Annotated in this window: 45 protein-coding genes (2 of these 45 running past the window's edge); 8 read left to right on the forward strand and 37 right to left on the reverse strand. The window is 39.9% G+C overall.

Annotated elements, in window-relative coordinates; translation table 11 throughout:
* The 10 genes from E2I05_RS14085 to rfaH all read right to left on the reverse strand — a co-directional run.
* Window positions 1-861, reverse strand: the 5' portion of a protein-coding gene (locus tag E2I05_RS14085) for a glycosyltransferase family 2 protein (RefSeq protein ID WP_121852785.1). Its footprint begins 30 nt before the window's first position; the window shows 861 of its 891 coding nt (coding positions 1-861); the start codon lies at window positions 859-861; its stop codon lies beyond the left edge, outside the window.
* Window positions 851-1,369 (reverse strand): acyltransferase, encoded by a 519-nt coding sequence (locus E2I05_RS14090; RefSeq protein ID WP_121852786.1) that lies wholly within the window; start codon window positions 1,367-1,369, stop codon window positions 851-853. Before E2I05_RS14090 ends, E2I05_RS14085 begins: the two co-directional genes overlap by 11 nt.
* The gene (locus E2I05_RS14095; RefSeq protein WP_121852787.1) at window positions 1,369-2,820 is read right to left on the reverse strand and encodes an MATE family efflux transporter; all 1,452 of its coding nucleotides are present in this window, start codon (window positions 2,818-2,820) and stop codon (window positions 1,369-1,371) included. The genes E2I05_RS14090 and E2I05_RS14095 overlap by 1 nt, the downstream gene beginning before the upstream one ends.
* The gene (gene rfbC, locus E2I05_RS14100) at window positions 2,810-3,355 is read right to left on the reverse strand and encodes a dTDP-4-dehydrorhamnose 3,5-epimerase (RefSeq protein ID WP_121852788.1); all 546 of its coding nucleotides are present in this window, start codon (window positions 3,353-3,355) and stop codon (window positions 2,810-2,812) included. The genes E2I05_RS14095 and rfbC overlap by 11 nt, the downstream gene beginning before the upstream one ends.
* Window positions 3,356-3,358: 3 nt before the next feature.
* A complete protein-coding gene (gene rfbD, locus E2I05_RS14105) occupies window positions 3,359-4,240 on the reverse strand; it encodes a dTDP-4-dehydrorhamnose reductase (RefSeq protein WP_121852789.1) in 882 nt (293 codons plus the stop codon).
* A 7-nt stretch (window positions 4,241-4,247) separates the two neighbouring features.
* A complete protein-coding gene (rfbA, locus tag E2I05_RS14110; RefSeq protein ID WP_121852790.1) occupies window positions 4,248-5,132 on the reverse strand; it encodes a glucose-1-phosphate thymidylyltransferase RfbA in 885 nt (294 codons plus the stop codon).
* A gap of 138 nt (window positions 5,133-5,270) precedes the next feature.
* Window positions 5,271-6,341 carry a dTDP-glucose 4,6-dehydratase gene (rfbB, locus tag E2I05_RS14115; protein ID WP_121852791.1) on the reverse strand — a complete coding sequence of 357 codons (1,071 nt, stop codon included), beginning with the start codon at window positions 6,339-6,341 and terminating at the stop codon, window positions 5,271-5,273.
* A 203-nt stretch (window positions 6,342-6,544) separates the two neighbouring features.
* Complete coding sequence (locus E2I05_RS14120; protein WP_121852812.1) at window positions 6,545-7,486, reverse strand: Wzz/FepE/Etk N-terminal domain-containing protein; 942 nt, start codon at window positions 7,484-7,486, stop codon at window positions 6,545-6,547.
* Window positions 7,487-7,587: 101 nt separating this feature from the next.
* Window positions 7,588-10,185 (reverse strand): SLBB domain-containing protein, encoded by a 2,598-nt coding sequence (locus E2I05_RS14125; RefSeq protein ID WP_121852792.1) that lies wholly within the window; start codon window positions 10,183-10,185, stop codon window positions 7,588-7,590.
* Between the two features lie 495 nt (window positions 10,186-10,680).
* Entirely contained in the window at window positions 10,681-11,187 is a 507-nt protein-coding gene (rfaH, locus tag E2I05_RS14130; RefSeq protein ID WP_121852793.1) for a transcription/translation regulatory transformer protein RfaH, read from the reverse strand.
* A gap of 517 nt (window positions 11,188-11,704) precedes the next feature.
* On the opposite strand from rfaH, the gene E2I05_RS14135 reads away from it, so the two are divergent.
* Together E2I05_RS14135 and E2I05_RS14140 are read left to right on the forward strand one after the other, a co-directional pair.
* On the forward strand, window positions 11,705-13,180 hold the full coding sequence (locus tag E2I05_RS14135) for a peptide MFS transporter (RefSeq protein WP_133309707.1): 1,476 nt from the start codon (window positions 11,705-11,707) through the stop codon (window positions 13,178-13,180).
* Between the two features lie 1,433 nt (window positions 13,181-14,613).
* Window positions 14,614-15,990, forward strand: coding sequence for a peptide MFS transporter (locus E2I05_RS14140; protein ID WP_170179638.1), 1,377 nt, complete (start codon window positions 14,614-14,616; stop codon window positions 15,988-15,990).
* A gap of 191 nt (window positions 15,991-16,181) precedes the next feature.
* Here E2I05_RS14140 and E2I05_RS14145 read toward each other — a convergent pair whose 3' ends face one another.
* On the reverse strand, window positions 16,182-17,285 hold the full coding sequence (locus E2I05_RS14145; protein ID WP_121852796.1) for a response regulator: 1,104 nt from the start codon (window positions 17,283-17,285) through the stop codon (window positions 16,182-16,184).
* 147 nt (window positions 17,286-17,432) lie between these two features.
* Entirely contained in the window at window positions 17,433-18,227 is a 795-nt protein-coding gene (locus E2I05_RS14150; RefSeq protein ID WP_121852797.1) for an MlaA family lipoprotein, read from the reverse strand.
* A 171-nt stretch (window positions 18,228-18,398) separates the two neighbouring features.
* On the opposite strand from E2I05_RS14150, the gene E2I05_RS14155 reads away from it, so the two are divergent.
* Together E2I05_RS14155 and E2I05_RS14160 are read left to right on the forward strand one after the other, a co-directional pair.
* Window positions 18,399-19,922: a hypothetical protein gene (locus tag E2I05_RS14155; RefSeq protein ID WP_121852798.1), complete on the forward strand. Its 1,524-nt coding sequence runs from the start codon at window positions 18,399-18,401 to the stop codon at window positions 19,920-19,922.
* 1 nt (window position 19,923) lies between these two features.
* A complete protein-coding gene (locus tag E2I05_RS14160; protein WP_121852799.1) occupies window positions 19,924-20,211 on the forward strand; it encodes an EscU/YscU/HrcU family type III secretion system export apparatus switch protein in 288 nt (95 codons plus the stop codon).
* A gap of 646 nt (window positions 20,212-20,857) precedes the next feature.
* On the opposite strand, the gene E2I05_RS14165 is transcribed toward E2I05_RS14160, so the two are convergent.
* From E2I05_RS14165 to flhA, 12 genes are all read right to left on the reverse strand, one after another.
* A complete protein-coding gene (locus E2I05_RS14165; RefSeq protein ID WP_121852800.1) occupies window positions 20,858-21,262 on the reverse strand; it encodes a DUF2802 domain-containing protein in 405 nt (134 codons plus the stop codon).
* Between the two features lie 26 nt (window positions 21,263-21,288).
* On the reverse strand, window positions 21,289-21,780 hold the full coding sequence (locus tag E2I05_RS14170; protein WP_121852801.1) for a chemotaxis protein CheW: 492 nt from the start codon (window positions 21,778-21,780) through the stop codon (window positions 21,289-21,291).
* A 7-nt stretch (window positions 21,781-21,787) separates the two neighbouring features.
* A complete protein-coding gene (locus E2I05_RS14175; protein ID WP_121852802.1) occupies window positions 21,788-22,573 on the reverse strand; it encodes a chemotaxis protein CheW in 786 nt (261 codons plus the stop codon).
* Window positions 22,566-23,348 (reverse strand): ParA family protein, encoded by a 783-nt coding sequence (locus tag E2I05_RS14180; RefSeq protein ID WP_121852803.1) that lies wholly within the window; start codon window positions 23,346-23,348, stop codon window positions 22,566-22,568. Before E2I05_RS14180 ends, E2I05_RS14175 begins: the two co-directional genes overlap by 8 nt.
* 421 nt (window positions 23,349-23,769) lie before the next feature.
* Window positions 23,770-24,915 carry a protein-glutamate methylesterase/protein-glutamine glutaminase gene (locus tag E2I05_RS14185; RefSeq protein WP_121852804.1) on the reverse strand — a complete coding sequence of 382 codons (1,146 nt, stop codon included), beginning with the start codon at window positions 24,913-24,915 and terminating at the stop codon, window positions 23,770-23,772.
* 107 nt (window positions 24,916-25,022) lie between these two features.
* Window positions 25,023-27,188: a chemotaxis protein CheA gene (locus E2I05_RS14190; RefSeq protein ID WP_121852805.1), complete on the reverse strand. Its 2,166-nt coding sequence runs from the start codon at window positions 27,186-27,188 to the stop codon at window positions 25,023-25,025.
* A gap of 15 nt (window positions 27,189-27,203) precedes the next feature.
* Window positions 27,204-27,941 carry a protein phosphatase CheZ gene (locus E2I05_RS14195; RefSeq protein ID WP_121852806.1) on the reverse strand — a complete coding sequence of 246 codons (738 nt, stop codon included), beginning with the start codon at window positions 27,939-27,941 and terminating at the stop codon, window positions 27,204-27,206.
* Window positions 27,942-27,954: 13 nt separating this feature from the next.
* The gene (gene cheY / locus E2I05_RS14200; RefSeq protein WP_121852807.1) at window positions 27,955-28,338 is read right to left on the reverse strand and encodes a chemotaxis response regulator CheY; all 384 of its coding nucleotides are present in this window, start codon (window positions 28,336-28,338) and stop codon (window positions 27,955-27,957) included.
* Window positions 28,339-28,379: 41 nt separating this feature from the next.
* Complete coding sequence (locus tag E2I05_RS14205) at window positions 28,380-29,099, reverse strand: RNA polymerase sigma factor FliA (RefSeq protein WP_121852808.1); 720 nt, start codon at window positions 29,097-29,099, stop codon at window positions 28,380-28,382.
* Window positions 29,092-29,970, reverse strand: a complete 879-nt coding sequence (locus tag E2I05_RS14210) for a MinD/ParA family protein (protein ID WP_121852813.1) — start codon at window positions 29,968-29,970, stop codon at window positions 29,092-29,094. Before E2I05_RS14210 ends, E2I05_RS14205 begins: the two co-directional genes overlap by 8 nt.
* A gap of 4 nt (window positions 29,971-29,974) precedes the next feature.
* Window positions 29,975-31,378 carry a flagellar biosynthesis GTPase FlhF gene (gene flhF, locus E2I05_RS14215; protein ID WP_121852809.1) on the reverse strand — a complete coding sequence of 468 codons (1,404 nt, stop codon included), beginning with the start codon at window positions 31,376-31,378 and terminating at the stop codon, window positions 29,975-29,977.
* 11 nt (window positions 31,379-31,389) lie between these two features.
* Window positions 31,390-33,489, reverse strand: a complete 2,100-nt coding sequence (flhA, locus tag E2I05_RS14220; protein ID WP_121852810.1) for a flagellar biosynthesis protein FlhA — start codon at window positions 33,487-33,489, stop codon at window positions 31,390-31,392.
* 131 nt (window positions 33,490-33,620) lie between these two features.
* Here flhA and E2I05_RS14225 point away from each other — a divergent pair, with 131 nt between their 5' ends.
* The 3 genes from E2I05_RS14225 (at window position 33,621) to E2I05_RS14235 (ending at window position 45,118) form a co-directional block, all read left to right on the forward strand.
* Window positions 33,621-35,276, forward strand: a complete 1,656-nt coding sequence (locus E2I05_RS14225; protein WP_243641047.1) for a methyl-accepting chemotaxis protein — start codon at window positions 33,621-33,623, stop codon at window positions 35,274-35,276.
* Window positions 35,277-36,112: 836 nt separating this feature from the next.
* Entirely contained in the window at window positions 36,113-40,444 is a 4,332-nt protein-coding gene (locus E2I05_RS14230; protein ID WP_133309709.1) for a type 2 periplasmic-binding domain-containing protein, read from the forward strand.
* 510 nt (window positions 40,445-40,954) lie between these two features.
* A complete protein-coding gene (locus tag E2I05_RS14235; protein ID WP_133309710.1) occupies window positions 40,955-45,118 on the forward strand; it encodes a hypothetical protein in 4,164 nt (1,387 codons plus the stop codon).
* Between the two features lie 802 nt (window positions 45,119-45,920).
* Here E2I05_RS14235 and flhB read toward each other — a convergent pair.
* From flhB to E2I05_RS14280, 9 genes are all read right to left on the reverse strand, one after another.
* Complete coding sequence (gene flhB, locus E2I05_RS14240) at window positions 45,921-47,051, reverse strand: flagellar biosynthesis protein FlhB (protein WP_121851678.1); 1,131 nt, start codon at window positions 47,049-47,051, stop codon at window positions 45,921-45,923.
* 2 nt (window positions 47,052-47,053) lie between these two features.
* A complete protein-coding gene (fliR, locus tag E2I05_RS14245; protein ID WP_121851677.1) occupies window positions 47,054-47,866 on the reverse strand; it encodes a flagellar biosynthetic protein FliR in 813 nt (270 codons plus the stop codon).
* Between the two features lie 2 nt (window positions 47,867-47,868).
* The gene (gene fliQ / locus E2I05_RS14250) at window positions 47,869-48,138 is read right to left on the reverse strand and encodes a flagellar biosynthesis protein FliQ (RefSeq protein ID WP_121851676.1); all 270 of its coding nucleotides are present in this window, start codon (window positions 48,136-48,138) and stop codon (window positions 47,869-47,871) included.
* A gap of 8 nt (window positions 48,139-48,146) precedes the next feature.
* Window positions 48,147-48,890, reverse strand: coding sequence for a flagellar type III secretion system pore protein FliP (gene fliP / locus E2I05_RS14255; RefSeq protein WP_121851675.1), 744 nt, complete (start codon window positions 48,888-48,890; stop codon window positions 48,147-48,149).
* Entirely contained in the window at window positions 48,877-49,266 is a 390-nt protein-coding gene (gene fliO / locus E2I05_RS14260) for a flagellar biosynthetic protein FliO (RefSeq protein ID WP_121851674.1), read from the reverse strand. The genes fliP and fliO overlap by 14 nt, the downstream gene beginning before the upstream one ends.
* Window positions 49,267-49,383: 117 nt before the next feature.
* Window positions 49,384-49,755: a flagellar motor switch protein FliN gene (gene fliN / locus E2I05_RS14265; RefSeq protein WP_121851673.1), complete on the reverse strand. Its 372-nt coding sequence runs from the start codon at window positions 49,753-49,755 to the stop codon at window positions 49,384-49,386.
* Between the two features lie 9 nt (window positions 49,756-49,764).
* Complete coding sequence (gene fliM / locus E2I05_RS14270) at window positions 49,765-50,793, reverse strand: flagellar motor switch protein FliM (protein ID WP_121851672.1); 1,029 nt, start codon at window positions 50,791-50,793, stop codon at window positions 49,765-49,767.
* A 34-nt stretch (window positions 50,794-50,827) separates the two neighbouring features.
* Window positions 50,828-51,352, reverse strand: coding sequence for a flagellar basal body-associated protein FliL (gene fliL / locus E2I05_RS14275; RefSeq protein ID WP_121851671.1), 525 nt, complete (start codon window positions 51,350-51,352; stop codon window positions 50,828-50,830).
* Between the two features lie 64 nt (window positions 51,353-51,416).
* Window positions 51,417-52,835, reverse strand: coding sequence for a flagellar hook-length control protein FliK (locus E2I05_RS14280; protein ID WP_165905411.1), 1,419 nt, complete (start codon window positions 52,833-52,835; stop codon window positions 51,417-51,419).
* A 379-nt stretch (window positions 52,836-53,214) separates the two neighbouring features.
* Between E2I05_RS14280 and E2I05_RS14285 the strand changes: the two genes are divergently transcribed.
* Window positions 53,215-53,808, forward strand: coding sequence for a hypothetical protein (locus E2I05_RS14285; protein ID WP_133309711.1), 594 nt, complete (start codon window positions 53,215-53,217; stop codon window positions 53,806-53,808).
* Here E2I05_RS14285 and fliJ read toward each other — a convergent pair.
* The 4 genes from fliJ to fliG form a co-directional block, all read right to left on the reverse strand.
* Window positions 53,805-54,254, reverse strand: coding sequence for a flagellar export protein FliJ (gene fliJ / locus E2I05_RS14290; RefSeq protein ID WP_121851668.1), 450 nt, complete (start codon window positions 54,252-54,254; stop codon window positions 53,805-53,807). The genes E2I05_RS14285 and fliJ overlap by 4 nt on opposite strands.
* Before the next feature lie 379 nt (window positions 54,255-54,633).
* Entirely contained in the window at window positions 54,634-55,971 is a 1,338-nt protein-coding gene (fliI, locus tag E2I05_RS14295; protein WP_121851667.1) for a flagellar protein export ATPase FliI, read from the reverse strand.
* Window positions 55,943-56,842: a flagellar assembly protein FliH gene (locus tag E2I05_RS14300; protein ID WP_121851666.1), complete on the reverse strand. Its 900-nt coding sequence runs from the start codon at window positions 56,840-56,842 to the stop codon at window positions 55,943-55,945. The genes fliI and E2I05_RS14300 overlap by 29 nt, the downstream gene beginning before the upstream one ends.
* A protein-coding gene (fliG, locus tag E2I05_RS14305) for a flagellar motor switch protein FliG (RefSeq protein WP_121851665.1) crosses the window boundary here: on the reverse strand, window positions 56,829-57,671 show its 3' portion. 207 nt of this gene lie beyond the right edge of the window; 843 of the gene's 1,050 nt are visible here — the last part of the coding sequence; its start codon lies beyond the right edge, outside the window; the stop codon is at window positions 56,829-56,831. Before fliG ends, E2I05_RS14300 begins: the two co-directional genes overlap by 14 nt.

Consider the following 57,671-nt stretch of genomic DNA (forward strand, 5'->3'; position numbering starts at 1 on the left):
CAGAGCAAGTAAGCATTTTGCAGAATAAGGCTTCTTCTTTAAAGCTTTTAAATAGTAACTTCTTGCTTTCTCATAATCACAGAACTTATGAATTGCTCTACCTGTTGTGAAGTACACATCAAACTTTGACTTGCTGCAAGAGGTTATGAAAGTAGAACTGGAAATAATTTTTTTATACAAGCCCTCTCGTTGACGAATCTGATAGTCAAATTTATCTTGTTTAGCAGACATATCAGAGTGTTGACGATAAGCACAAACTAAGTCATCGTGGAATCTGAATAAGCCATTATCAGCAACATCTAGCCAAAGTTCCCAATCAGGAATTGTTACAATATTAGTTCTGTGAAAATCAATATCATGAGACCAACGAAACATTGCAGCATGAACGGGAAATAGATTTGTTATTAATAATCTACTAGAATATGAACCATTTTTGTCTGGGTTATGAATCACTGACTCGCTTGTTACTTTAAGTTCCTCATTACAGATGTGTGAGCGACCAAAAACCAAAGATACTTTGTCATTAAGAGAATTGAAGTAAGAAACTTGCTTTTCGAGCTTAGACTCATAAAGAATATCATCCGCATCTAATAAAACAAAATATACCCCACTAGAGAATCTTAAACCATTATTTCTTGCAGATATTGCACCTTGATTTGATTGGTTAATTAGCTTTATGTTCTGATATTTCTTTTTATAACGCTCGACGATATTACCAGTTGAATCAACAGAGCCATCATTGACAACAATTAACTCCCAATTTTTATATGTTTGCGAAATCACACTTTGAATACAATCATCTAAATATTTTTCAGCATTATATGCTGCAACAATAATGCTAACCTTTTCACTACTTTTCATTATGTAAACCTAGCTTATTTTGTTGAAGTAATATTTCTTTAGTAGTTATTTCTTTTTTCCAATCAAATATTGCTTCAGTAAGATCACTATTTTTTTTATTTTCTAATTCTTTCACTTTACAAATGAATTTTGCTGGAACTCCCGCATAAACGCTATCCGAAGGTACATTCTTTGTAACTACTGAATTTGACCCTATAACACAATTATCACCTATTATCACACCTGGCATGATGACGGCGCCATAACCAATAAACACTTTATTGCCTATTATTACTTCTTTGAAAACGTATTTCCCAGTGGTTGGTACTAAACAAGCATCATGAGTTAATATTACAGCTTTAGGAGCAATCACACAGTGGTCGCCAATAGTTATTAGCTGGGGTGCTATACCATCTAGATTATCCAGTGAGTACTGACAAAATTGACCAATTCTCAAGTTTTTATATTTTTCAATTTTGTTTTCATTTAACTTTAGAAAGATTCGTTTAATTAAATGTACAAATCGCATTAATTTTCACTCCGTAAAAATAAAACCTTAAAATCACAAACCAACTTATCCAAAAAAAATAGCTTTTTAAACATAAAGTAAAAAATAATAAGTGTCGAAAAATAAATCATTACTCTGCTACCAAAACTAATAGCATCAGCATATACTGGAAATCCAATCGTGATTAAGAAAAACATTAAAACAAAGAAAGTTGCCATTTTCTGTTTTACATATTTATTTATGCATATAAGTTCATTAATTTCTTTATAAAAAAACAATTGCGAAATAAAAATGCCCATTAACATAGAAAACGGAATAGCAATAATACCCCACGGCCTGAATAAGCAAACGGATAAGAATAGCGTTACTACTGCGTTAACAATAAAAATTCTGGTTGCATTGGATAAACGATCATTAACTATAAAATAAAGCGAATATATTCTTGAACTACCTAATAAAACTAGGCTTAATGCCGATAATGAATAAAAAAAGAAACTAGGATATAACTCTGGTTTTGCTATTAAAGACTGTAGTTCTGGAGAAAATAACAATATGAAATATGAACAACAGTAAGTTGTAATAGTAACTAGAAGTAAACCTATAAATGTATTGTTTTTATTCTGCTCAAACGATTCTTTTTTTGCTAATACCGGGAAGAGAAGTGAACAAAATGGATTTATGAATATCCCTCCTAGTAAAGCGATTGACATACTAACACCATACATAGCAAGTTGATTCAAATCACCCATGTTAGGTATTATCAGCCTACCTATATTATTAATAGCCCAAATTGAAAGTACTGAAAAAACTAGTGCAAGTGCCATATATGTATTAGATCTCAACCAGTAATAAGACTGCATTTCAAAATAAACCCAGAAAAATTGCTTAGAAAATCTAGCACCAAAAATCAATAAAGAAAACTCGAAAGTAATCATTACACTTAAAACCATTATTACTGAATTAAAGTAAAATCCGATTACAACTGAAAGCAATTGACCGATATATTGCAATAGCTGATAAACAGAATAATGTGTTAGTTTATTCTTTGATTGAAAATAAATTAAATTTCTGCAACTTAAAGTATAGATGACAGAATAGATTACAAAAAAATATACAAAAAAAGGCTCTATACTCCCACCCCAAAGTTTACTTAAGTAAATATTTGGAAAAAGAGTTCCTATCAATATAAAAATGAAAATCGATGAATAAGTTACATAGTTTAGAGCATTAGAATAAATATACGAGTGGGTATTATTTATAGAGCTTTTTACAAAAGGACCGTCAAAGCTTAAAATTGACAACTGATATAAAATCACTGAAAAAACTAAAATTTGAGTTACAACTACATAGGATTCGTTACCCATCAAAATAAGTAGCTTTATTGAAACAAGCCCTTTAATTACTGCAAAGAAAATAGCTAAAGCTTGATAAAAGAATGGATTTTTAGTCAATGTAAAAAACTTAAAATTCATCCTTCCCCCTAATAGGTACAGCTAACTCATCTTTCTTTGAAAGGATAGGTTGTCCAACTAAAGGCCATGTGATATTTAATTTTTTATCATTCCAAGATAGAGAAATCTCTGATTTTGGATCATAATAATTAGTGCATTTATAGACAAATTCTGCTTCCTCACTTGTAACATAAAAGCCATGAGCAAAGCCTTCTGGTATCCATAACTGTCGTTTGTTCTCGGCCGAAAGATACTCACCAACCCATTGTCCATAAGTAAAAGAATCTTTGCGAATATCAACTGCGACATCAAAAACCTCGCCAGAGACAACACGGACTAGTTTTCCTTGTGTATTTTTAGTCTGATAGTGTAAACCACGCAAAATTCCTTTCTTGGATTTTGAATGGTTGTCTTGCACAAACTCTGTAGGTTTACCTGTAACTAATTCTTCAAACTTCTTTTGTTGCCAAGTTTCCATAAAGAAACCTCGCTCATCTCCAAACACTGTTGGTTCAATAATTTTTACATCAGATATATGTGTATCGATAACTTTCATTTTTTATCCAGTATAGGCCGCGAGGTTATTTAACACTTTTTTCCAGTCACTTGCTGTAATGGAAAAATGTTTATAAATTTTGCTGGTATTTAAGCGCGAATTATTCGGGCGCCTAGCAGGTGTTGGATATTGATCCGTCGTAATACTCTCAAGCTCTATATTATTAGACAAATATCCTTGATGCATCGCATTGTTAAAAATCACTTCTGCAAACTCACACCAACTGACATGAGGCAAACCAGAGTAATGGTATATACCATATTTAATCTGCGTTTCTTGAGTAATCTTTTTAGCTATGCAGAGTAACGCATGAGCAATATCTCCTGCGTAGGTAGGCCCTCCAAATTGATCGCCAACGACACTTAACTTTTCGCGCATGGCACCTAAACGAAGCATTGTTTTAACAAAGTTATTTCCGTTCTCACCAAATACCCAAGCGGTGCGAAGAATAATATGCTTATGGCAAGCCTCAGCAACAGCTAATTCACCGGCTAATTTACTTTCACCGTAAACACCTTGAGGGTTCGTTGAATCACTTTCAACATACTCATTCAGTTTGTTGCCTTCAAAAACATAGTCTGTAGAAATATGCAAAATTGAGGCATCGATTCTTTGTGCAGCTTGAGCAAGGTACAGAGGCCCATCACGATTGATAGCAAAACACTGTTCAACATCATCTTCTGCTTTATCTACAGCCGTATAAGCCGCCGCATTGATGATAATAGTTGGCTTAAATTTATTAACGACTGCATTGACAGCCTCTCGATTGGTTATATCAAGCTGTGTTTTATCCAGCGCTAATAACGTTGCTGCTTTTTCATCAGTTAATTGTTCCTTAAGGCAGAAACCAACTTGCCCATTGGAACCGGTAAGAAGTACCCGCATTAGTTAATTACTTCCCTTTCTTTTCCGACACAAGACGCAGCAAATATTGCCCGTATTCATTTTTTAACATCGGAGTTGCTATTTCCGCTAATCGTTCAGAGCTCAACCACCCGTTTCGCCATGCAATTTCTTCAAGGCAAGCGACCTTTAATCCTTGTACGTTCTCAAGTGTTTGAACGAATGACGCAGCTTCATGCAGGCTTTCATGGGTCCCTGTATCTAACCACGCAAAACCACGTCCCAATAGCTCAACATTCAACGACTCGTGATGCAAATACATTTCATTAAGCGTAGTTATTTCTAACTCACCACGATGCGACGGCTCGACCTTTTTAGCAAGTTCGACAACTCGATTATCATAAAAATATAACCCCGTTACGGCATAGTTCGATTTAGGATTCGCTGGTTTCTCTTCAATAGAAACTGCTCTCATATCAGAATCAAATTCAACCACACCAAACCGCTCAGGATCTTTTACTTGATATCCAAATACTGTTGCCAAACCGCTTTTTGTTTTCTCTACCGCATTCAGTAATTGTGCACTGAATGATTGGCCATAAAAAATATTATCACCAAGAACTAAACAAACAGAGTCATCACCGATGAACTCTTCACCAATTAAGAAGGCTTGTGCAAGGCCATCAGGCGATGGCTGGATTGCATACTCAAGATTTATGCCGTAATCACTGCCGTCGCCGAGTAAACGCATAAAACCAGCTTGGTCTTCAGGTGTTGTAATGATGAGAATGTCTCTAATACCCGCTAACATTAATGTTGATATAGGGTAATAGATCATTGGCTTGTCATATATTGGCAACATCTGTTTTGATGTACCACGTGTTAATGGATATAAACGAGTACCAGAGCCACCGGCCAATACTATGCCTTTCATTGAAAATCCTGCCTTTTGAGTCATCGAACTCAAAAATAAGTAAGCTAAACAAAACCAAACCCACTGAATACCCAGGTCTATGGTAATCCAGTGTCGTTCGAAAATCGATTGAATTCTGTATACACAGAAGTGATAAGGCTACAAACCTAAACGTTCTCTTTGATAAGAACCATCTTGAACATTTTTACACCAAGCGCTGTTATCAAGATACCATTCAATTGTCTTACGTAAGCCAGTTTCAAAAGTTTCTTCTGGCGTCCAATTGAGTTCATTGCTCATTTTTGTTGCATCAATAGCATAACGTCTATCATGACCTGGACGGTCAGCAACATAGGTAATTTGCTCTGTATATAAAGAGTCTTTTGGTACCAACGAATCTAAAATGCTACAAATTGCTTGTACCACTTCAACATTTCGTTTTTCGTTATGCCCGCCAATATTGTAAGTTTCGCCCACTTGCCCTTCAGTAACGACTTTATAAAGCGCCCTGGCATGATCTTCTACATACAACCAATCACGAATTTGATCACCTTTACCATAAATAGGTAAATCCTTACCTTCTAATGCATTAAGAATGACTAATGGGATCAATTTCTCAGGAAAATGGTATGGACCATAATTGTTGGAGCAGTTGGTTACCATTGTTGGCAATCCATAGGTACGTAACCATGCTCTCACTAAATGATCGCTTGATGCTTTTGAAGCCGAATATGGACTGCTTGGCTCGTATGATGTTTCTTCTGTAAATAGTGGTAATTTATCATCGTCCGAAACTTCATCGGGATGTGGCAAATCGCCATAAACTTCATCCGTTGAAATATGATGGAAACGAAATGCTTTCTTGGCATCAACCGATAATCCATTCCAATATTCACGGGTTGCTTCAAGCAGAGTATAAGTACCGACAATATTAGTTTGAATAAAATCAGAAGGGCCAGTAATTGAACGATCAACATGTGATTCAGCAGCTAAATGCATAACCGCATCAGGTCGATGTGTTTTGAATACGCGGTCTAATTCAGTAGGGTCGCAAATATCCACTTTCTCAAAAACGTAGCGTTCGTTTCCTTCCACACTTTTCAATGATTCAAGGTTACCTGCATAAGTCAATTTATCGACATTGATGATGCTATCTTTGGTATGATTAATGACATGACGAACCACTGCAGAGCCAATAAAGCCTGCACCACCTGTGACTAAAATCTTCATTCTTGCTTCCGAACTGGTTAAATTTGAGCTAAATATTGACAATATTTAGTTTCAAAAATTGAATTTATTCATCTCAGAGACTCAGACATTTAACTATACCTGAGACACTTTTCATTCATTTTGAGACAGGTTAAATCACGCTATCCATTGTAAACCCTAGCTTTTACGGTTTTGTCAAAAACCGTCCCAATAGGCTAAAATTTTTAATCTTCTTTTTTAACAAAATGTCTGATTAAAACAATCATTACACCTAGCATCCCACCTAGCATTGTCCCTAGAACACAAATTAGTGCTCTTTTAGGTTTTGATTTTTCTTCTGGTACTAGTGCCGGATCAATGGTTTTGAATATGTACTCATCACGAACATCTGCAAACATGATTGTTTTTGTTTGTTCTTCAATCAGATTAAACAGAATTGACTTAATATCTGCAACATTGGTTTGCTTGATCTGAGAGTTTAAGAAGGTAATGCTCTTTTTTGCTTCAGTAACTTCGCGAGTTTTCATTACTTGGTTGATATCTTGCACTAGCCAAGTAACCCATTTTTGCGCAATATACGGTGATTGGTGCTCTATCGAAAGTGTTACCATGCCACTTTCTTTATCTTTGCTTACATTCAATATTTTTACAAAATTTTTGTAGGCTTCTTGCATCGAAGGTTCTGGTTTAAAAGGTGCTTTTACTTCACGAGTCCACTTTTTATTTTCAATGTCATATATATCAGCATCATAACTAATTGTATTCGCATCTCTATTCCACTTTTTTACGGCCATTAAATCCGCAAGGATATCGTGTTTTTCAATGAAGTTACTGGTGAATTGACGCGATTTAATGATTTCAACCGCAAGCTGACTGTTATCGCCTGCTCCGCCACCTAAATTAATACCTGCTAAACTTGCTAGGCCGCCAAACTGCCCAGCTAAAGCAGATAGTCCTCCTCCACCTTTTGTTTCTGAAACCGGTGACAACAAAGCTTCTGATTTATAAATATTAGGTTGTTGTAAAGCAAAAATGACCGAGCCAATAGCAAACACTACTGTTATTGCGATGATCAACCACTTTCCTAACCAGATAACAGAAAATAGTTCTTTTAAATCTATTTCATCATCTTGGAAGTTGTTTAGTTCAGGTAGGTTTTTGTTCATATTTATTCTTAGCCAATTAATGCTTGCTCTCGCGAGTATAAACATATTAATAAAAGGAGTTTAAAGCGCTCCTTTTATGAAATGATTTGTTTAACTGATACTTAATTATTGATTCGAGCAACTGATGCAACGGCCACAGCGCTGTTATAAATGATTGAAGTAACTTGCTGCCACAGTGTTAGTCTATCTTTATACTCTGTATCTAATGGTACCACTATTGTATCGCCAGGCATCATTTTAGTGCCACTTTCTAACCAGTTAGACTCAGGGAATATTACCGAACCATTAGCGCGAAGAATATATGCTCTATCTTCGTCAGCTCGCTTACGAGAGCCGCCTGCTTTTGCTAAGTAATCATCAAACTCGATACCACTGATAAAACGATGAGTACTTGGATATTGCACTTGCCCCATCACTGAAACAGTTTGGTTTCTCGACGGAATAAGTAATTCATCATTAGCTTCCAAAACAATATCAGAAGACTGTTGACCAGTAACAATTGAAGGAAGATCTATACTTAGCCTACCTAGAACCTCGACATTTTGTAATTGATCTAACATCAGTTGTGCTTCTTGAAATCCGATTGTAGCACCATCTTTCGTCAATGCTTTTGCTGCAATTTCACGCCTTAATTCATCAGCAAGCTGAACTAGCTCACGTTCTTCTTTTTCTTTTACAGACGCTCTTAAAAACACCGCGCCAAAAGGAAACGCATCTTCTGTTAAACCACCAGCACGTTCGATAACATCTTTCATCGATTCACCACGCTGAATACTATAGGTACCAGGGAAATGAACTTCACCTTTAATAGTAACCCAACGAGTTTCTTGCCAATCTGGTAATGTTCGAACCGTTAATACATCTCTTGACTGTAACTTGATGTTTTGTGAGGAATCGTTTTCCATAACCCCGTTTAGGTTTAATTGGCTATGTAATACTTTGACGCCAGTATCCGGCAGAATAACTTGCCTTGTGAGCTCTGCAGCTCTAGTGTAACTGCCTTCTTCCATTCCGCCTGCAGCTGAAATCAACTGTTTAATTCGAGAGCTTTTAGCGTATGGATAGTATCCAGGAAATCTTACATTACCGTTAATTTCAACAACTTTTGCAGGCTGGCCATGTCGCGTTTGTTGGCTCAATTTATTGAGAATAGGTTCTAGTTGTTCTGCACGGTCTGCATATTCAAAAATAATGATGCTATCTCGAGGTTGCAGTTCAATATTATCTTTTGATTGTTTATCATTAATAGCATTACCTATAGAGAATTGTAGGATTTCGATATCACCTCGATGATTAATTTCACGTGATATTAATGAATAATCAAGATCCGCATTTGCTTTCAAACTACCACGTACTGATGTGAGTAAATCCGAGACTTTCATGCCCTTACGCCATTGATATTGGCCCGTTCTGATCGCTGAACCAGAAATTTCAATTGCATTTTCAACTCGCTCAGAAACTTGATCAACGCGAATAAAGTCACCATTTTTAAGCTGTAATTTTTTTCCGGAAATAGTTGTCATATCTAATGATACAACCGATGTCAGTCCATTACGGTTAAAGCGTTGAATGTTTACACCCTCGGTAAATGCATTCGGTTTAAAGCCACTCGCCATATTAATAGCTTGCTGTACTGTTTCACCTTGCTTAATTTCATACATGGCTGGCCTAAGTACTTCACCACTTACGCTAACATGACCACCACGAGAAGGAATGAACACCACATCGCCAGCTTGTAAACGTCGGTCTCCTGAGGCATCACCCTTTAAAAGCAGATCGTACAAGTCTAAGGTTGCTGCAATTTTTCCCGCACGCTTTAACTGAATATTTCGCAGCGAGCCAATTTCATTTAGTCCACCTGAAACAAATAAAGCTTGGGTTATAGTAGCTAAACTTGACACAGTGTAAGAACCCGGTTGATACGCATCACCCGTTATAAATATCCGAATAGAACGAAGCTCACCCATACTGACGTTTGCCTCTACGCCAATCATGGTTTCGTTGACTTTACCTATTAATTTATTACGCACTTGTTCAAAATTAAGACCCACTAAGGAAATGGGACCTAAATTTGGAAATTGAATATTCCCATCACGACCTATTGTTAGGCTATATTCAGCGCTTTCTTTCCCAATAAGCTGAATATTTAATATGTCTCCAGGGCCAACCATATAGTTGGAAGGAATTGGTACATCAGTTACCGGCGCAAATGTAGTTGGACTACTCGCGAACATTTCGTAACCGAAAAATTTAAGTTCTCTTTCTTTTTTTTCTTCATTAACGCTCGCGAGCCCTGGCAGACTTATATCTGTTCTACAATAAAGTTTTGTATCTGAGTCAACCTGTTCAACACCTGACTTCACAGTTGAGTCTTCTTTTTTGCGTAAATCGTATTTTTTCTTCTCATATCGATTTAGCTTTTGATATGCATCTCTATTCAAACATGAATCTGAGCTATTTATGCCTTGTTCTCTCGGTTTAACTAACAATGGTGTTTCAAGTTTCGTTGAAGCATTACTTCCAGAGAAAGAGCCAAGATCTACACCATATTGTTTTGCAAGTTTTTCTTGTTCTGATTTTGGCAAGTTTTTGAACTGCTCAAGCATTTGAGGTGTTGGTGTTATCGCATTCGCGTGGAACCCTGCCAAAGCAGTAACTGCTAGACCGAAAGCAACTAATTGTTTTGCTTTTTGAAACACGTTAAGTCTCCAGATGATTGATTCAGACATGGTTAATTTGCTAATTACAAATAATTTTAGATTGCAAATGTCAGATGCAAATTATTTTAGCTTGAGATTAATAAATTTATGATTTTTGTTGTAACTCGATACACGAAGTTATTCATACAGTCAGCTTTTAAGTGCTACCAACCCACGTGGCGAGCCATAGGCTCTTCGGCGGTAGTTTATGGAATGAAACATTCACTCCACTGCCTTTCAGACACGCTACCGCCCATAGATTACGGCTTCAACTTGCCCTTCGCAATGCGAAAATATATATTTTTTGTTGTAGCTAATAGTGATTATGTATACGTGTTTTTTGAATATACATAATCATTACTAGATTGTTTATTCTACCTTATAGCTAAGCCGATTGCTGTTCGTAAAAACACCATTCGATACAATTTTGTCAATAAATTTTCTTTCAAAACTTTGCACTTTGTATTGAAAAAACAAGTTCAATATCACAATGATTTAAGCGCTGATTTTTTCAACAAATTCATCAACAACATGAACTCTTTTCATTTGCCCCATTATCTTTAACAAAACAAAGCACCTTTTTTCACCGGATTTTTCATCAAAGACTCCTTCAATGTTTTTAAAAGGACCATCGATAAATCTAACTTCATCACCTTTCATAAAAAATTCATCAGGTATTGCTTCATTAAGCTGTTTGGTGACATTAAAACGAATGGATTCGATTAACTCATCATCGAGTGGCGTCATCTTTTCTTTGCAGCCAACAATTTGGCTAACACCACGAGTTGAGTGTATGCGACTAACAGGAACTACCTTGGGATCAAAACGAATAAACAAATAGTTGGTAAAAAGAGGCACTTTTACTTCAGTCGTTTTACCTGAGCGTAATTTTTTTTGCTCTTTATATAAAGGTAAATATGTTTCAATTTCTTGGATTTGTAAATTTTGCTGAGCTCTTACTTCACTCTTTGGTTTACAATATAACAAATACCAAGCTTTCATTTTCTTTTCCTTCTCATAAACTGAACCCGCGGCAATCCACTGTCGCGGCGGATGATAATATCAAACATATTGACGCTTATGAAAGAGATTTATCACAAAAAAATTAATAATTTTACAACGGTTAAATTTCCTTCGATTAACCCTCTAAATATTAGCTGATTATCGCTCTTTTTGTTGACGAAAAAAAAAGCGAACAATGCCACAGAATTGACTTTCTATGATAAGACAGGGTATATAGATTGTGGTTTTTTGCGTTAATTGGATGTGGTTACTATTTCAAAGTGCAGTTTAGGTCACACAACAATATGAGCTCATGCAATTTTGGTTACTAGCTCTTATTAAAACCTGTTAAATATTTACTTTATTTCAGCAGCTTAATATCAATACTAACCTTTGTTGCACTTTGAAGTGGAATAATCGCTACGCAAGATACTAATAACTTATAAAATATAATTTTTTAACATTTTTGTAGCTGTATTTTCAGCTACATGCAATCACAAGCCTAAGGTGGAACTTAATGAGCGGAGCCAAACCTCAAGGAACAATGCTAGGACATCCAACGGGATTGTTCTTATTGTTCACAACAGAAATGTGGGAGCGTTTCAGTTACTATGCGATGCGCGCTATATTGGTACTTTATTTAGTTGATAAAGTACAGTCAGATGGTGGTCATGGTTTAGGATGGAATCAAGCTGATGCCATTTCTTTGTATGGTACTTTTACTGGTCTGGTTTATCTTACTCCACTTTTAGGTGGTTGGATTGCCGACAACATTTTGGGACAACGTAAAACCATTATGATTGGCGGAGCCTTAATGGCTCTTGGCCAATTTACTTTGGCGTTCCCACACTCTTTAGTACCAGGGCTTGAAACAGAAATGTTTTACCTTGGACTATTCACACTCGTTATTGGTAATGGCCTATTTAAGCCAAATATTTCTACCATGGTAGGTGACTTATACGAAGAAGGTGATCATCGTCGTGACGGTGCTTTCACTATTTTCTATATGGGGATCAACTTGGGCGCATTTTTTGGTGCTATTGCAGTTGGTTCTATTGTTGCTTATTACGATGGAAACTTCCAAGTTGGCTTTTTAACTGCCGGTATTGGTATGGTGCTTTCTTTAATCATTCAAATGATTTATGCACAGAAGCTATTAGGTGATATTGGTACGGTGCCAGCCGCCAAGCTTGAAAAACAAAAGAATGCCGATAAAGGTGAAGTTCGAAATGAGCCATTAACTAAAGTTGAGCGTGATCGAATTAAAGTTATCATGGTGATGGGTTTATTCACTATTATCTTCTGGGCAGGTTTTGAGCAAGCCGGTGGTTTGATGAACTTGTTCACTAAAGATTTTACTGATCGCTTTATTGGCACTTGGGAAGTACCTACTACATGGTTCCAATCGTTGAACGCACTGTTTATTGTTATCTTTGCCCCAGTGATTGCCTCTATTTGGATCCGTTTAGGCAGCAAAGAGCCAAATTCACCTGTGAAATTTGCATTGGCGCTATTCTTCCTTGCTGTAGGCTTCTTGTTCATGATCGGAGCTGTACTTGAACTAGGTGGAGACGCCAGTAGCAAATCAAGCATGTGGTGGTTAGTAGGTGCATACTTCTTCCACACTATCGGTGAGCTTTGTTTATCGCCTATTGGTCTTTCAATGGTTACTAAGCTTGCTCCGCTACGTATTATGTCCCTTATGATGGGAGCATGGTTCTTATTTATTGCTGCGGCAAATAAAATTGGTGGTGTCGTTGGTTCATTCATTGGTCACACTGGAACCGCTGAAGAGCAACTTGCTAATGCTATGGGTATTTTCGCTGGCATTGCAATTACAGCTGTTGTTTCTGGCATTATTCTTTACTTCATGGCTGATAAGCTTGTTGATTGGATGCATGGCGCTGAATCGAGCAACCATGAACATACTGCAACAGAAGCTTTTGAAGAAGAGATTGCCGTTACTGCTGAGCATGAAGCTATCAAACATTAATTGATGATGTTATAGCTTCAATTTTTGCTGGATTTAAAAGCACCATATTTAAAGATGGTGCTTTTTTTTACATAAGGGATCTAGTGAGTTAGACCAATTACAGTAATTAACTTCCCACTCAGCAAGAGCTAAAGGGTTTCAGTACAAGGCGAAGTACTATATACCCTAACAGCCGCCATACAAAGCTGGCGTTCAACGCACTTCATGCTTTTGTCGGGATAATTCAAAAACTTGTAACCTAGTAATGGAATCCTTTAGCCTTGCCCTTCGGGAGCTTGTATGTGTCCAAATTACTACGCAAAATTATCTCAACGTAGCAATGTAATAACGACAGTTTTGTATGTCGGTAATAACTATGTCTTCATCAATTTCACTTGTACTTTGAACACATATATAGCTCTGAACTGGGAATTTAATTACTGTAATTGGTATTAGAAAGTACCAATCTTTGTCATACCAACGAAGGCTGGTATCCAGTGACTTTTATAGACAAAAGCAAAAGCAAAGGCACTAGACGCCAGCCTGCACTGGAGTGACGAGAACTCATCGGTATACTTTCTTCCCTAACTTTCCTAAAATAAGATTAGGGTCTGTTGATCTTTCGTGATTGTTTTTGCAGCGATAAATTGGTTATTTTATGCAAGGCAGAGTTTGTGAGGTTTGGTTATTATCGACATACAAAACTGTCGTTACTTCGTTTCCAAATAATCAAGTGATAACTCAGCACCTTTTAGGGATGTCGCAGTTCAAATAATACCAATTTAAATTTCAACGCTTAATTTGTCATACCTGCGAACGCAGGTATCTAGCGACTTGTGCCCAAATTAACCAAAGACTCTGGACTCCTGCGTTCGCAGGAGTGACGATAAAATTGGTATACATTCTTCCGCCACGTCCCTTATTTAGAAAGAGCGACCAATTTACGCTGTCTTCGATGCTTTTGAGCATTCACTGCTCAGTGTTGTGACCAGCTCACTTAGATGGCTAAGCATCACTGCTCACGCCTTGAACCTAAAAACATCAGTTGAACGCTGAGTATATGAGTAACTGTTTGAGCAATTAGATGATTTTATTATCATGTTTTTCACCCAATGAGTGAAATGCTCTACGCTCACAAGCTTGCTAAAATGGCTGCTATCTGCGTTGTAATTTTTGCAAGTAGAATAACTACTTGCTGCAAGCTACGTCTTAATATCAGCCATTTTTTCTACGCTTGAGAACGCAGTCAACTGATGTTTCTAGGTTGAACAGATAAATGCTCAAATAGCACAAAATTTAATCCTGAAAGATCAACAGACCCTAGTAATCTTAACCTATCCTTTTAAAGCGCATCCTTTATAGACCCTATAGCTGTAATTGTGTATAAAAGGACATACTCCTCATTCGGCTAGTATATATTGCTCAAACTTTGTCTTCCTAAATCTCCTCAAATTTTGGCTATTCCTTTACTTGCTTTTGTCGAGTTTTGGGAACGTTTTAACAAATACGCTATTAGAGCATTTTTAGTACTTTATCTTATCGCACCATCGTTTAATAATGGCGGCTATGGGCTGGGGTGGGCTATCGGTGACGCCATTGCTCTATACAGCAGATTTATTGCGTTTGCGTATATCACTCCCTTATTTGGCGGCTTTTTAAGTGATAAAGTGCTCGGTGCCTATCATTCAACATTGCTTGGCTGCATACTTATTTTCATCGGTCAATTGATGATATCTATTCCTCATAATTGGCTCCCGAATCAAGAAAGTACAATACTATGCACAGGGTTATTTTTGTTTGCATTAGGAAATGGTTTTTTTAAACCCAATATCGCTACCCTCGTTGGTGGTGTTAGTAAATTTTATGGTTTAGAACCAATTAAGAGTTATAACCTTTTTTTTATGATTACAAATTTAGGTGGTGCGGTGGCAGGTGTAGCTTTGGGGAGTATTGTTGTATGGTTTAATGGTAATTATCAGATAGGATTCTTTATTGCTGCCATTGGGATGCTATTTGGAACCATAATATTGCTTGCCTTCAAATCAGTACTCAATGTTTCACTATTGGTGCATGAAAATCCAAATACGAATAAATCTATAAAAACCATCCCCAATAAAAATACTAGCAATCAATCACTTAAAATTTATGAAAAAAATCACATGGTTTTTATCATCATCATAGGGTTCTTTTCCATTTTTTTCTGGTTCGGTTATGAACAAATGGCTGGCTCAATAAATATTATGACTGAGAGATTTGTAGATCGTCAGTTATTCGGCTTTGAAATTCCTACCGCATGGTTTCAGTCTCTCACCCCTTTGTTCAACATCCTATTTGCGCCTGTACTCTATGCTATGTGGAATAAATTAAAACGGACAAATCGACATCTAGATATTCCCAATAAAGTGACAATCAGCCTGCTTGCTTCAACATTGGCATTTGTAATTTTGTCAGTTGCTACTTACTCACTTAATTACTCATTTGCTAATAAAATTAATTTTGGCTGGATTATCGTCGTATATTTTTACTTTTCTATTGGAGAAGTTTTGCTATCACCTACTTGCCTTTCTGCTATCCATGAATATATTTCTGAAAAGTCTGTAGGTCTGATTATGGGGTTATGGTTCATGTTCTATGCTGTGGCAAGTTTTTTCGCTGGTATATTAGGTCATAGGGTTGACCCAAACTCTTTGATTGCAATTTCAGATCATGAGCTTTTTGCTAACTTAAATCGACTTTTTACCTCGATTACTTTTTTAACATTTATCGCTGCTGTTGGCTTAATTGTTAGCAAAAACAAAATTATTCAATTACTAAAACCTGAAAGGGTTTAAATTTCAGGATAAACGCATGAATGTTTTTCGAGTAAAAACCGTAGACTTTATAATCCGTCATTACCGTGAAAACGGGAATCCAGTGTCTTTGGGTATTCCAATTTAAGGCACTAGAGTCCTACTTTCGTGGGTATGACGAAACTACCACATAGAGTTGTGCATATATCACTCACTCGTGCAGTTTGCCTAGTTTAAACTCTTAACTCTATGTAGCCACCAGCTGGTACTGTCTCATTTTGAACAAGCCCAACAAATTGGTTTTGTAATAAAAGCGGCTTGTGTTCTGGTGCACTTGTTGAGATGCACAAGTACTCTCCTCGATTTAATGTACGATATTGGGTGCTGCTTTTACCCCAATTATGAACACCAAGCTGCATGGTGTCAGATAAAGCAAGTGGCATTAGGCCTTCGTTATTGCGAAGGTAACAACGTAAACCTTGTCCGGCTTGTGCAATCGCTGTTCTAAAATTTCTTAAGTCGACGGTAACGTAAATCATATCGACCAACACATCTATGCCTGACTTTATTAGACGATCATTTAAATAGCTCAACATGCTAAAGGGCTCGATGATAGCTTGGCTTTTCCCCACTCTAAAAGATTTTAATTTTTGATTCACTAAGCTACGTAATAATACGCTGGCGAAAGCTGATCCATCGTCTTCTGGATGAAAATGTGCCATGTACATCAATAAATGCTGGTCGCCTACTAAAGTTGAGTCAATAAGATAGCTGCTGACATCTTGATGTTTGAAAAGGCTATAGAAAACATCGGCTGAAGGGTAATTAGTTTCTGCTGAGGGAAATAATTGTTGTTGAAGAATTCTGACTTCACTGACATTCTGCTCAACCATTTCAATATGGCTTTGAAACTCTTGGTAAGCTAACTCGTCAACAAGCTCTGCCGGAACTTCACTACCCTCTTGCCCCGCTAGACATTGCTGAATTGCATGCTCTAAAGTATAAAAATCATCGATAGGCTTTAATAAATAGTCGCTGGCACCTAAACGTAACGCTTCAATAACGTCAGTCATGACGTTATTACCAGAAAGGACAATTGAAGGGACACTCGGATCTAACATCGACATATCGTGAAGCAAATCTAAACCGCCAGAGGTCGCAAGGCTCAAATCGGCAATAACGATATCAAAAACACCTTTTTTAAATGCTTCAATACCGCTATATCCATCTTGAGCTTGAGTAACTTTTGCGCCTTGCTTTATCAAAAAATCATTGGCTAATTTACTAAAATGGGGATCAACTTCAACCAATAAAACTGAGATATTATATAATGCCATTTACTTGCCTTTATCTAAGTGCACTTATCGATAAAACGTACTCCCCTGTACATCATTTTTTGTGCTCAATTACCATCAATAGAGATAATCATGCACACACTTAAAAAAAACAGGTTCTAAACTTATAACACTACTTTGCAATTTCCGCTAATTCAATTCGTTAAGATAATCATCAACAAGCTCATCATCGTCTTGTTCATCTGGCACTTGACCATCGTGTAATTTGTAATCGACATGTTGAATATAAGCATCTTTCACAAATGTATACGGATCTAGAGCATTATCAAGCAGTCTTTCTTGAGGTATTGCATCAGCCCGTGCATTAAGCGCCTTTAAAGTCCATTTGGTGATTGATTGCCAAGTCGTTAAATCTGAAATCGGAAAATATAAACCATCTACCCAGTTGGAAGCAATTTCTCTTGTCACTGTTGGGCCGTACGCAGGCAACATAAAATAAGGCCCGTTAGGTACACCGTAGTAACCTAACACTTCGCTGAAGTCATCCTGTTTGCGTGAAAGCCCCATCATTTCTGCAACATCAAATAAGCCTAATAAACCAATAGTCGAATTGATGGTAAAGCGCCCACCAGCATTGGCGGCCCACTTCCACTTTCCTTGTAGTGTATTATTAACTAAGCTAGATGGCTCTTCTAAGTTTTGGACAAAATTATCAAAGCTTGTTCTTACTGGTTGAGGCACGTAGTCACTGTAGCCATGTGCTACAGGGCGGATCAGGAACTTATCCAAGTAGTTATAGTTGATGTTCCACATAGCTCGGTTAAAGCCTTCGAATGGATCTCGTTCATCGCTGTAAACTATTTTCACTTTAGGTGTCGCTGTTGTGTCTTGAGATGATTTAGGGTCATCAGTGGAAATTTCTGAGCCCCATACTGCAGCACTGGTTAATGATGCAAGTGCGATGATTATCAAACTAAATTTCATGATAAAAATATATGCCTTAAAATAACAAGAAAAGAATAAAGAACGATTTTCCATAAGGATTATAAGCGAATAACACAGTAATTAAAAATAATACAAAATATTATTCTTTGCTCAAGGTAACCAATTTAGTCCCGATAATAATTGAGTGAATTTAAGGTTTTTAAAATTATTATGGATATCATCAAACACGCTAACCAATCAAACTCGGCTAAGACAACACTTGCAGAGAAAAACATAAGCTCTTTCCATGAAAGCTCTCCGCTTATAAAGCCTGAAATAGACAAAGCTACAGGTAATATTTTGTTGCAATTTGATAATAAAAGTTATTTTTCTAACATCAAAAATACGCAATCACTTTCCATGCCTTTACTCGTAAAAATCATCAAACAAAATCCGCCCTTTAGAAATACCAATCAGCTTAGTGCTGATTTATATTCACCAAGTAAAACAGAAAGCATAACTTTGCCTATATCCTTGTTTAAATTATTGAATGATTCAAAAACAAATTCTAGCGAGCTCCAAGCACTCCTAAACGTTCAAAAGAGTTATCCCCTAGGAGTCGGTCAAATTATCAATAAGCAGTTATATTTATCTGGCAACAAAATTCCATTAGTCGATTCGCTCCTCTCAAATGGAAAATATATCGCTCACATCAAGTATCTAAACCAAAAGCCACTACTGTCATTGACAAAGCTCACTTATCTACAACGTATCGAACTATTTCCCTTACCACTAAAAACCACATCAGCATTAGCGAGTAACATTCAGAAAAACTATTTCGCCATTGAAATGGCGACCAGTTATCGAAATATTATCGCTTCATTGAATCAAAATGAATCAGGTGTTGAAACCGATAAAATCAAAAGCAAACAGCTAGTACGTTTAGAATCTTTGATTGTAAATACTGGTGCAGTAAAAGCGCCAGTTGCAACCTCAAATCTATACAGTGATAAGCCGTTTAATAAAATAGTTGATTTAATGATGCCACCAACGCTGAACAAATTGCTGGAAATTAAAAGCTTAAAAAATTCGCTATTTACAGCTGCATTATTTAACCCTGCATCCCCAGTAAACTTTCAAAAGAGCACTAATTCTTCCATTAACTTCGTAACCATAACAGCTCTGTTTCATATCTTAATTTCTACTTCTAAATTAAGTAAAAACCTTAATCCTGAAACATTGAAATATATTGATGAACTTCAAAAAAAGGTTGCCGATTCTCAAAACTTGCTAATAAAACGATTAATGGAATGCATTGACCCCCACTGTAATACACTGGTGAAGCAAATTCAGGTCTACCAACAAGCAAGCTATGTGTCTGACAAGGAACTCTGTTGGCTGTTTGCGCTTCCTTATACCGTCGATGAGCGGGTAAGTTGCCTTGAAGGAAAGCTCGAACATTGTCAAAGTCAGCAATCCGAACCATCAAGTGAACAATGGTCGTTAAAGCTAAAATTCGATTTAGCAGATGGGCCATTATTGATCATTGCAACCTACGAACTAGACAAGAATGTGAAACTTGAATTACGAACCAACCAACGAGTAGTGCTTAATAAAACAAAGCAATACCAACATCACCTCGTCAACAGACTAAAAGCAGTTGGCATTGACTGCCATAATATCCTTGTTACTCAAGGAGAAGTGCCGTATTCATTTTTGAATAATAACAATCAATTAATAAAAACAATGGTATAAGATGACTAAAAGCAATATAAGGAAGCAAGCTACAGCACTTAATTATACTGGCAGTGGCGCACCTGTCATTTCAGCACAAGGAAAAGGCGTCGTAGCAGAAGATATTATTGCCTTAGCAGAACAAGCAGGGATTCATATCCATCAAAATGAGCATTTAAGTGATTTCTTACAACAGCTAGAAACAGGTGAAGCCATCCCTGAAGACCTCTATTACTTAATAGCCGAGATATTATCTTTCGTTTACCTACTGGAAGGGAAACAACCGAAGGGGTGGAATAATGAGAGTTGAAATAGTAAATCACCCGATAAAATTTGCTGTATATTACCAATTACAGTAATTAAATTCCCTGCTCAGAGCTATGTATGTGTTCAATGTACAAGTGAAATTGATCCTAAAAACATCAGTTGAAGGCTGAGTATATGAGTAACTGTTTGAGCAATTAGATGATTTTATTATCATGTTTTTCACCCAATGAGTGAAACGCTCTACGCTCACAAGCTTGCTAAAATGACTGCTATCTGCGTTGTAACTTTTGCAAGTAGAATAACTACTTGCTGCAAGCTACGTCTTAATATCAGCCATTTTTTCTACGCTTGAGAACGCAGTCAACTGATGTCTCTAGGTTGATGAAAACATAGTTATTACCGACATACAAAACTGTCGTTATTACATTGCTACGTTGAGAAAGTTTTGCGTAGTAATTTGGACACATACAAGCTCCCGAAGGGCAAGGCTAAAGGATTCCATTACTACGTTACAAGTTTTTGAATTATCCCGACAAAAGCACGAAGTACGTTGAACGCCAGCTTTGTATGGCGGCCGTTAGGGCATATAGTACTTCAAACTTGCGCCTTGTACTGAAATCCTTTAGCTCTTGCTGAGTGGGAAGTTAATTACTGTAATTGGTATAAGTCAAATTTACACCGGGGATTATTTATTTATCAGCACCATGCAGCCTGATCAACAGTTCAGCTTCTGCTCTAGGCAATTCGCACTCTTGCACAATTTCATTGATATCTGCACCTAAAGAGACCATTTTCATTGCACGGGTGTACATACGTGATTGTGGCTCCTCTTGCTCTGTTTCATCTAAACGCGCTTCATACTGAAGATGCTTTTTTTCTAATTCAATTACTCTGCGACCAACACCAATAGTACCATTTCTCAATTCTTGTAATTCTTTTTTGGTCGTTTCGTATTTTTTATCTGCCGCTTTAACTAATGAAGTTAAGGCATCGACTTTATTTCGAAGCTTACTCAATTGCTTTTGCAAATAGAGTACTAATGCTAAGCAGACCGTGGCATAAAATAAGGCCGCAATTAAAAACTCGTTTCCCATCAAATTATGCCCTTTTTAGATATAGCTTAAAGTTGTGATATCTCATTCCACTCTTCATCGGAAAGCAATTTATCCAAATCGACAAGGATCAGTAACTCTTCCCCTCGGTTACTCACTCCTTGGATGAATTTAGCACTTTCCTCAGTACCAACATTCGGTGCGTTATCGATTTCAGAACGTTTCAAGTAAACCACTTCAGCAACACTATCCACCAAAATGCCAATAACTTGTTTTTCAGCTTCAATGATGACGATTCGAGTCGAATCTGTCACTTCTGCACCATTCAGTCCAAAACGAGCACGAGTATCAATAACCGTGACAACATTGCCGCGCAAATTGATAATACCCACAACGTAATGCGGTGCACCTGGTACTGGGGCAATTTCGCTATAACGCAATACCTCTTGAACTTGCATTACATTTATACCGTACGTTTCATTGTCCAGTTTGAATGTTACCCATTGTAAAACTGAGTCATCTTTACTGGCAGAAACAGCCAGATTTTTCGAACTTGTCATATGTACCTCAATCAACAGAATCTTGACAATTCATGCCATTATCAAGTAGTTCAATCAATGATTGAACATTTAAAATGCCACACATTTGCTTTTTAACTACCCCAGCAAGCCAAGGCCGCTTTCCGATTTTTTTCCGCCAATTAACTTGGCTTTTTTCTACTTTGTCAGCATTTAACAAAGATTCACAAGCAAGCCCCCATCGACTTCCTTCTAATAATACAACATACTGATAACTTATAGTCGTTTTTAATTCATTCGTATACTTTTCAGGCATTACCCAAGCGGCCGTGTCCACTACGTTAATTTGCTGCTCTCTATTATTCTGGATACCTTTAAACCAGTCAGGCTTGCCAATCAATTTATTTACTTTTTCTAATTTTATAATTCCACCTAGGCAAACTAGTGGAATAGCTAACACTAATCCTGCAACTTTAAAAAATAAAACTTGAAATTCGTTGTCTAGTAGCTCTATCTGATTTGCTTGATTTCGTTCAACCAATGTTTCAGAAGGCTCATTTAATTCGATTTTTACTTCAACGGCATTTTCTTGAGTTTCTTTAACCTTATTTTCGATTTCTGTCACTTGTTCTAATACTGACACCTGAGAAAGCAAGTTTTCTAAACTTTGCTTTTGAACCAGCGGATCTTTATAGTCAGTTTTTACCACCACTTCATCAGTGGTCACTTCTAATTTTTGTTTGACTAAATGAGAATGAGCTTTATTTTCCCGAGTCGGCTCTTTAAGTAGCACAGAGAAAAAGTCAACCACTGGTTCATCAATTAAACTAGTCATGGGTTGGCTCCAAACTTTCTATATATTTCAACAGCTTTTCATAAGCTTTTACGCCCCGACAACTTGGCGAAAAATAGGAGGCAGGCAAGTGAGCTAAGCTCGAATCACGAAATTTGGTATCGACGGGGATGACATCTGACCACAAGAATTCAGAGTAATTTTTTTGCAACTCTGCTAACGCAAATGGTGATGCTTTAGTCCTTTTGTCAAACATTGTGGGAACAATTGTAAATTGGTATTTCTCCTGTTGAGACCGCCCCATTAACCCCATAGTTTTAACCATCCGCTCTAAGCCTTTTAACGCTAAGAATTCAGTTTGAACAGGAATAATAATTTGGTTGCATGCAGCTAAGGCATTGACCATCAGCACACCGAGAACTGGCGGGCAATCAATTAAAACATAGTCGTATCTACCTGAGACATGAGACAAAATGTTTCGAATTAACAACCCCATTCCATCAACATGACCCAGTTTACGGTCGACCGTCGCTAAAGCCATTGTTGCTGGAAGTAAATCTAAACATTCAACAGCGGTTGGTACAATGTGAGCGTTAACCAGATCCGATGAAAGTTGATCATGGGCTAAAAAAAGGTCATATAAAGAACCAGGTACTTCTTCTGAGTCAATGCCCAAGTAGTAGCCTAGAGAGGCGTGAGGATCCGTATCAATGACCAAAACTCTTTTTCCAAGCTTACTGAGTATGCCTGCAAGAGTAATAACTGATGTGGTTTTACCAACCCCACCTTTTTGGTTTGCAATGGTCCAAACTTTCACTTATTCAGCCTTCTTAGGGATCTAGCGATTTAGAAAGTACCAATCTTTGTCATAGCAGCGAAGGCTGCTATCCAGTGACTTTTATAGAAAAAAGCAAAGGCACTAGACTAACGACATACAAAACTGTCGTTACTTCGTTTCCAGCCTGCGCTGGAGTGACGAGAACTCATCGGTATACTTTTCTTCCGCAACTTTCCTTATTGTACTTCTCTGGCCTTTAAGTCACTCTTTAAGGCACTCAATGGAGGAGTTCAATGGTTCTAATTTGGGGTATTTCCAATTGCAACAGTAGATTGACAGCTCAACATTCACTGACTTCAACATCCGGAACCTTCAGTCTCATTTCAGTGTTGACCTTAGGTTCTCTTATTGCAAATTCAAATGTTAATTTTTTTGATGATGCAATCACTAATTATCGATTTTATTCTTGCCCTGATTCTTTCAAAATTGCTTCTGCCATATTATCTAATGAGATAGATTTACTCGACAGTCCTGCAACTGTTACAGCTTGAGGCATACCATATACCACACAACTTGCTTCATCTTGGCTCCAAATCGTCGACCCAGCAGTTTTGAGCAATCGAGCACCTTCTCGTCCATCAGCGCCCATTCCTGTTAACACAACGGCTAAAGCATCTGCACCAAAGGTTTTTGATACAGAAGCAAAAGTAATATCTACACTTGGCTTGTAATTCATTTCGACGCTGCCACTTATGACTTTTACACGTCCAAATGCGCCGCCTTTATCAACCAGCATCTGCATACCACCAGGAGCCAAATAAGCACAACCGGGTTGGAGTGCGTCACCATTCTGGGCTTCTTTAACTTCAATTTGGCACAAGCCGTTTAATCGTGAAGCAAAAGCTGGCGTAAAAGCAGATGGCATATGCTGAATTAACAAAATTGGATGCGGATAATGTTTAGGAAATTGAGTTAGAATCCGTTGAAGTGCAACAGGTCCGCCTGTCGATGTACCAATAACAAGGGCTTTATACCGTTTACCACTGGCTTTATGATTTATTTTAGCTTGTGGTGCTTCTTGAGTAATCTGGCTATGCTTTCCAAAACTATTAAGATTAGAATTATTTGTAACTCTTGAAGGCGTTATAGTACTTTTTGGCGTTCCAACCGAAGGCGTTGATTTTGTCATTGGTACGCGGCGAAACAAACGTCTACGACCTAATTCTTTAACTTTTTGTTGAAGTAATCGAATAGCATCATCTCGATTAGTTGCGATATCTTCAAATTTCTTGGGAAGAAAATCGAGTGCACCTGCATCTAACGCATCTAATGTGGCTTTAGCGCCGTCTTGAGTTAAAGATGAAAACATCAAAATTGGAGTTGGATTTTCGGCCATAATATTTTTAACGGCCGTGATTCCATCCATAACTGGCATTTCAATGTCCATCGTAATGACTTGCGGTCGAAATTCTGGCACCATTTTTACGGCTTCGGCACCATGCTTGGCAACCGCTACAACTTCAAGTTGTGGATCTTGAGAGAGTATTTCACTAACACGCCGTCTAAAAAAGCTTGAATCGTCGACAACTAATACTTTGATAGTCATGTAATTCCTTTTCGATACTCTTTAGTGTTTCTAACATCATCAGTAAAGAAGCACTGAAATCGCTATGATAATTTCTATCTGCTTTATTTTTTATTATTTATAAGCAGTTATTTATTATTTGCATAGTGTTTTAACAATCCGGGGACATCGAGAATTAACGCAATGCCTCCATCTGACGTAATTGTTGCCCCAGCCATACCTGGTGTGCCATGCAGCAAGGTACCAAGTGGCTTGATGACAACTTCTTCTTGTCCAATTAATGCATCAACAACGAAACCAATTTGCATCGTACCTAGCTGAACAATGACCACATGACCATGTTGTTTATCACCATGAATAAGTGCACTAGTCTGATGCAACCATTGCTCTAAATAGAAAAGAGGTACGGCTTTACCACGAACAATGACTGTCAATTGTCCATCAACAATATTGGTTTTCGTCAAATCTAAGTGGAAGATTTCGCTTACATTTGTGAGTGGTAAAGCAAATATCTGCTTAGCCACATCGACCATTAATGTCGGCATAATGGCTAGGGTCAATGGTACTTTAATCTCTAAAACTGTACCCTCACCGCGAGACGAATCGATGTAAACCGTACCGTTTAACTGGGTTATACGCGTCTTAACAACGTCCATTCCCACTCCGCGACCTGAAATATCAGAAATCTCGGCTTTCGTAGAAAAACCTGGAGCAAAAATCAAATTGTATGCTTCATTATCCGTCATTCTGGATGCTGAATCTTCGTCTAAAACACCGCGTTCTATTGCGATATTTTTGAGTTTTTCAGGATCCATCCCAGCCCCATCATCTTCGATTTTTAGAAGAATATGATCACCTTCTTGGCTGGCTGATAAGGTGATGGTGCCTGTTCTTGACTTATTATTGGCTTCTCGTTCATCAGGCATTTCAATACCGTGATCAACTGAGTTACGAACCAAATGCACTAATGGATCGGCTAAAGCTTCCACCAAGTTCTTATCCAGATCGGTATCTTCACCAATCATTACAAGGTTGATGTCTTTATTAAGCGTCCTCGCCAAATCTCGAACAACCCTAGGAAAGCGACCAAACACTTTCTTAATTGGCTGCATTCGCGTTTTCATTACTGCACCTTGTAAATCAGCAGTAACAAGATCGAGATTAGCCAAAGCCTTAGACATTTCTTCATCGTCACGATTAACACCTAAGCTCACTAAACGATTTCGTACAAGTACTAGCTCACCAACCATATTCATGATTTGATCTAGTCGAGCCGTATCCACACGAACTGTCGTTTCTCCCTGTGGAGCACTTATGGCTCTATTCGAAGCTGGCACATCTTTTTTAGCTGCTTTTACAGCCTCAACGCTACCCTTACTTTTTACTTCTGGTTTAATTCGTTGGGCTTTTGATTCTGAAACAAGCTTTTCGTTGGATTTTTGAGTGCTTTGGTTTGAACTCAACGAAACACCTGGAGCACTGCTGCCATGTAGTTCATTTAACAAGTTTTCAAATTCATCATCTGTTATTTCATCTGTACGTTCATCAATAGCACTGCCAGTGTTATCTACTGATTTTTCAGTATCAATAACATCACAATTAAACCCGCCTGAACCATGAAGCTCGTCAAGTAATGCTTCAAACTCATCATCAGAAATATCATCATTCCCATGAGTCTCAGCTTCAATTGTAGGGCTTATTTTCGCGTTAGTAGCGCCCTTGCCTTGACCATGTAATGCGTCAAGTAAATCTTCAAATTCTGAATCTGTTATCTCGTCAATTGAGTCACTCTTTGACTGTTGATCTGCTTCTTCTGAAGTGACCTCAACGATAACATCTGGCTCTGCTTCCACTTCAGTTCCAGCAGCATCACTTTCAGAAGCAGCTTGTTCATTTGGTAGCGCTTCACCAGAGCTGAGCATTTTTAAGTTTCGAAGTAACTCAGGTTCGGCAGGCTCTTGTTGCTCGCCAGCTTGAGTTTGACTAAACATTGAATTAATTGCATCAACCGACTGCAAAATAATATCCATCAATTCTGCAGTTACGTGCCGTTGTCCCGTTCTTAGTAGGTCAAAGGTATTTTCTGCTTCATGACAGACATCAACCATAGGCGTTAAGCTTAAAAAACCTGCCCCACCTTTTACAGTATGAAAACCTCTAAAAATAGCATTTAATAAATCTGAATCGTCCGGGTTATTTTCAAGATCAACCAATTGCTCTTGAAGTAATTCTAGAATTTCACCAGCTTCAATTAAAAAGTCCTGGAGTATCTCTTCATCAACCGAAAACGTCATTTAAATGACTCCTTGTTAAAACCCCAGACTCGACAATAGATCATCGACTTCATCCTGACCTGCAACCACATCTTCTCGTTGCTCTGCGTTTAAGATTGGGCCTTCTGCAGCAATATCGTTTGTTGAATGCAGTATATTGTCATCAGTATTATTTTCACCAAAAAGCGTTAGCATTGAGACTAAGCTGCTTTCAACTTCATGAACAAGCTCGATGACCCTGCGGATCATTTGTCCGGTGAGATCTTGAAAGTCTTGAGCCATGAGAATTTGGTTGAGTAAATCTCTTAGTCGAATTGAGTCATTACCGCTACGTTCCATCATATTTTGAATGTCATAACATAGTGATTTGAAATTGCTAAGATCGATATCTCGGCGCATTAATTTATCCCAAGAAGGTTGAACATCTTGAATAGTTGTAATTAATGCATTGGCTAATGGTAACGATTCCTCAACAGCATCCATGGTCTTATTGGCCGCTTGCTCCGTCATATCAATAACGTAATTTAAGCGCTCTTTTGCGTCAGGGATATCTGTATTTGCCAGCTTGACTATACGACTATCAATTTGGAAGTCGGTCAATGCACTGTGTAACTGCCTAGTTAATTTCCCAATTTCTTCATACATTTCGCTTTTTATTGGCGTCACTAGCTCATTGAGTAATGCATCAGCTTGTGATTGTTCGCCGGCGGATAACAACTCAACCAAATTTTGGGCTTGAGTAAGATTTATCAGCCCAGTATGTTGTGCATGCATAGCCTATCCTTGCTCAACCCAAACGTTCGAAAATTTTGTCTAATTTTTCTTTTAACGTTGCTGCGGTAAATGGCTTAACAACATAGCCATTTACTCCTGCTTGTGCAGCGGCAATAATCTGCTCACGCTTTGCTTCAGCCGTAACCATTAACACAGGAATGCTTTTTAATTTTTCATCAACTCGTATGGCTTTGAGTAAATCAATACCCTGCATGCCTGGCATATTCCAATCTGTTACTACGAAATCAAAATCACCCTTTTGCAACATCGGTAGTGCGGTAGTTCCATCATCTGCTTCTTGGGTATTATTAAATCCCAAATCTCGCAACAAGTTCTTGATGATACGTCTCATTGTCGAGAAGTCATCAACAATCAGGATCTTCATATTCTTGTCCAAGGTTTCCTCCAAGGGCTAACTTAAAATTAGTTAATCGTTATTTAGTCTTGGGTCCAGTGCCTGAGTTTGCCTTTAAGTCTTATCATCGCTTGACTCAGAATTTGACTAACTCTTGACTCACTCACATCGAGCACTGCACCAATTTCTTTTAAATTCAGGGCTTCATCATAATAAAGTGACAAAACCAATGCATCTCTTTCTGGTAAAAGCTTGATAGCATCGACCAAAGCAACTTGAAAGTGTTCATCTGAAATGGCATTAAATGCATCATCTTGTGGTGTATCATCAGTCGATATTACGTCTTCTGATACACCAAGATCTTCGATACCGACAATCTTTCCTGCAACGACATCACTCAAGATATGATGGTATTCATCTAAAGGAAGATTTAACTCTGCTGCAATCTCTACATCAGTTGCTTCTCTTCCTAATTCTTGCTCAAGTTTATCAATAACTTGAGCCACCATTCTTTGATTACGATGAACAGATCTAGGAACCCAGTCTCCGCGGCGAATTTCGTCCAACATTGAGCCACGGATTCGAATCCCCGCAAAAGTTTCAAACTTTGCACCTTTGCTACCATCAAATTTACCTGAAGCTTCTAATAACCCCATCATTCCTGCTTGAATTAAATCATCAAGCTGAACTGATGCAGGAAGCCTCGCTAACATATGATGCGCGATTTTTTTAACCAGCGGTGCATACAGTTCTATGGTCGACGTCTTGTCGTCAAGACTTGTATACGCGGCGGTTTTATTCACTCGCTTGATCCTCATCATCATTACGCTGCACAAGTCGTTCAATGAAAAACTCTAAATGACCACCAGGCTGCGTTGGTACAGACCAACTGATAATTTTATTTGCCAATCCATGATATGCAATTGTAGCAGGCGATTTAGGAAATGCTTCGGTGACGAGTTTTTGCTTCCGCACCGACTTTCTTAAGTTTTCATCGTAAGGAACTGTGGCCACTAACTCGAGCGCAACATCTAAAAATCGATCTGTTACTTTGCTCAATTTAGCAAATAATTCCATGCCTTCTCTTAGACTTCGAACCATATTTGCCACGATTTTGAAGCGGAACACACCGTGCTCACGACTTAAAATCTTTATTAGAGCATAAGCATCGGTGATTGATGTTGGTTCATCACAGACTACAATTAGCACGTCTTGTGAAGCTCGAGAAAAACTCAATACCATGTCAGAGATACCCGCTGCGGTATCTACTATCAAAACATCAAACTGAGTTTTCATTTCGCTAAAAGCACGAATTAAGCCGACGTGTTGCGCGGAGGTTAACTCTACCATTGCTTGTGTACCTGAGGTAGCAGGAATAATACCTATCCCCTTAGGGCCACGAACAATGACATCATCAAGTTCTGATTCGCCAGATAAAACATGAGATAAGTTCTTCTCTGCTCTAATACCCAGCATGACATCAACATTAGCCAGACCAAGGTCTGCGTCCAATATCAATACTCGTTTGCCTTTTTCAGCTAATGCCACTGCGGTGTTAATAGAAACACTGGTTTTTCCAACGCCTCCTTTACCACCACTAACAGCAATAACTTTGACTTTTTCATTGTTTGGTTGATTCATCATACGTAAACCGCTTGCTTGATCTTGAGTCATAGCTTTACTCGAATGCATGGGCGAATTCGGTTGCCCCTACCGTTTTTCTTAAAAATTCGGGTTCTTGTTCATCCATGACTGACAACGCCTGCTGAGCGAGTTTCATCGTGTCAGCAACATGTAGGTCTTCCGGTACCCGTTGTCCATCTGTGACATAACTTAGTGGTAAGTCATTAGCAATTAATACACTTAACGCACTCGATAATGATACAGATTCATCTAATTTAGTTAAAACAGCACCAGCAATTGGTACACGCTTGAAATATTCAACCGCATCTTGCAACACTCGACGCTGAGAAGTTGCAGACAATACCAGATAATTACGGATTGGTATGCGTTTATTTGCAGCTAAATTATCAAGTTGTTGATATAAACGCTGATCTCGCTGCCCCATACCGGCTGTATCAATCAAAATAAGCTTACGACTTCTAAACTGATACAGTGTTTGTTCCAATTCTGACATATCGTGAGCTAGCTTCACTGGGCAGCCCATTATTTTGCCATAAGTTGCGAGTTGCTCATAGGCTCCAATACGATAATGATCCATCGTAATTAACGCTACTTGATCATTACCATGCTTTGCTGCAAATCGTGCGGCTAATTTTGCCAAGCTTGTGGTTTTCCCCACACCTGTTGGTCCGACAAAAGCGACCACACCACCGCGATTAACAATATCATCACCTTGATTATCAAGCATGTTTGATAAGCTTTGAGGTAAAGTTTGTACTAATTCCGCAGGTTTGTAGTGCTGCGCTAGATCTGACAGTTGTTTGGATACTTCTGGCGAGAACTCGGCTTCTAATAATTTAGATTCAAGCATGGCGCCAACAGGATCTGATTGTTGTTTTTTATCACTCATTAAACTGGAAACTTGATGAGTCAACAAACTGCGTAATGAAGCCAGTTCATCTTTCATCGCTTGCATTTCATCTGTTGAGACTGCCGCATTGCTAATTGAATTCAAACTTGAATTCAATTTTGGCTGAGCAAAGCTGTTATGGGTGACTTGAGGTTTTGATTCGGCCTTCGCTTCTAACCCTCTTGCCCATGCAGGCATCTCCAACTCTTGCTTTTTAATTTGTTGTTGGCTATCAACCTTCGACTGTTGCCTTTCAAGCAGTGCTTTTAATGAGTCGGCCGCTGGTGCAGGATTGATTTTACGGTTTGTTTTAACCGTTTTAGCTCCTAAAGAAACTTGATCGTCTGCCACGTCCATGAACGTCGACTTAACTCTTTCTTTATTCGGCTGCAAATTTGGTTTCGGCTCATCGTAATCAATTGCTGCGACTATTTCGATCCCACCGGATACTTTCTTATTTGACATGATGACGGCATCAGAACCTAAGGCTTCTTTCACTTCTGCAAGTGCGGTTCGCATGTCTTTGGCAAAAAATCGTTTTATTTTCACGGCTACATCCTCTACTGACCGACGGCTGAAACAATTCTAATTTGTTTCTCATCAGGGACTTCTTGATAAGAAATCACCCGTAAACTTGGAATAGTATGCTTAACAAAGCGTGAAAGCGTTGAGCGTAACATTCCTGATGTCAACAATATGGCAGGTTGACCAACCAACTCTTGCTGCTGTGCTGCGTCTGTTAATGACTTCTGCATGCGTTCTGCAAGACCTGGCTCAATATTGGGACCATCACCACCTGTCGCCTGCATAGACTGATGCAACATCTGTTCCAACTCTGGAGCCAATGTTATGACGGGCATCTCGGATTCTGGGCCGGCAATCTCTTGAACAATCATTCGTTTGAGCGCTATTCGTACAGCTGCGGTCAGAACTTCGGTGTCAGTGCTTTTTGGGCCATACTCAAGCAAAGTTTGAACAATAGTGCGTAGATCACGAACTGAAACACCTTCATTCAATAGGTTTTGCATCACTTTTACGACAGTACCCAGCCCCATCACTTCAGGAATAAAGCCATCGATCAATTTAGGCGACTGTTTCTGCAAAATATCAAGCAATTGCTGAACTTCTTCGTACCCTAATAATTTAGCAGCATTGTTATTCAGCAATTGGCTAATATGAGTAGCAACTACTGTGGCGGCATCAACAACGGTATAACCTAAGGTTTGTGCGTGCTCTTTTTGATCCGGTGTTATCCAAACGGCTTCAAGTCCAAAAGCCGGATCTTTTGTCTCAACACCATCTAATTTCCCATAAACTTGCCCGGGATTGATCGCAAGTTCACAGTCGTGCCTGATTTCTGATTCACCGACCACAACGCCCATCAATGAGATTTGATACATATTAGGTGCAAGATCTAAATTATCGCGGATATGCACTGACGGTACTAAGAAACCAAGCTCTTGTGACAGCTTTTTTCTGACGCCTTTGATGCGTGCTAGCAATTCACCACCTTGGCTTTTATCAACTAATGGAATTAAGCGATAACCGACTTCTAAACCGATAGTGTCTACATGACGAACATCATCCCAACTCAATTCTTTTTGCTCCTTATCAAGCTTGTCTACTGGTTCAGCTTTTGCCAAAGCAAGCGATTCCGCTTTTTTCTGCTTATTTCGGCGATAAATGTAATAAGCGGCTCCGCCAGTCATCGCAGCAAAACTCAAGAAAGCAATGTGAGGCATACCAGGAACAAGCCCCATTATAAGTAAAAGACCAGCAGCGATACCTAATGACTTATGATTGTCGAACATTTGACTCATCATCATGTTACCCATATCGCCAGATTCATTCTGACGGGTAACCATTAATGCTGCCGCTATGGATAAGAGTAAACCCGGTATTTGTGCAACCAGACCATCACCAATAATCAATAGCGTGTAGATTTCAACAGCTTCTGATAGTTCCAAGCCATGCTGAACCATACCAATTACAAAGCCACCTAAGATATTGATGACCAAAATCATAATTCCGGCAATCGCATCACCTTTTACAAATTTAGAAGCACCATCCATTGCACCATAAAAATCTGCCTCTCTTGTGACGTCTTCTCGGCGAGCTCGAGCTTGATCTTGATTGATTATCCCCGCATTCAAGTCCGCATCTATCGCCATTTGTTTTCCTGGCATAGCATCTAATGTAAAGCGAGCACTTACCTCAGCGATACGTCCTGCACCTTTCGTAACTACCGCAAAGTTGATAATAATGAGAATGATGAAAACAACGAGACCAACGGCGTAATTGCCACCAATAACTACAGAGCCAAACGCTTCAATCACTTTACCAGCTGCATCTCCTCCGTTATGACCTTCTAGCAACACGACCCTTGTAGAAGCAACATTTAAAGCCAAACGCAATAAGGTAGCAATCAGTAATACCGTAGGGAATGCAGCAAAATCTAAAGGACGTCCCGAGTAAATAGCAACAAGAAGTACAACAAGCGCAAGCGCGATATTAAATGAGAATAACGTATCTAGCAGAAGAGGAGGGATTGGTAATATAATCATTGCCATTGCTGCCATTACCAGCAATGGTGTCCCTATCCCCTTAAAATTTGAGACTTTGACTTGTTTAAATTGACCTAGCGTTGCTTTTACATCCATTACCGATAGCCCAAACTTTGACACCTAGAGAATTCTTTCTATTTGAAGCAATTTATAGGCCAACTGTAAAAATAATTAGAGTTTTAAGTAACCTCACAAAACTTGAAATAACCTATCAAGATTAAAGCCATATGGCCGATATTTTTTTGCCGTATTTCAATTTTGATGATGTTATGACAAATTCTCTTTCTATTCGTGCTCTCGTTTTAACAACACTTGCTACAATTTTTTTAGTTGTATTGTCCGTTACACTTTGGTTTGGTGCATCAAGTCAACAGGAGCACCTTGAAAGTTACGCTCAGCAGCATTCACACAGTCTTTCACAATCATATTTTGATTCACTGAACACTATGATGTTGACAGGTACCATTGCAAACAGAGGCTTACTTAGGGATAAAATGACGGCTGACAAGTCAGTCAAAGACATCCGGGTGATCCGCAGCGATGAATTGAATAAAGTCTTTGGACAAGGTTTAGCAAGTGAAAGTGTTCGAGATGAGCTCGATAAAAAAGCCTTGTCTGGACAAGAAATAAACATCATAAAAAGTACCCAAGAAGGCCGTGTTTTCACTCAAATAAAACCTGTGCGAGCAACATCGAACTATCAAGGTGTCAATTGCTTAGGCTGTCATCAAGTTTCTGAAAATACTATTTTAGGTGCCATTCGGGTAGATTATTCATTAGCTGAAGATGATAAGAAACTGCACAACAGTTTACTTAAAAGTGCAGCTATACAAATTAGCTTTTTCATTTTAGCTTTTGTCGCTACAGCATATATTTTAAATAAACTGGTCATTAGTCGATTACGTCAATTACGCCATACCATGAATAATATTGCCGACAACGCAGATCTGACGTTACAACTGGATGTAACGAGAAATGACGAAATCGGTACTCTCTCTAGTACATTCAACAGAATGATCTCACAAATCAACCTAACCCTTTGCACAGTGGTTGACAACGCAAAACAAGTCACCGAGTCTGCTAAAGAAATTGCTTCCATGTCTGAGACTACTAAACACGAAGTGCTGATCCAAAAATCCAGTACAGCACAAGTAGCAACAGCGATAACTGAAATGGCCGCTTCTGCAGAGCAAGTACGCTGTAATTCTAATACAACCGCTGAACAATCACAGATTACCAACTCAACCGTATCAAACGGTGAGCAACAGGCTAAAGCCGCAGTTTGTGCGATTGAACACCTGCAAATGGAAGTACAGCAAGGGGCAACTCGTATTCGTCAGTTAGATCATCGTACCGATGAAGTTGCAGCTGTGCTTAGCGTTATTTCCGGTATTGCTGAGCAAACAAATTTATTAGCTCTCAATGCTGCAATTGAGGCAGCACGCGCAGGAGAACAAGGTAGAGGCTTTGCCGTTGTCGCGGATGAAGTAAGAACACTCGCTTCAAGAACTCAGGATTCTACAAAAGACATTAGGGATACAATAGAGGGATTAAAGACTGAGGCATCTGATTGTGTGTCTATAATGGACAGAGCCTCTGAATTGGCTGAAAAACAAGTTGTTTCAATTCAATCCGTAGCTGGTGAACTTCAACACATTTCTAAGTCCATTAATGATATTTGTGAGCTGAACAGTCAAATGGAGGTAGCAGCTTCAGAGCAAAGCCTAGTGGCAGAGTCAGTTAATGCAAATGTCATTGATATCAGCCAATCCGCAGAATCAACCTCTAAAGATGCTGAGCAAACGGCATTCATTGCCAATAAATTACTTGAGATGGCGTCACAGCTCGGAGAAAGTGCTAATCAATTTAAGTTACACTCCTAACATTACTCATTGTTAACATGATAAATTTCAATATATGAACGGTTAAAATCATCTTTGCCTCGCAAGTTAACACAAAGATGATTTTAGCGAGCTGTATAAAAATATATCCACAATATGAATGCCTACTTTTTATTAGAAAGACCTATTTTATTTGATTTTTTAGTTTTAGGAGGTATTTCATATTCCGTCCACCAGATTTACGAATCATTTATTTTGTTCCCCTAAGCCCTTACCGCAGTTTAGAAATCTAAAAAAAAATTCATTTGTATTCATTTTAAATGACACTTAACATTTTGAATTCCTGCTGCTAGTTATACCAATTACAGTAATTAACTTCCCACTCAGCAAGAGCTAAAGGATTTCAGTACAAGGCGCAAGTTTGAAGTACTATATGCCCTAACGGCCGCCATACAAAGCTGGCGTTCAACGCACTTCGTGCTTTTGTCGGGATAATTCAAAAACTTGTAGCGTAGTAATGTAATAACGACAGTTTTGTATGTCGGTAATAAGGGACGTGGCGGAAGAATGTATACCAATTTTATCGTCACTCCTGCGAACGCAGGAGTCCAGAGTCTTTGGTTAATTTGGGCACAAGTCGCTGGATACCTGCGTTCGCAGGTATGACAAATTAAGCGTTGAAATTTAAATTGGTATTATTTGAACTGCGACATCCCTAACTATGTCTTCATCAATTTCATTTGTACTTTGAACACATACATAGTTTTGAGCAGGGAATTTAATTACTGTAATTGGTATTACGGCTTGAGTTCAATAGGGAGGCTTTATATAAACTCAAAAACATCTGTACTTATCTGTCCTTAAAAAAGGTAATAAACATGGCACTCACCTCCACTTCAAATGCTACTTCCAGTTCCATGTATGACACCCCTTCGACCTCAAATAACCCTAAGAAGCCAAACCGTAAGAGAGTGAGTACTAATAATAAAGGCCAACCTGCTCCTAAAAAATTGTGTATCACAACCCCGTCGAGTAAATGTTATTTAGTTTCGCAGGATAATAAGCTACCTGAAGAACTTCAGCTAGCAATGAATAGCAAAGGCATTCAAGTTAAATCTGCATTCACAAAGTTATTATCTAAAGTCGAGATTGAGTCCGAAGCGCAACTAGCTCAGTACAGTAGTAAACTAACACTTTTCTTCAAAAAAATAGCCGATGCTAAGGTAAAAGATACCAGCTTTTTTACCAGCATGATTCGATCACAGAGTAAGATAAAAACGTTCTTTGACTTCAGTACTGAACACATCGTTCAGGTAGCAAAAACCCAACCGATGAAAACCCTTTCGTCTATATTTAGTAGACGCGGCCTGCCTGACGAAGCGGAGATAGAGCGTTTTATTAACCTGCTGAAAATACCGCAGCTACAGGAGGGCGACAGATTAAACCTGCCGCTGCTCAAATCCATGTCGTCGATGTTAATTGGCCGTGGCCTGCCTGACTCAGCGTCGATTACACGCTTTATTGAGCTGCTGAAATTGCCGCAGCTGCAAGAGAACGGCAGATTAAGCCTGCCGCTGTTCAAATCCTTGTCGTCGATATTTCATGGATGCGGTCTGCCTAACAATGAGGAAATGGCACGCTTTATTGCGCTGCTGGAATTGCCGCAGCTGCAGAAGGGTGGCACATTGAAACTGCCGTTGCTCAAATCCCTGTCGTCGATATTGAATGGCCACGGTCTGCCTGATGGAGTGGCCGTGACGCGCCTTGTTAAGCTGCTGAAACTGCCGCAGCTGCAGCAGAACGGAAAATTAAGTATTCCGTTGCTCAAATCCCTGTCATCGATACTAAGTGGCTTCGGTTTGCCTGACGAAGCGGATATAACGCGGTATGTTGATCTTCTAAAACTTCCGCAACTTCAAGAGGGCGGCACACTAAACCTACCATTATTCAAATCCCTGTCGTCGATATTGAATGGCAGCGGCTTACCTGACGAAGCAGCTATTAAGCGCTTTTTTCTGTTGCTGGAACTACCGCAGCTGCAGGAGGAGGACGGCACATTGAGTCTGCCGCGGTTTAAATCCTTATCATCGATACTTAATGGTAGTGGCCTGCCTAACGAAGCGGCGATGAAACGCTTTAATAAGTTGCTGGAACTGCCGCAGCTACAGGAGGACGGCAGATTAAGCCTGCCGCTTTTCAAATCTTTGTCGTCGATATTTCATGGGTGCGGTCTACCTGACGAAAAGACGATGGCGCGCTTTATTAAGCTGCTGGAACTGCCGCAGCTACAGGAAGATGGCAAACTTAGCCTACCGTTGCTCAAATCCTTGTCGTCGATATTTAATGGCCGCGGTCTGCCTGAGGAAGCTGAAATGACGCTTTTTATTAAGCTGCTGGAAATACCACAGCTACAAGAGAGCGAGAGATTAAACCTGCCGCTGTTCAAATCCATATCGTCGATATTTAATGGCCGCGGCCTGCCTGACGAAGCGGCGATGACACTCTTTAATAAGCTGCTGGAACTGCCGCAGCTACAGGAGGGCGGCAGACTAAGCCTACCGCTGTTCAAATCCCTGTCGTCGATATTTAATGGCCGTGGTTTGCCTGACGAAGCTGTAATAGCGCGCTTTATTAAGCTGCTTGAACTGCCGCAACTGCAAGAGGACGGAAAATTAAATCTGCCGCTGTTCAAATCCCTGTCGTCAATATTTAATAGCCTTGGTTTACCTAACGAAGCGACGATGAAGCGCTTTATGGAGCTGCTGAAAACACCTCAATTACAAGAGGGCGGCAGATTAAGCCTACCGCTGTTTAAATCCCTGTCATCGATATTTAATGGCCGAGGTTTGCCTGACGAAACCGATATAAAGTGCTTTATTAAGCTGCTGAAACTGCCGCAGCTTCAGGTGGACGGCAGATTAAGTCTGCAGCTGTTCAAACCCTTGTCGTCGATATTTAATTACCGCGGTCTGCCTGACGAAATGGCGATGACGCACTTTATTAAGTTGCTGAAACTGCCACAGTTGCATAATAATGGCAGATTAAATCTGCCCTTGTATAAGCTGTTATTAGTTAAAATGATGAGTCGGCCAGATAAGGCAGACGGCTGGTTTTGCTTGCTTGAACACCCTATGTTGCAGAAAAAGGGGCAGATCCACTATCTCAGACTAGCCTGTGTCTTTGCGGTTTTCCCTCTGCCGCCAAAACTGGGTGAGGTAACTCACCTACTTTCTTTATTAAGCATTGATGGTCAACCCGACGATCAACTACTGCAACTTTGCTCTCAGGAGTGGAAACAATCATCTCTTTTAGCTGTGGAAACGGCTTTTTCCTGCTTACCTATCGCAGAGATGATCTTTCACTTTCGCGATAACCATAGTGATGAGCTAACATCGATAAAAGCTCTGGCATTGGCCATTAAAGGTGAGCCTGAGCTGATAAATAAATTGGATAACCATTGCTCATTGAGTTCGAAAAAAATAACGGGATTATCGAGCCCATGCGTAATAGAAAGCCATCAAGGAATATTGATCGCGCTCGGTAAAATCTGTTTCGTCAACGGTCAGCTGGGATTAAAATTATTCTTTGCAAATGCGCCTTGTCCAGAGAGAAGCCACTTTCTGAGCGCTGAAGAAGTGAAGGAATCCTCCTACTGGGAACGATTACTCAGTCAACCAATCAATAAAACCATACTGTCCTGTGCACTCGATTTAAAAGGGCAGAGCCATGAGAGTGTAAGCCATTACTTTCATTTTTGCAGGGCAACCCGATCATGTCCCACATCAACACAATGGGTTAATGTATTATATCCGATCGTCCTTAAGGGCGTTGATATTAATGGTGTGAATCAGGTTCAGGTGTATTTAATTGCAGCCACCGTGCTTTCATTTGTATTTAAAGCTGAGATATTGCTTAACGATACCAACTGTTGGCTGATGTTATGCAAAGTATTCAGTACCGCTAATGACCTATATCAATTATCAATTTCATTACCATCTGAAGAATTTTATACCCTTTGCCTAGCGGGAAAAGATTACGGTCAATATCTGAATGAGACCGTAATACCCCAAATAAAAACCATGAACACACTTAATTTTGGGCTGGTCATCAGAGGGATAGTCTTGCCAGTAAAGCACCCTACAACGTTAAATGCCGTGACGTTTAGTGTATCTACTGACAGTGTGAATACAAAAAAAGGGGTCACATTACGCATTGAACAACAATCACAACAAACTGATTGCCCCATGGTGCTTTTTTGTTATTGGTTCAGTTTAACCTTTGCCAACGTCCCTACACCTTACCATATTAGTCAAGCTCAAATGACGCTGCTCAATATTGATGAAGAAGTGATTGAGCTGCCCTTTCCTCAGTTAAGCCAAAGCAGTCCAAATAGTATCACTATTCGCAACTGGTCTGCCGATGAGCTTTCTTTGTTTATTGATACATTAAACAGTGACTTTCCAGTTGAGTTCACTGACAGCAATGAACAAAGTGTTGTCAGCACTTACGTTTCACAACGAAATAAGCTGTTGTCACAAAAACAAACGCCAAGAGCCACAAGCAACACGGAAGCACATCAGGAAAGTTGGCTTGATTTGGGCATCATTGAAAAGTCTGTACAAAAAGGCTTGCGCCTGACCTCGGAAGTCTGCCGCAGTCTCGTATATCACGCAGACTCTCTGAGCATTCCTACAATAAAAGCGCTCGTTGAGAAGTATTCGTTCTGCGACATACCTAGCCAATTAAGAGAAAGATTAAGTTCATCCGTGCAGTACCAAAATATATCGCTCGCTTCATGGCATCACGATGGGGCAGCGACGAATGACACGACGCAAGAGCTTGAGCCTATGGATACGAGTGTCAGCAAAGGTGATGAAGATGAGGCTGTGTTGTCTTTTATGGAGGACAATACCTTTTGGAGTACGGCCTCGTTAAGTAAGGATAATCAGCCTGTGCAATTAACTGAGTCTGATGATGCATGGTTCAGCTGTCTATTCGAAGGTTTACCGTTTGAAGCAAACTCAGCCTCAATTTTAGATAAGCCTAAACTGGATACCGAAGACGTTAAGATGTTGTTAGCTCGTGTTGAGGAGTTCATCCTCTCAGAATTAACAATTATGCTGAGCAGAATAAGTAGTGATGTTGATAGTACGTTAATCAAACAACTTGAAGCATCTTATATTCAGCAACAAACCACGTTATATTCTTAAAAATGCTGTTATAAGGGACGTGGCGGAAGAATGTATACCAATTTTATCGTCACTCCTGCGAACGCAGGAGTCCAGAGTCTTTGGTTAATTTGGGCACAAGTCGCTGGATATCTGCGTTCGCAGGTATGACAAATTAAGCGTTGAAATTTAAATTGGTATTATTTGAACTGCGACATCCCTAAGTGAGGACGAGCTAAAGGATTTCAGTACAAGGCGCAAGTTTGAAGTACTATATGCCCTAACGGCCGCCATACAAAGCTGGCGTTCAACGCACTTCGTGCTTTTGTCGGGATAATTCAAAAACTTGTAGCGTAGTAATGTAATAACGACAGTTTTGTATGTCGGTAATAACTATGTCTTCATCAATTTCATTTGTACTTTGAACACATACATAGTTTTGAGCAGGGAATTTAATTACTGTAATTGGTATTACGGCTTGAGTTCAAGAGGGAGGCTTTATATAAACTCAAAAACATCTGTACTTATCTGTCCTTAAAAAAGGTAATAAACATGGCACTCACCTCCACTTCAAATGCTACTTCCAGTTCCATGTATGACACCCCTTCGACCTCAAATAACCCTAAGAAGCCAAACCGTAAGAGAGTGAGTACTAATAATAAAGGCCAACCTGCTCCTAAAAAATTGTGTATCACAACCCCGTCGAGTAAATGTTATTTAGTTTCGCAGGATAATAAGCTACCTGAAGAACTTCAGCTAGCAATGAATAGCAAAGGCATTCAAGTTAAATCTGCATTCACAAAGTTATTATCTAAAGTCGAGATTGAGTCCGAAGCGCAACTAGCTCAGTACAGTAGTAAACTAACACTTTTCTTCAAAAAAATAGCCGATGCTAAGGTAAAAGATACCAGCTTTTTTACCAGCATGGTTGATGCACTACATAAGATTGAAACATTCTTTAACTTCAATGATAAACACATTGTTCAGATAGCGGAAACCCAACCAATAAAATCACTGTCATCTATATTTCATAGACTCGGTCTGCCTTATGAATGTGAAATAGAACGTTTTAATAAGCTGCTAACAATGTCGCCGCTTCAGGAGGGTGGCACATTAAGTCTGCCGCGGCTCAAATCCATGTCATCGATATTTAATGGCCGAGGTCTGCCTGACAAATCGGAGGTTGAGCGCTTTTTTAAACTGTTGAAATTGCCGCAACTGCATGTGGGTGACAGATTAAGTCTGCCGCTGCTCAAATCCTTATCGTCGATATTTAACGGCTGCGGCCTGCCTGGCGAAGCAGAAATGACTCGCTTTATTGAGTTGCTGGAACTGCCACAGCTGCAAGAAGGCGGCAGATTAAGCCTGCCGCTGTTAAAATCCCTGTCTTCGATATTTAACGGCCGCGGCTTGTCTGACGAAGTGGCAATAGTGCGTTTTATTGAGCTGCTGAAACTGCCACAACTTCAGGACGGCGACAGATTGAGCCTGCCGTTGCTAAAATCCCTGTCGTCGATATTTCAAAGCCGTGGTCTGCCTGACGAAGCAGCGATGACGCGCTTTATTAAGCTACTGCAACTGCCGCAGCTGCAGGAGGGCGGCAGATTAAGACTGCCGCTGTTCAAATCTCTGTCGTCGATATTTAGGGGGCAAGGTCTACCTGACGAATTTGAAGTGCCCCGCTTTATTGAGCTGTTGGAACTGCCGAAGATGCAGGTGGATGGCAGACTTAGCCTGCCGTTGTTCAAATCCCTGTCGTCGATATTTAATGGCCGCGGTCTGCCTGACAAAACGGCGATAACACGCTTTAATAAGTTGCTGGAACAGCCGCAGCTTCAGGAGGAGGGGAGATTAAATCTGCCGTTGTTTAAATCTCTATCGTCGATATTTTGTGGCTGCGGCCTGCCTGATGAAGAGGCATTCGCGCATTTTATTGAACTCCTGCAACTGCCGCAGCTGCAGGAGGGCGGCAAATTAAGTCTGCCGCGACTTAAATCCCTGTCGTCGATATTTACTCGTCGCGGCCTGCCTGACAAATTGGCAATGGTGCGATTTATTGAGCTTCTGAATCTGCCGCAACTGCAGGAGGATGGAAGATTAAGTCTGCCGCTGCTCAAATCCCTGTCGTCGATATTTAGTGGCCAAGGTCTGCCTGATGAATCGGAGATGGCGCGCTTTATAGAGCTGTTGGAACTGCCGCAACTGCAGGAGAAAGGCAAATTAAGTCTGCCATTGCTCAAATCTATGTCGTCGATACTTGCTCGTCGTGGACTGCCTGACGAAGTGGCAATGGCGCACTTTATAGAGCTTCTGGAACTTCCGCAGCTGCATGAGGACGGCAGATTGAACTTCCCACTGTTCAAATCCTTGTCGTCGATATTTCATGGACGCGGCTTGCCTGACGAAGCGTTAATTGCACGCATTATTGAGTTGCTAAAACTACCGCAACTGCAGGAGGGTGGCAGATTCAATCTGCCCTTGTATAGGTTGTTATTAGTTAAAGTGATGAACCGACCTGATGATGCCGATGGCTGGTTTTCCTCGCTTGAACACCCTGCGCTGAAACAAAACGGTCGGTTCCATCTTCTCAGATTAGCTTGTGTCTTTGCGGTTTTCTCGTTGCCGCCTGCAGAGGATGAGGTGACTAAGCTGCTGTCTTTATTAAGTATTGATGGTAAACCTGACGATCAACTACTGCAACTCTGCATTCAGGAGTGGAAACAGTCATCTCTTTTAGCCGTAAAAGAGGCTTTTTCCTGCTCACCTTTCTCCAAACTGCTCACTCACTTTCGCGATAGCGATGATGAGCTAACATCGCTAAAAGCGCTGGCATTGGCCATTAAAGGTGAGCCTGAGATGCTGAAAAAATTGCGTTACTACTGCTCGTTGAGCACGAAAAAAATAACGGGATTGACGTTCCCATGCGTAATAGAAAGCCATCAAGGGATATTGAACGCGCTCGGTAAAATCAGTTTCGCCAACGGTCAGCTGGGATTAAAATTGTTCTTTGCAAATGCGCCTTACCCAGAGGGAAGCCGCCCTATGATCGCTAAGAAAGTGAGTAAATATTCCTATTGGGCACGATTGCTAAGTCAGCCAATCAATAAAACCATTCTGTCCAGTGCACTCGATTTGAAAAGCCAGAACCATGAGAGTGTAAGCCATTACTTCCGTTTTTGCAGGGTAACTCGCTCACGTCCCACACCAGAACAATGGGATAAGGCATTGTATCCGATCGTCCTAAAGGGCGTTGAGGATGAAAATGTGAACCAGATTCAGGCGTATTTAATTGCAGCCTGCCTGCTTTCATCTACGCCTGAAACTAAGAGATTGATTAAAGATATCAACTGTTGCCGGGTGTTATGTCAAGTGTTCAGTACCGCTAATGACCTATATCAGTTATCAAGGTCATTATCAGCTAAGAAATTTCATACCCTTTGCCTAGCAGGGAAAGATTACAGTCAGTATTTAAACACGGCCGCAAAACCCAAAGTAAAAACCATGAACACACTGAATTTTGGGTTGGTCACCAGAGGGTTAGTCTTGCCAGTAAAATATCCTACAACATTAAATGCCGTGGCGTTTAGTGTATCTACCAACAGTGTGGATACAGATAAAGGGGTCACATTATGCATTGATACACTAGCAAAAAAAACAGATTGCCCCATGGTACTTTTTTGTTATTGGTTCAGCTTATCCTTTGCCAGCGCCCCGACTCCTTACCATATTAGTCAAGATCATATGTCGTTGCTCAATATTGATGAGGAAGTGATTGAGCTGCCCTTTCCTCAGTTAAGCCGAAGTAGCCCAAGTAGTTCAAGTAGTTCAAGTAGTTCAAGTAGTTCAAGTAGTATCACTATTCGTAACTGGTCTGCCGATGAGCTTTCTTTGTTTATTGAGACATTAAGCAGTGACATTCCAATTGAGTTCAATGACAGAAATGAACAAAGCCTTGTCAGTACTTACGTTACACGACGAGAAGAACGGTTATCACAAAAGCAAGTGCCAAGCGCCACAGGCAACACGGAGGCACAGCAGGAAAGTTGGCTTGACTTGGCCTTCATTGAAAAGTGTGTACAAAAAGGCTTGCGCCTGAACCAGAAAGTCCGCCGCAATCTTGTGTATTATGCAGACTCTCTGAGCACTCCTACAATAAAAGCGCTCGTTGAGAAGTATTCGTTCTGCGACATACCTAGCCAATTAAGAGAAAGATTAAGTTCATCCGTGCAGTACCAAAATATATCGCTCGCTTCATGGCATCAGGATGGTGCAACGACGAATAACACGGCGCAAGAGCCTGAGTCTATGGAAACGAGCGTCAACCAAGATGGTGAAGATGAGGCTTTGTTGTCTTTTATGGAAGACGATACCTTTTGGAGTACGGCCTCGTTAAGTAAGGTTAATCATCCTAGACAATGGAATGAGTTTGATGGGGAATGGGTCAGCAGTTTATTTGTAGGTTTATCGCCAGAAGCAAGCCCTAACCCACTTTTAGACAAGCCTCAACTGGAAACAGAAGACGTTGAGATGCTGTTAGCTAGTATAGATGAGTTCACCCTATCAGAGTTAACAGTTATGATGAGCAGAATAAGCAGTGATGTCGATAGTAGGTTAGTTAAACAACTAGATAATGCATATGATATCCAGCAAAAAACCATTTCACTTAAAAATGCCGAAAATCATGAGGACGAGCGCTCCGTTATGGATTATTTGTGATTACACGTTATCTCAACATTCATAACATCAAGGTGATCGTTTTCTGGATAAATTTACCTGATTACCCATTTTGTACTGAAAACCTTTATCTCTTGCTGAGTGAGAGATTAATTACTGTAATTGGTATAATTCTGAGTTTTCCAGCATAAACCTAAAAACATCAGTTGAACGCTGAGTATATGAGTAACTGTTTGTGCAATACGATGATTTTATTATCATGGTTTTCACCCAATGAGTGAAGTGCTCTACGCTCACAAGCTTGCTAAAATAGCTGCTATCTGCGTTGTAATTGCTTAAGGAAAGTTACAGAAAAAAGTATACCGATGAGTTCTCGCCACTCCAGCTCAAGCTGGAAACGAAGTAACGACAGCTTTGCATGTCGGTAGTCTAGTGCCTTTGCTTTTTTCTATAAAAGTCACTGGATACCAGCCTTCGCTGGCATGACAAAGATTGGTACTTTATAAATCGCTAAAACCCTAGGGTCTGTTGATCTTTCAGGATTAAATTTTGTGCTATTTGAGCATTTATCTGTTCAAGGCGTGAGCAGTGATGCTTAGCCATCTAAGTGAGCTTGTCACAACACAGAACAGTGAATGCTCAAAAGCATCGAAAAAAGAGAGAGCGTAAATTGGTCGCTCTTTCTAAATAAAAGGTGCTGCGTTATCGTTTTCTTATTTGGAAACGAAGTAACGACAGTTTTGTATGTCGATAATAACCAAACCTCACAAACTCTGCCTTGCATAAAATAACCAATTTATCGCTGCAAAAACAATCACGAAAGATCAACAGACCCTAAGACCATTTAATGCTTTAATTCATCTGGTATCGGCTGCTCTAGTGGAATAGGTGTCGGTTTACGCCCTTTCCCGCCTTGGAATTGACGTAATTGAAATACGTAAGCTAACACCTGAGCTACAGCCGTGAATAAACCGTCAGGGATTTGTTGATCTACTTTAGTCGTGTAATAAATAGCTCTTGATAATGGTGGAGCTGAAACGATGCTTACATCATGATTGCGAGCAATTTCACGAATTTTGAATGCAATATCATCCACTCCTTTTGCTACAACATATGGAGCTATTGCTTTGTCGGCATCGTACTTAACTGCTACAGCGTAGTGCTCAGGGTTAACTACAATTACATCAGCATTTGGTACCTCAGCCATCATCTTACGTTGAGAAATTTCTCGCTGTAACTGTCTAACGCGGCCTTTTACTTCTGGTTTACCTTCGGTATCTTTATATTCATCTTTAACTTCTTGTTTTGTCATTTTTAGTTGCTTGTTGTGGTTCCACAACTGAAATGGCACATCAATAACGACAATCAATAAAGTAGCACTGCACAAAACAATAAACATCCAAACCAGCATATCTAAGGTTTCGTAGACATTCGCCGGTAAATGAGATGTCGATAACTGCATGATATCGTCGAAATAAAAACTCAATAAGACATAGGCAGAAATAGCAATCACTAAAAATTTAGCTATACCTTTCGTCAGTTCAATCAATGCTTGAACACCAAACATGCGTTTAAATCCGGCCATAGGGCTTAACTTACTGGCTTTAGGCATCATAGCCTTAGTCGAGAATGACATACCACCGAGCACGACATTACCAAGAAAAGCCACAACAGCAATCAAGCAAACAATACTAAACACGGGCCACATGATCTCCGTTGCCACAACACCCCACACTCGTAACATTGCATCGGTATCATAAATTTCAACTCGATCCATAGTGAAAACTTTAGTCATCATCCTATTTAGGCTCTCTGCTAATGCAGGACCAATTAGAGCGAACGACACCGCGGCAGCCAACAAAACCGCTGATGTGCCTAATTCTTTTGATCGTGCAACCTGCCCTTTTTCCCTTGCCTGTTGCAGCCGTCTGGCGGTGGGGGATTCGGTGCGTTCTTGACCAGTATCTTCAGCCATTGCTAACGTCCTCCAGACATAGTGCTTGGCGGCACTTTACATGTCAGTTCTAGCATATCGCACATGAGCCCTTGGGCTGAATTCCAGACTTCACCAAAGTGGGCCATGATGGGTGTTAATGTTAGCCATAGAATCAACAAACCACTGAGCATGGTGATTGGAAAACCAATTGAGAAAATATTTAATTGTGGCGCGGCACGAGTCATGACTCCAAACGAAAGATTAATGAGTAGTAAAGCCAGAATGGCAGAAATTGACATTGTCAGCGCGGCACCAAACATATAAGAGCCCCAATAAGCCATTGCTCGATAATTAGCGATATTAATGCCATTTTCAGAGACTGGTATCGTCTCGAAGCTCGCTATGAGCATTTTGAGCATCAACAAATGGCCATCAACCGCCAAAAAAATAAACGTAGAAAGAATCAAAAAGAAGTTACCAACAGCAGGAACTTGTTGACCTGAACCAGGATCGACCATTGAAGCAAAGCCTAAGCTGGTTTGCATACCGATGATTTGTCCTGTTAATACAAAAGTATTCATCAGCATGAGACTCACGAACCCCATAGCAACACCAATTAATATTTGCTGTGCTGTTATAAAAACCGCTGGTAGCGAAAATAACTCAGTATTGGGCATTGGTGGAAGGATTGGCGCAATGGCGATTGTTATCGCAACTGATAACAGCAACCTCACTCTTGCAGGTGTAGTATTGGCACCAAAGATTGCCATTACCATCAACATGCTGGATATTCGAAACAAAGGCCACATATAACCAGCGATAGTCTGGTTAATCGTGCTCATCAAAATTTCCATTACTAACCAATAACCTGCGGAATACGATTAACCATTTCCACAAAAAATTCCATCATAGTGCGTACTAACCAGTGCCCAAGCATCATCAAGGCAAATAATGTCATCAATAAACGGGGCAAAAAACTTAATGTTTGTTCGTTAATTGACGTCGCGGCTTGAAACACAGCAACAACAAGACCAATCCCTAAGCCCGGTAAAATGATAACTGACACTAAAAGTACAATAACCGATAATGCTTCACGAAAAATGTCTATAAGTGCTTCAGGAGTCATAAGCTTACCTATAAACCAAAACTATTCGCGAGGGTTCCCATAACCAACCCCCAGCCGTCAACTAAGACAAAAAGCATAATTTTAAATGGTAATGAAACAATCATAGGAGACAGCATCATCATACCCATTGCCATTAATATACTGGCGACTACAAGATCTAACACTAAAAAAGGGACAAAGAGCATAAAACCAATTTGAAATGCGGTTTTCAACTCACTTGTAATAAAGGCTGGGATGAGCACACTGATAGGTGCCTCTTCTGGAGAGTTAATGTTTTTATAACCTGAAATTTCAACAAATGTTTCTAGATCTGTCATTCGCGTTTGCGACAACATGAACTCCATTAAAGGCTTTTTGCCTGCATGAAAGGCTTGCTCAATGGTATAGCCATTATTCATATAAGGTTTGACACCTTGATCATAAACCTTATCGATGACCGGTGACATGATAAAGAATGTCATAAACATACTAATACCAATCAATACTTGGTTTGATGGCGTTTGTTGCAGACCAATAGCTTGTCGTAAAATTGACAAAACAACGATGATTCGAGTAAACGACGTCAGCATAATTACCATTGCAGGTAAAAAACTCAGCGCCGTCATCAATAACAAGATTTGCATTGTTACTGAGTATTGTGTTGAACCATCGGCACCTGTGCTGACGGTAACAGCAGGTAAAATACCGTCTTGGGCAATAGCCATAGGAGAAAGTGTTAGTAAAGCAAGCAATATGTATTTAAGCAGACGCATCGTTTTTCCCAGCTTTTGCTTGGCGTAATTTATTAGCAAAGGTTTCAGCTTTAACTTTTATTGGGTCTTCAATTTTATCAATAAGACTCACATTATGAGGCGTGACGCCAAGTAGATATTGTTTCCCTTCTACTTCTAGCAATACCACTTTTTCTTTTTGTCCAAGAGGTGCAACCGCCACTGTTTTTAAGGCACCATTTGAGGAAGGTGCTAAATTAAAGCGTCGAACTATGTACGCTAAAACAAATATCACTCCTAAAACAACAAACAAGCCGCCCATCATACCCGCTAGGCTTGATACCATATCTGAACTTTCGGCGATTTTTGGAGTTTCAGCAGAGACACTTGCTATTGTTGTAATAAATAGACTGGACATTACCCACCCTGTTAACAGTTATTATCTTCCTTGCTCTACTTTAGCAGAAATCCCAAGATCCAATGGTAAAGATTTTTGGAATGTAGAAAGAAAATAATCCACACTCCAATCCTCTAGTTACTTTAACTTCTTAATTCGCTCAGTTTGGCTGATCACATCCGTCAAACGAATACCAAACTTATCGTTTACGACAACCACTTCACCATGAGCAATCAAAGTGCCATTAACCATAACATCTAACGGTTCACCAGCAATTCTATCTAACTCAACCACTGAACCTTGATTAAGCTGTAATAAATTGCGAATGCTGATAAAACTGCGACCGACTTCCATTGAAATCGTCACAGGAATATCAAGAATCGCATCTAAACCAGACTGATCTGCGCCTACTGAGCCTGAATCATCTTTCAGCTCATCGAGATCAGCCGTTGTTGCAGTATCTTCAGCTTGCTCGGCCATAGCCGATGCCCAATCGTCATCTGTACTCATTACTACACCTTATATCTCAGAAATTTCTCGAGATTTCCCTTTATTTGTGACTAATTGTAATTCGTTTTTAGTGGTTTCTGGGCGAGGTATTTTCTCACAGATTTTCAATGCGAGATTCTCACGAGACTTACCCATCTTACATCTGAATGTAGGCAAATCTTCCACTTTCATTAATACGTGTTCTGATAACTCAATTGGAATGACATCACCAGCTTTCATGCTCATGACTGAACGCAGTGAAACCTCAGCCTCTGCAATATCGGCAGAAAAACCGACATCGACGTCCATAATTTCATCAGTTAAAGCCTGTGACCAACGCATATCTGTGTCTTGTTTATCACTTTGAACACCGGCGTCCAGCAATTCTCTAATAGGTTCAATCATTGAGTACGGCATCGTGATATGAAAATCACCGCCACCACCATCAACTTCGATGTGAAACGAGCTAATGACAACGACTTCTGTCGGGCTGACGATATTTGCCATAGCTGGGTTAACTTCAGAGTCCAAGTAATCGAACTCAACGTCCATTATTGGTGCCCATGCCTCTTTATAATCTTCAAAAATAATTTTTAATAACAGTTGAACTATTCGACGCTCAGTTGGTGTAAATTCACGCCCTTCTATTTTTGCATGAAAACGACCGTCACCACCAAAGAAGTTATCCACCAAAATAAACACTAATCGCGCTTCCATGGTGATAAGTCCAGTGCCTTTTAGCGGACTGAAACGCACCATATTAAGACTTGTCGGAACAAATAAGCTATGAACATATTCGCCAAATTTTAGCATTTGTACGCCATTAATCGACACTTCGGCGGTACGACGCATCATGTTGAACATGCTAATTCGTAAATGACGAGCAAATCGCTCATTCACAATTTCGAGCGTAGGCATTCGTCCACGGACGATACGATCTTGTGACGAAAAATCATAAGTTTGGGCATTTTCATCCCCGAACTCACCTTCATCTTCTTCGACATCGTCGACCCCGTGTAATAGGGCGTCAATTTCGTCTTGGCTTAATAAATCACTCACAGCATTGCCTTAACTTCGTCAATGTTCATACTATTTACTGCATCACAAAGCCAGTAAACAAGACTCTTTCAACTGCTTTATTGCCCATGATTGGCAACAAAGCATTTTGTACATTAATAGCCGCTTGCTGGCGTAACTCATCTTTACCCGCTTGCGTGCTTAATTTCAGGGCATTACTGCCACTAAATGTATTCAATAATTCTGATTTCACCAGTGGTATATGCTTTTTTATACCAATCGCGTTGTCTTCACCACGCACCATTAGCTGAACTTGGATTTGCACTAACACTGAGCCATTATCGCTCGACAAGTTAAATAAAAATCGTCCCGGCATCGGTACATATATAGCTTCTTCATCACTTGGCTTTTCTTCCATCGACATTTCATCGCCGTTTTCCATTGCCATTTTTTGCTCTGATGCTGAGTCATCTCCTGATAAAAACCAAAAGGTTCCGCCACCAGCTAAAAGTAAAACTACAACCGCTACGATAATTAGCATTAATGGACTCTTTTTCTTCGGAGCTTGTTCTTCAAGCGACAGAGACTCTTCTTCAGCCATAATTTCCTCTTAGAATTTCTTCTTGAAACCAGATATCAATAAGACAGCCGTATAGCTTACCGAATTAAGCATAATAATCTATACCTGAAGCTTCAGTTGACGCTATATTCAGTACTAACTGCTCATCATTTGTTGCAGTTTCATTCCATCCGCTATTCAAGGATGAATTACCATCTTGCTCCGAGCCTTGCCCGCCCCGCTCTTGGCTATTGTTATCATGATAAGAAATTTCACTATCCGATAACTCCATACCTTGCTCAGCTAACATATCTCTTAATCTTGGTGTCGCTTGTTCGAGCAATTCTTTTGCTCCCGGTTGCGTCACATGAAACTGAACTTGTGTTTGATCTTGCTGAACTTGAATCTTTACTAACATATGTCCGAGTTCAGGTGGATCCAAACGAATTTCAGCCTGACCAATGCCATTATTTACCATTGCGATCAGTTGTTGCTTCATTACTGGAGAAAACCGCTGGATCATCTCCTGCATTGGTGGAGTTTGTTCTCCAGCTTGCTTAAGTGATACCTGCAACTGTGGGGTGTCAACACGGCCCTCAGCCCTGTTGAGAAGGTTCATTCCACTCGTAAGCTGTGAAGAATTGTTCTGGCTATTTGAAGATGCTTTCTCCAATGAATTCAATAACTCTCCTTCATCCACTTGAAAGTCACCGTCAAGGACTTCACTGGCTACCGGTTCAGTAGCCAGTTTTATTGGGGTTTGTATTGGTGTATGTATTGGTGTTTGTTTGGCTACTTCATTAGAACCACCTTGGCTTAGATCTTTTATTACGCCAGCTTTCCCATCGACATCGCCACTGAGTGTTTTACCAAGTTCAGAATTGCTGAATGTCTTGGCAGATACATCCGTTGTACTTTCTAGAGAGCTTGATAAAGCCTGTTGTGGTGTCGATGCAGGTTCTAACTTAGGCTGAATCATTGAAGTATTTGTAGCCACGATATTTTGCGTGTCTTGCCCAGCCGTATTTATGCCGCTTTGAGGTACTTGAGCAACTTGAGTCGGAACTTCAATACTGTCAGCGCTTATTAATTCTGAATGTGATAACAAATTATCTGAAAATTCGGTTTGTGATTTTATATCCGCTTCTTTCGCTAATTCAGTTTGTGGCAAATGCGGCAATATTTGACCGCTCACACTCGGTGACTCGTCTAAATCAGTATTATAAGATTGAGCCGCACTGATTTGTATAAGTAATTTATCAGGTGTCGTTTCTTCTTTAACATTGCCATTACCCGATAAATCATCAGTAAGTAACTCAGAAAACGGTGTTTTTTCAGGCAGAGGTGATGGCGAAACTTCTCGAATTGGATTTACGGATTCTTCAGCCAAAATCGTGGAAAATCCAGAGTCTAATTTATCTGACGCAGTAAGTTCGTTAACACTTGCATAGCTCTGAGTGGCCTTTGAATTACTTAGTACTAGGTTTTCTCCTGTACTTAAAATCATTTCATTAACTTGCGCCACAACAACCTCCATTTTGCTTATCTAGCCAAAATCCTATTTCAGTAGATAAAATCAGCAATTCGCTTAAAGTCTCAATGATACCAATATTAAATAACGTCAATATTTGTCATTAACCGCACAAAACCAAGCAATGTTCATGCCAAAGCCGAGTTCATGATTTGCATAACCAAACTAAAAACAATCAATGAATCACCACACCCCAGAGGGGCGAGGAATTAAACCCTGAGTGATTAATATTTTTTCCTGAACTCCCGAAAGCTATCTAATACCAATTACAGTAATTGGTATAACATTTATCCAAACCATTAATTAAAGTTAACTATTAATGACTTATATTACTTTATATCATCCACTCAATTATCAGCAATTAGGTAACACCATGGCTAACCCAATAATATCAATTCCTATCAAGATAGAGCCTCAACTACATTCAGGGCCAGCAGAGGATATCGAACCTGATATAGAATTAAAGTTTGGACCAAACAAAGCATTTATAGTTACATTCGGTTATTGCGAGGCTTGTAAAAACTCTATGAGTCTTTCTGACTTTATGGAACACAAAGATAAATGTGAAGCAATCAAATTTAAAATTAAAGAACTATTAGCCTCTTTACCAACCCCTCCATATGAAGAAAGCTGTCGACTGGAACTCATAAAACTTGCTCCTACCAACAAAGCAAAGTTCGCTAAGGCGATGGTTGAAATGAACCATTTATGGAAAAAACTAGGTGAAGAATTTAATTTGCCACCAAACAAACTCCAAGAAATTCAAGCGCAAATATTAATAAAAAGCGTAATGTCTTGCATGTCTGACACATTAGAAATCCTAATACGCAGTGGAGTAAGCAACTCCGTGTTTATTAGCGCCAGTGCTCAAGACATCTATGCAGTTACAGAAGGGTTTATTAAAGACGGTTCACTTGAGTGTGATGCGGGTGTCAAAGTGCTCAAAAACTTGTTAGCTCTTTCTTAGCGAACCTTTTTATTGCGAAAAAGTTGTTGAATGGCAAATTCATCGATAAGCTTTTGCTCAGATTTAGCTTCTGTCACTTGTTGTTTAACTGCTTTTTTTTCTAAAAGCATTTCAACCGCTTTTCGCTTTTGCTGTTTTTCCATCCAATATTGTTGGCGATACCCTTGTTGTTGTTCTGCTTTTTTGACTGCCTCAACTTGTTGTCCAACAGCTTGATCGATTTGACCAACAAAACGGTGAAATTGGTGATATTGAGAAGCACTCAAATTCGAACCCACTTTCCCTGACATTTGCTGCATGTACTCCAATCGATAATTATTGAGCGAGTCAAGTTGTTGGCGTGCTTTTTGGTGCTCTGATTTTGCCGAGCGTAATTGCAAACTTGCTTGCTCTTCAGCGTCTTTAGCGAGTTGTAGTACAAGTTGCAGCGGGTCTTTTTTCACCATTAATTTAAGCCTTATTTATACCAATTACAGTAATTAATCTCTCACTCAGCAAAATCTAAAGGGTTTCAGTGCAAGGCACAAGCTCGAAGTACTATATTCCCTACGGCCGCCATACAAAACTGGCGTTCAACGCACTTAGTGCTTTTGTCGGGATAATTCAAGTGCTTGTAACGCAGTAATGGAACCCTTTAGCCTTGCCCTTCGGGAGCTTGTATGTGCTCACTTTGGTTTATAAAGAATACTTCTCAAAATTGTCTTGACGTAGCAATGTAATAACGACAGCTTTGTATGTTGGTAACAACTATGCCTTCATCTATTTCGATTGTACTTTGAACACATACATAGCTCTGAGCTGGGAATTTAATTACTGTAATTGGTATTACTTACACTGCGCCGCAAGTTGATTCAACATCGTGGCGCAATCATTAAAACTGATCGCATCGCGCATGCCTTGTCTCAAAAAAGCATTCATGGCAGGTTGTAACCGAATCGCATTATCTAATTGAGGATCACTACCTTGGGTATAAGCGCCAATTGATATCAAATCACGATTTTGCTGATAATGAGAATACATTTGTTTCACTTTACGCGTGCTATCAAGATGCTGTTCATCAACAACCATAGGTGCGACACGACTGATACTCGCTTCAATATCAATTGCAGGGTAATGCCCTGAATCAGCGAGTGTGCGAGATAATACGATATGACCATCTAAAATGGCTCGTGAAGCGTCTGCAATAGGATCTTGTTGATCATCACCTTCTGTTAGCACGGTATAAAATGCTGTGATTGACCCTTGGTTTACACTGCCATTTCCGGCTCGCTCAACCAACTTAGGCAGTTTCGCAAATACTGAAGGCGGATAGCCTTTAGTAGCGGGCGGCTCTCCTACCGCTAAAGCAATTTCACGTTGAGCTTGGGCATACCTTGTTAAACTATCCATTAATAATAAAACGTTGTAGCCAAGATCACGAAAATACTCGGCGATTCTGGTGGATGTTTCACAGGCTCGTAAACGCACAAGTGGAGATGTATCAGCTGGCGCGGCAACAACAACGGCACGTGCGCGACCTTCTGGCCCTAATATTTCTTCGATAAACTCTTTTACTTCTCGGCCACGTTCGCCAACTAACCCAACGACAATAATGTCTGCGGTTGTGCCGCGAGTCATCATCCCTAACAGCACACTCTTACCGACACCGGAGCCAGCAAATAACCCCATCCGCTGCCCTTTTCCGACAGTAAGCATGGCGTTAATTGCACGTACACCAACATCGAGAGGTTCTTCGATTGCTTTACGGGATAGTGGATTTATTGCAGGGCTATGAGCCGAAGCTTGTTCAGTTGAATTTAATGCACCTAACCCGTCAATGGGTTGACCGCTGCCATCCAATACTCGGCCTAATAGTGACAATCCTACATTCAGATTGGCTTTAGCGCCTAAGGGAACAACTCTCGCACCAGGTAATACTCCGCGCAACTCATCAACAGGCATCAAATAAAGGAGCTCGTTTTCAAATCCAATAACTTCGGCTGTAAGCTCGCCTTCCATTGTTTCTATTGAGCACAAGCTGCCAACGGGTGCTGTGCAACCACTTGCTTCCAGCGTTAGCCCGACAACTCTAACTAATTGCCCACTCGCGACAGCACGAAAAGGAGTAACACGTTTTTGATGCGCTTCTAATTTATTAAGAAGGTTCTGAGGACGACTGTTCATCATTTGACTCCAACAGACCTTGATCTTGTGATTGCAGCTTCGACGCTTTTTCAATCTCGTCAGACAGAGCCGTTTGCAGCTGCTTTTCAAGTTGATGCTGCTGTTCAAGTAAAGCGGCTAACACCGCTTCACTTCGACTCGCTAAGCGCATATCAACATTTGAACGTTGGCTTGAAACAAAGCAATCACCGGCTTGCAAAGATGGGTCTGATTCAATAATCCATTGATTACGCTCTAACTGAGCCGCTGAATAAGCTTGTTCAACTAAGTTGGCATCATCTGGGTGCAGACGGATCACAACTTCTTGTTTTTTGACAGGCAAAGCTTCAACACCTTGTCGAAGCACACTTAAAATATGCTCAGGATGAGTTTTAATCTCACTGCCTACAATAGCCTTAGCTAAGTTGGTTGACAGTGCAAGTAGACATGCTTCGACTTGGGTATCAATCACCGATAACGGCTGCTCAATTTGAGTGACAATTTTTTCCAGCTTTGTTAACAAATCAGCTGAGTCTGCTAACCCTTGCTCCAAGCCTTGTTGTTTACCTTGCTCAAAGCCTTCTTCATGACCCTGTGCTAAGCCATCTAACCGACCTTTTTCTAGACCTTCATTCTTACCTTGTTCGAACCCTTGCTCACGAGCTTCTGCTTCGGCTTCTTTCTGAAGGTGTTCAATGTCCGCGAGGGTTGGTGGCGCAATATACTCATCATGTTCAGTTTCTTGCTCTGAAGATGAGTAGCGACCAAATAAATTTGCGTCAACATTCGTGGTTTGCGTTACATCAGGTAATTGCCATTGCTGGAATTCATTATTGGCTGCTGCACTGTCATTTAAATCAATAGATTCAGGCTCAACACTAGAGGAACTCATCACCGCCTCCACCGCCGCTTAACATTAGCTCACCACTCTCACTCAATCTTCGAGCTATGGATAATATTTCTTTTTGGGCAACCTCAACTTCGCTGATCCGTATCGGCCCCATAGCTTCTAAGTCATCATTTAACAATTCTGCTGCACGTTTGGACATGTTCCCAAGCAGTTTATTTTTAAGGGCATCGTCCGCACCTTTTAGCGCTTTCATTAGCACATCTTGTTGAATTTCACGCAATAAGGCTTGAATGCCTCGGTCGTCAACATCAATGAGGTTTTCAAACACAAACATAAGATCTTGAATTTGCTGAGCCATTTCTTCATCAGATTCACGCAATGTCTCCATTAAGTGACTCTCGACACCTGTATCCAAGAAGTTCATGATATTTGCTGCCGCTTTCAAGCCACCCATTTTGGCAGCTTGTGCACCACCTTGACCCGCGAACTGTTTTTCCATGATGTCATTTAATTCTTGTAATGCAGCAGGTTGCACTTCTTCAAGATTAGCAATACGCATCATTAAATCTAAACGTGTATTTTCAGGGAACTGTGCAAAAATTTCAGCGGCTTGATCCGGCTCAAGGTAAGATAATACAATCGTTTGAATTTGCGGATGTTCGTTTTGAATGATTGTTGCAACTTGTCTTGCATCCATCCATTTTAATGAATCAAGACCTTTCGAGCCTCCGCCAGCTACAATTTGCTCGATCAAGTTGCCAGCTTTGTCTTCACCTAATGCTGCGGTTAGGGCTTTACGGACAAAATCTTCACTATTAAAGCCAATCGCAGAAAACTTTTGGATTTCGTCCAAAAATAGTTTATGCACACC

Origin of the sequence: Parashewanella spongiae (assembly GCF_004358345.1) — a bacterium.
GTDB classification, from domain to species: Bacteria; Pseudomonadota; Gammaproteobacteria; order Enterobacterales; family Shewanellaceae; genus Parashewanella; species Parashewanella spongiae.

Bases quoted from the DNA above. Each gene is read 5' to 3' on its own strand.
- E2I05_RS14300 (WP_121851666.1), bottom strand. From the start codon at position 56,842: ATGAGTTCCTCTAGTGTTGAGCCTGAATCTATTGATTTAAATGACAGT.
- E2I05_RS14225 (WP_243641047.1), top strand. From the start codon at position 33,621: ATGGCCGATATTTTTTTGCCGTATTTCAATTTTGATGATGTTATGACA.
- rfaH (WP_121852793.1), bottom strand. From the start codon at position 11,187: ATGAAAGCTTGGTATTTGTTATATTGTAAACCAAAGAGTGAAGTAAGA.
- E2I05_RS14135 (WP_133309707.1), top strand. From the start codon at position 11,705: ATGAGCGGAGCCAAACCTCAAGGAACAATGCTAGGACATCCAACGGGA.
- rfbA (WP_121852790.1), bottom strand. From the start codon at position 5,132: ATGAAAGGCATAGTATTGGCCGGTGGCTCTGGTACTCGTTTATATCCA.
- E2I05_RS14165 (WP_121852800.1), bottom strand. From the start codon at position 21,262: ATGGGAAACGAGTTTTTAATTGCGGCCTTATTTTATGCCACGGTCTGC.
- E2I05_RS14235 (WP_133309710.1), top strand. From the start codon at position 40,955: ATGGCACTCACCTCCACTTCAAATGCTACTTCCAGTTCCATGTATGAC.
- fliN (WP_121851673.1), bottom strand. From the start codon at position 49,755: ATGAGTACAGATGACGATTGGGCATCGGCTATGGCCGAGCAAGCTGAA.
- fliL (WP_121851671.1), bottom strand. From the start codon at position 51,352: ATGGCTGAAGAAGAGTCTCTGTCGCTTGAAGAACAAGCTCCGAAGAAA.
- E2I05_RS14195 (WP_121852806.1), bottom strand. From the start codon at position 27,941: ATGCATGCACAACATACTGGGCTGATAAATCTTACTCAAGCCCAAAAT.
- rfbB (WP_121852791.1), bottom strand. From the start codon at position 6,341: ATGAAGATTTTAGTCACAGGTGGTGCAGGCTTTATTGGCTCTGCAGTG.
- E2I05_RS14185 (WP_121852804.1), bottom strand. From the start codon at position 24,915: ATGACTATCAAAGTATTAGTTGTCGACGATTCAAGCTTTTTTAGACGG.
- E2I05_RS14210 (WP_121852813.1), bottom strand. From the start codon at position 29,970: ATGACTCAAGATCAAGCAAGCGGTTTACGTATGATGAATCAACCAAAC.
- E2I05_RS14150 (WP_121852797.1), bottom strand. From the start codon at position 18,227: ATGAAATTTAGTTTGATAATCATCGCACTTGCATCATTAACCAGTGCT.
- rfbC (WP_121852788.1), bottom strand. From the start codon at position 3,355: ATGAAAGTTATCGATACACATATATCTGATGTAAAAATTATTGAACCA.
- fliQ (WP_121851676.1), bottom strand. From the start codon at position 48,138: ATGACTCCTGAAGCACTTATAGACATTTTTCGTGAAGCATTATCGGTT.
- E2I05_RS14160 (WP_121852799.1), top strand. From the start codon at position 19,924: ATGACTAAAAGCAATATAAGGAAGCAAGCTACAGCACTTAATTATACT.
- E2I05_RS14170 (WP_121852801.1), bottom strand. From the start codon at position 21,780: ATGACAAGTTCGAAAAATCTGGCTGTTTCTGCCAGTAAAGATGACTCA.
- E2I05_RS14285 (WP_133309711.1), top strand. From the start codon at position 53,215: ATGGCTAACCCAATAATATCAATTCCTATCAAGATAGAGCCTCAACTA.
- E2I05_RS14155 (WP_121852798.1), top strand. From the start codon at position 18,399: ATGGATATCATCAAACACGCTAACCAATCAAACTCGGCTAAGACAACA.
- fliJ (WP_121851668.1), bottom strand. From the start codon at position 54,254: ATGGTGAAAAAAGACCCGCTGCAACTTGTACTACAACTCGCTAAAGAC.
- E2I05_RS14190 (WP_121852805.1), bottom strand. From the start codon at position 27,188: ATGACGTTTTCGGTTGATGAAGAGATACTCCAGGACTTTTTAATTGAA.
- rfbD (WP_121852789.1), bottom strand. From the start codon at position 4,240: ATGCGGGTACTTCTTACCGGTTCCAATGGGCAAGTTGGTTTCTGCCTT.
- fliO (WP_121851674.1), bottom strand. From the start codon at position 49,266: ATGTCCAGTCTATTTATTACAACAATAGCAAGTGTCTCTGCTGAAACT.
- flhA (WP_121852810.1), bottom strand. From the start codon at position 33,489: ATGGATGTAAAAGCAACGCTAGGTCAATTTAAACAAGTCAAAGTCTCA.
- E2I05_RS14090 (WP_121852786.1), bottom strand. From the start codon at position 1,369: ATGCGATTTGTACATTTAATTAAACGAATCTTTCTAAAGTTAAATGAA.
- E2I05_RS14145 (WP_121852796.1), bottom strand. From the start codon at position 17,285: ATGGCATTATATAATATCTCAGTTTTATTGGTTGAAGTTGATCCCCAT.
- flhB (WP_121851678.1), bottom strand. From the start codon at position 47,051: ATGGCTGAAGATACTGGTCAAGAACGCACCGAATCCCCCACCGCCAGA.
- E2I05_RS14175 (WP_121852802.1), bottom strand. From the start codon at position 22,573: ATGACTAGTTTAATTGATGAACCAGTGGTTGACTTTTTCTCTGTGCTA.
- fliR (WP_121851677.1), bottom strand. From the start codon at position 47,866: ATGGAAATTTTGATGAGCACGATTAACCAGACTATCGCTGGTTATATG.
- E2I05_RS14230 (WP_133309709.1), top strand. From the start codon at position 36,113: ATGGCACTCACCTCCACTTCAAATGCTACTTCCAGTTCCATGTATGAC.
- fliP (WP_121851675.1), bottom strand. From the start codon at position 48,890: ATGCGTCTGCTTAAATACATATTGCTTGCTTTACTAACACTTTCTCCT.
- E2I05_RS14120 (WP_121852812.1), bottom strand. From the start codon at position 7,486: ATGAACAAAAACCTACCTGAACTAAACAACTTCCAAGATGATGAAATA.
- fliI (WP_121851667.1), bottom strand. From the start codon at position 55,971: ATGAACAGTCGTCCTCAGAACCTTCTTAATAAATTAGAAGCGCATCAA.
- E2I05_RS14095 (WP_121852787.1), bottom strand. From the start codon at position 2,820: ATGAATTTTAAGTTTTTTACATTGACTAAAAATCCATTCTTTTATCAA.